This is a genomic window from Pantoea sp. (assembly GCF_028283705.1).
Lineage (GTDB): Bacteria > Pseudomonadota > Gammaproteobacteria > Enterobacterales > Enterobacteriaceae > Pantoea.
The window spans coordinates 457,290-514,633 of the sequence record NZ_JAPWKD010000032.1 but is presented as its reverse complement, the minus strand read 5'-3'; the positions used below and the strand labels follow the sequence as shown (position 1 = coordinate 514,633).

53 protein-coding genes and 1 tRNA gene (2 of these 54 cut by a window edge) are annotated in these 57,344 nt (G+C 53.6%); 26 read left to right on the top strand and 28 right to left on the bottom strand.

The features are described 5' to 3' along the window. Together rraB and PW844_RS25355 are read left to right on the top strand one after the other, a co-directional pair. Positions 1-261 carry the 3' portion of a ribonuclease E inhibitor RraB gene (rraB, locus tag PW844_RS25360; RefSeq protein WP_084872321.1) on the top strand. It extends 162 nt beyond the left edge of the window, so the window shows 261 of its 423 coding nt (coding positions 163-423); its start codon lies beyond the left edge, outside the window; it ends in the stop codon at positions 259-261. Positions 262-319: 58 nt separating this feature from the next. After that, positions 320-1,081, top strand: a complete 762-nt coding sequence (locus PW844_RS25355; RefSeq protein WP_299457713.1) for a tRNA isopentenyl-2-thiomethyl-A-37 hydroxylase MiaE — start codon at positions 320-322, stop codon at positions 1,079-1,081. Positions 1,082-1,111: 30 nt separating this feature from the next. Here the strand turns inward: PW844_RS25355 and PW844_RS25350 are convergent, their stop codons facing one another. From PW844_RS25350 to pepA, 4 genes are all read right to left on the bottom strand, one after another. Continuing rightward, positions 1,112-1,615, bottom strand: a complete 504-nt coding sequence (locus PW844_RS25350; RefSeq protein ID WP_299457711.1) for a GNAT family N-acetyltransferase — start codon at positions 1,613-1,615, stop codon at positions 1,112-1,114. 68 nt (positions 1,616-1,683) lie between these two features. Further along, on the bottom strand, positions 1,684-4,539 hold the full coding sequence (locus PW844_RS25345) for a valine--tRNA ligase (protein ID WP_299457709.1): 2,856 nt from the start codon (positions 4,537-4,539) through the stop codon (positions 1,684-1,686). Between the two features lie 5 nt (positions 4,540-4,544). After that, the gene (locus tag PW844_RS25340; RefSeq protein WP_084872332.1) at positions 4,545-5,003 is read right to left on the bottom strand and encodes a DNA polymerase III subunit chi; all 459 of its coding nucleotides are present in this window, start codon (positions 5,001-5,003) and stop codon (positions 4,545-4,547) included. A 68-nt stretch (positions 5,004-5,071) separates the two neighbouring features. Beyond that, positions 5,072-6,583 carry a leucyl aminopeptidase gene (gene pepA, locus PW844_RS25335; RefSeq protein ID WP_084872334.1) on the bottom strand — a complete coding sequence of 504 codons (1,512 nt, stop codon included), beginning with the start codon at positions 6,581-6,583 and terminating at the stop codon, positions 5,072-5,074. Positions 6,584-6,852: 269 nt separating this feature from the next. Here pepA and lptF point away from each other — a divergent pair, with 269 nt between their 5' ends. After that, a complete protein-coding gene (gene lptF, locus PW844_RS25330) occupies positions 6,853-7,953 on the top strand; it encodes an LPS export ABC transporter permease LptF (RefSeq protein WP_299457704.1) in 1,101 nt (366 codons plus the stop codon). Continuing rightward, the gene (gene lptG / locus PW844_RS25325; RefSeq protein WP_084872337.1) at positions 7,953-9,029 is read left to right on the top strand and encodes an LPS export ABC transporter permease LptG; all 1,077 of its coding nucleotides are present in this window, start codon (positions 7,953-7,955) and stop codon (positions 9,027-9,029) included. Before lptF ends, lptG begins: the two co-directional genes overlap by 1 nt. Before the next feature lie 38 nt (positions 9,030-9,067). On the opposite strand, the gene PW844_RS25320 is transcribed toward lptG, so the two are convergent. The 3 genes from PW844_RS25320 to PW844_RS25310 form a co-directional block, all read right to left on the bottom strand. After that, entirely contained in the window at positions 9,068-10,354 is a 1,287-nt protein-coding gene (locus PW844_RS25320) for a DUF445 domain-containing protein (protein ID WP_299457702.1), read from the bottom strand. A gap of 10 nt (positions 10,355-10,364) precedes the next feature. Then, on the bottom strand, positions 10,365-11,867 hold the full coding sequence (locus PW844_RS25315) for a helicase HerA-like C-terminal domain-containing protein (RefSeq protein WP_299457700.1): 1,503 nt from the start codon (positions 11,865-11,867) through the stop codon (positions 10,365-10,367). Positions 11,868-11,938: 71 nt separating this feature from the next. Then, positions 11,939-13,510 carry an ABC transporter substrate-binding protein gene (locus PW844_RS25310; protein ID WP_299457698.1) on the bottom strand — a complete coding sequence of 524 codons (1,572 nt, stop codon included), beginning with the start codon at positions 13,508-13,510 and terminating at the stop codon, positions 11,939-11,941. A 532-nt stretch (positions 13,511-14,042) separates the two neighbouring features. Here PW844_RS25310 and PW844_RS25305 point away from each other — a divergent pair. From PW844_RS25305 to PW844_RS25295, 3 genes are read left to right on the top strand one after another with little or no spacing between them, the layout of a single operon-like run. Then, complete coding sequence (locus PW844_RS25305; protein WP_084872347.1) at positions 14,043-14,774, top strand: gluconate 2-dehydrogenase subunit 3 family protein; 732 nt, start codon at positions 14,043-14,045, stop codon at positions 14,772-14,774. A gap of 36 nt (positions 14,775-14,810) precedes the next feature. Further along, complete coding sequence (locus PW844_RS25300) at positions 14,811-16,580, top strand: GMC family oxidoreductase (RefSeq protein ID WP_299457694.1); 1,770 nt, start codon at positions 14,811-14,813, stop codon at positions 16,578-16,580. 4 nt (positions 16,581-16,584) lie between these two features. Continuing rightward, positions 16,585-17,841 (top strand): cytochrome c, encoded by a 1,257-nt coding sequence (locus PW844_RS25295; protein WP_299457691.1) that lies wholly within the window; start codon positions 16,585-16,587, stop codon positions 17,839-17,841. A 68-nt stretch (positions 17,842-17,909) separates the two neighbouring features. On the opposite strand, the gene PW844_RS25290 is transcribed toward PW844_RS25295, so the two are convergent. From PW844_RS25290 to PW844_RS25280, 3 genes are all read right to left on the bottom strand, one after another. Next, entirely contained in the window at positions 17,910-18,587 is a 678-nt protein-coding gene (locus tag PW844_RS25290) for a MarC family NAAT transporter (protein ID WP_299457689.1), read from the bottom strand. A gap of 92 nt (positions 18,588-18,679) precedes the next feature. Then, the gene (locus tag PW844_RS25285) at positions 18,680-19,315 is read right to left on the bottom strand and encodes a hypothetical protein (RefSeq protein WP_299457687.1); all 636 of its coding nucleotides are present in this window, start codon (positions 19,313-19,315) and stop codon (positions 18,680-18,682) included. Between the two features lie 184 nt (positions 19,316-19,499). Continuing rightward, a complete protein-coding gene (locus PW844_RS25280; protein WP_299457685.1) occupies positions 19,500-20,015 on the bottom strand; it encodes a DUF2501 domain-containing protein in 516 nt (171 codons plus the stop codon). A 242-nt stretch (positions 20,016-20,257) separates the two neighbouring features. Between PW844_RS25280 and PW844_RS25275 the strand changes: the two genes are divergently transcribed. Together PW844_RS25275 and PW844_RS25270 are read left to right on the top strand one after the other, a co-directional pair. Continuing rightward, a tRNA-Leu gene (locus PW844_RS25275) sits at positions 20,258-20,342 on the top strand. 163 nt (positions 20,343-20,505) lie between these two features. Beyond that, the gene (locus tag PW844_RS25270) at positions 20,506-21,765 is read left to right on the top strand and encodes an integrase arm-type DNA-binding domain-containing protein (protein WP_299457683.1); all 1,260 of its coding nucleotides are present in this window, start codon (positions 20,506-20,508) and stop codon (positions 21,763-21,765) included. A 173-nt stretch (positions 21,766-21,938) separates the two neighbouring features. Here the strand turns inward: PW844_RS25270 and PW844_RS25265 are convergent, their stop codons facing one another. Genes PW844_RS25265 through PW844_RS25240 form a run of 6 tightly spaced genes read right to left on the bottom strand, consistent with a single transcriptional unit; the run spans position 21,939 to position 25,903 of the window. Next, positions 21,939-24,254: a primase-helicase zinc-binding domain-containing protein gene (locus tag PW844_RS25265; protein WP_299457681.1), complete on the bottom strand. Its 2,316-nt coding sequence runs from the start codon at positions 24,252-24,254 to the stop codon at positions 21,939-21,941. A 14-nt stretch (positions 24,255-24,268) separates the two neighbouring features. Further along, complete coding sequence (locus PW844_RS25260) at positions 24,269-24,610, bottom strand: DUF5375 family protein (RefSeq protein ID WP_167141083.1); 342 nt, start codon at positions 24,608-24,610, stop codon at positions 24,269-24,271. Beyond that, positions 24,597-24,863, bottom strand: a complete 267-nt coding sequence (locus PW844_RS25255; protein WP_299457676.1) for a hypothetical protein — start codon at positions 24,861-24,863, stop codon at positions 24,597-24,599. The genes PW844_RS25260 and PW844_RS25255 overlap by 14 nt, the downstream gene beginning before the upstream one ends. Beyond that, on the bottom strand, positions 24,860-25,387 hold the full coding sequence (locus PW844_RS25250) for a host cell division inhibitor Icd-like protein (protein ID WP_299457675.1): 528 nt from the start codon (positions 25,385-25,387) through the stop codon (positions 24,860-24,862). Before PW844_RS25250 ends, PW844_RS25255 begins: the two co-directional genes overlap by 4 nt. Before the next feature lie 13 nt (positions 25,388-25,400). Beyond that, entirely contained in the window at positions 25,401-25,649 is a 249-nt protein-coding gene (locus PW844_RS25245; protein WP_299457673.1) for a hypothetical protein, read from the bottom strand. After that, complete coding sequence (locus PW844_RS25240; RefSeq protein WP_085286551.1) at positions 25,646-25,903, bottom strand: AlpA family transcriptional regulator; 258 nt, start codon at positions 25,901-25,903, stop codon at positions 25,646-25,648. The genes PW844_RS25245 and PW844_RS25240 overlap by 4 nt, the downstream gene beginning before the upstream one ends. Positions 25,904-26,424: 521 nt before the next feature. Between PW844_RS25240 and PW844_RS25235 the strand changes: the two genes are divergently transcribed. Both PW844_RS25235 and PW844_RS25230 read left to right on the top strand, forming a co-directional pair. After that, positions 26,425-27,141 carry a hypothetical protein gene (locus PW844_RS25235; protein ID WP_299457664.1) on the top strand — a complete coding sequence of 239 codons (717 nt, stop codon included), beginning with the start codon at positions 26,425-26,427 and terminating at the stop codon, positions 27,139-27,141. Further along, positions 27,138-27,389: an ogr/Delta-like zinc finger family protein gene (locus PW844_RS25230; RefSeq protein ID WP_299457661.1), complete on the top strand. Its 252-nt coding sequence runs from the start codon at positions 27,138-27,140 to the stop codon at positions 27,387-27,389. The genes PW844_RS25235 and PW844_RS25230 overlap by 4 nt, the downstream gene beginning before the upstream one ends. 276 nt (positions 27,390-27,665) lie before the next feature. Here the strand turns inward: PW844_RS25230 and qatC are convergent, their stop codons facing one another. The 3 genes from qatC to PW844_RS25215 are packed head-to-tail and all read right to left on the bottom strand — an operon-like array spanning position 27,666 to position 31,668. Next, positions 27,666-28,949, bottom strand: a complete 1,284-nt coding sequence (gene qatC, locus PW844_RS25225; RefSeq protein ID WP_299457659.1) for a Qat anti-phage system QueC-like protein QatC — start codon at positions 28,947-28,949, stop codon at positions 27,666-27,668. Then, complete coding sequence (gene qatB, locus PW844_RS25220; RefSeq protein ID WP_299457657.1) at positions 28,946-29,806, bottom strand: Qat anti-phage system associated protein QatB; 861 nt, start codon at positions 29,804-29,806, stop codon at positions 28,946-28,948. Before qatB ends, qatC begins: the two co-directional genes overlap by 4 nt. Before the next feature lie 2 nt (positions 29,807-29,808). Then, positions 29,809-31,668: a P-loop NTPase fold protein gene (locus tag PW844_RS25215; protein WP_299457655.1), complete on the bottom strand. Its 1,860-nt coding sequence runs from the start codon at positions 31,666-31,668 to the stop codon at positions 29,809-29,811. Positions 31,669-32,219: 551 nt separating this feature from the next. On the opposite strand from PW844_RS25215, the gene PW844_RS25210 reads away from it, so the two are divergent. From PW844_RS25210 to PW844_RS25190, 5 genes are all read left to right on the top strand, one after another. Then, entirely contained in the window at positions 32,220-32,687 is a 468-nt protein-coding gene (locus tag PW844_RS25210; protein WP_299457653.1) for a hypothetical protein, read from the top strand. A gap of 173 nt (positions 32,688-32,860) precedes the next feature. Beyond that, positions 32,861-33,784: a nickel/cobalt transporter gene (locus tag PW844_RS25205; protein ID WP_299458324.1), complete on the top strand. Its 924-nt coding sequence runs from the start codon at positions 32,861-32,863 to the stop codon at positions 33,782-33,784. Positions 33,785-33,866: 82 nt separating this feature from the next. Continuing rightward, positions 33,867-34,736, top strand: coding sequence for a GyrI-like domain-containing protein (locus PW844_RS25200; protein WP_299457651.1), 870 nt, complete (start codon positions 33,867-33,869; stop codon positions 34,734-34,736). Between the two features lie 107 nt (positions 34,737-34,843). Next, complete coding sequence (locus PW844_RS25195; protein ID WP_299457649.1) at positions 34,844-35,173, top strand: DUF1493 family protein; 330 nt, start codon at positions 34,844-34,846, stop codon at positions 35,171-35,173. A gap of 97 nt (positions 35,174-35,270) precedes the next feature. Then, positions 35,271-36,320: a DUF1176 domain-containing protein gene (locus PW844_RS25190; RefSeq protein WP_299457647.1), complete on the top strand. Its 1,050-nt coding sequence runs from the start codon at positions 35,271-35,273 to the stop codon at positions 36,318-36,320. Positions 36,321-36,413: 93 nt separating this feature from the next. Here PW844_RS25190 and PW844_RS25185 read toward each other — a convergent pair whose 3' ends face one another. After that, the gene (locus tag PW844_RS25185; RefSeq protein ID WP_299457645.1) at positions 36,414-37,088 is read right to left on the bottom strand and encodes a YecA family protein; all 675 of its coding nucleotides are present in this window, start codon (positions 37,086-37,088) and stop codon (positions 36,414-36,416) included. Between the two features lie 233 nt (positions 37,089-37,321). Here PW844_RS25185 and PW844_RS25180 point away from each other — a divergent pair, with 233 nt between their 5' ends. The 4 genes from PW844_RS25180 to PW844_RS25165 all read left to right on the top strand — a co-directional run bounded on the left by PW844_RS25180 (position 37,322) and on the right by PW844_RS25165 (position 41,082). Next, the gene (locus PW844_RS25180; protein WP_299457644.1) at positions 37,322-38,341 is read left to right on the top strand and encodes an isopenicillin N synthase family oxygenase; all 1,020 of its coding nucleotides are present in this window, start codon (positions 37,322-37,324) and stop codon (positions 38,339-38,341) included. 16 nt (positions 38,342-38,357) lie between these two features. Further along, entirely contained in the window at positions 38,358-39,143 is a 786-nt protein-coding gene (locus PW844_RS25175; RefSeq protein ID WP_299457642.1) for a MetQ/NlpA family ABC transporter substrate-binding protein, read from the top strand. A gap of 137 nt (positions 39,144-39,280) precedes the next feature. After that, complete coding sequence (locus tag PW844_RS25170) at positions 39,281-40,447, top strand: serine hydrolase (RefSeq protein ID WP_299458322.1); 1,167 nt, start codon at positions 39,281-39,283, stop codon at positions 40,445-40,447. 173 nt (positions 40,448-40,620) lie between these two features. Beyond that, the gene (locus PW844_RS25165; RefSeq protein ID WP_299457640.1) at positions 40,621-41,082 is read left to right on the top strand and encodes an RcnB family protein; all 462 of its coding nucleotides are present in this window, start codon (positions 40,621-40,623) and stop codon (positions 41,080-41,082) included. Here the strand turns inward: PW844_RS25165 and PW844_RS25160 are convergent. Next, the gene (locus PW844_RS25160) at positions 41,072-42,520 is read right to left on the bottom strand and encodes a PLP-dependent aminotransferase family protein (protein WP_299457638.1); all 1,449 of its coding nucleotides are present in this window, start codon (positions 42,518-42,520) and stop codon (positions 41,072-41,074) included. The two genes, PW844_RS25165 and PW844_RS25160, sit on opposite strands and share 11 nt — an antisense overlap. A gap of 107 nt (positions 42,521-42,627) precedes the next feature. Here PW844_RS25160 and PW844_RS25155 point away from each other — a divergent pair, with 107 nt between their 5' ends. Continuing rightward, complete coding sequence (locus PW844_RS25155; protein ID WP_299457635.1) at positions 42,628-43,341, top strand: GNAT family protein; 714 nt, start codon at positions 42,628-42,630, stop codon at positions 43,339-43,341. Here the strand turns inward: PW844_RS25155 and PW844_RS25150 are convergent. The 4 genes from PW844_RS25150 to PW844_RS25135 form a co-directional block, all read right to left on the bottom strand. Beyond that, the gene (locus tag PW844_RS25150) at positions 43,334-43,846 is read right to left on the bottom strand and encodes a hypothetical protein (RefSeq protein WP_299457632.1); all 513 of its coding nucleotides are present in this window, start codon (positions 43,844-43,846) and stop codon (positions 43,334-43,336) included. The two genes, PW844_RS25155 and PW844_RS25150, sit on opposite strands and share 8 nt — an antisense overlap. A gap of 171 nt (positions 43,847-44,017) precedes the next feature. Then, positions 44,018-45,619: an APC family permease gene (locus PW844_RS25145; protein WP_299457629.1), complete on the bottom strand. Its 1,602-nt coding sequence runs from the start codon at positions 45,617-45,619 to the stop codon at positions 44,018-44,020. A gap of 319 nt (positions 45,620-45,938) precedes the next feature. Beyond that, positions 45,939-48,236 carry a phosphatidylglycerol--membrane-oligosaccharide glycerophosphotransferase gene (opgB, locus tag PW844_RS25140; protein WP_299457627.1) on the bottom strand — a complete coding sequence of 766 codons (2,298 nt, stop codon included), beginning with the start codon at positions 48,234-48,236 and terminating at the stop codon, positions 45,939-45,941. Between the two features lie 212 nt (positions 48,237-48,448). Further along, the gene (locus PW844_RS25135) at positions 48,449-48,838 is read right to left on the bottom strand and encodes a tautomerase family protein (RefSeq protein ID WP_299457624.1); all 390 of its coding nucleotides are present in this window, start codon (positions 48,836-48,838) and stop codon (positions 48,449-48,451) included. A gap of 120 nt (positions 48,839-48,958) precedes the next feature. Between PW844_RS25135 and PW844_RS25130 the strand changes: the two genes are divergently transcribed. Then, complete coding sequence (locus PW844_RS25130; protein ID WP_299458319.1) at positions 48,959-49,882, top strand: LysR family transcriptional regulator; 924 nt, start codon at positions 48,959-48,961, stop codon at positions 49,880-49,882. Here PW844_RS25130 and PW844_RS25125 read toward each other — a convergent pair. Together PW844_RS25125 and PW844_RS25120 are read right to left on the bottom strand one after the other, a co-directional pair. Further along, a complete protein-coding gene (locus tag PW844_RS25125; protein ID WP_299457621.1) occupies positions 49,856-50,875 on the bottom strand; it encodes a capsular polysaccharide synthesis protein in 1,020 nt (339 codons plus the stop codon). The two genes, PW844_RS25130 and PW844_RS25125, sit on opposite strands and share 27 nt — an antisense overlap. Positions 50,876-51,221: 346 nt before the next feature. Beyond that, a complete protein-coding gene (locus tag PW844_RS25120; protein WP_299457619.1) occupies positions 51,222-51,776 on the bottom strand; it encodes a histidine phosphatase family protein in 555 nt (184 codons plus the stop codon). A 583-nt stretch (positions 51,777-52,359) separates the two neighbouring features. Here PW844_RS25120 and PW844_RS25115 point away from each other — a divergent pair. From PW844_RS25115 to PW844_RS25100, 4 genes are all read left to right on the top strand, one after another. Beyond that, complete coding sequence (locus tag PW844_RS25115) at positions 52,360-53,751, top strand: MFS transporter (protein WP_299457618.1); 1,392 nt, start codon at positions 52,360-52,362, stop codon at positions 53,749-53,751. Between the two features lie 46 nt (positions 53,752-53,797). Continuing rightward, positions 53,798-54,820, top strand: coding sequence for a LacI family DNA-binding transcriptional regulator (locus PW844_RS25110; RefSeq protein WP_299457616.1), 1,023 nt, complete (start codon positions 53,798-53,800; stop codon positions 54,818-54,820). Positions 54,821-54,828: 8 nt separating this feature from the next. Then, a complete protein-coding gene (locus PW844_RS25105) occupies positions 54,829-55,809 on the top strand; it encodes a nucleoside hydrolase (protein ID WP_299457614.1) in 981 nt (326 codons plus the stop codon). Positions 55,810-56,021: 212 nt separating this feature from the next. Continuing rightward, positions 56,022-57,242 carry an MFS transporter gene (locus PW844_RS25100; RefSeq protein ID WP_084872442.1) on the top strand — a complete coding sequence of 407 codons (1,221 nt, stop codon included), beginning with the start codon at positions 56,022-56,024 and terminating at the stop codon, positions 57,240-57,242. Here the strand turns inward: PW844_RS25100 and PW844_RS25095 are convergent. Then, positions 57,239-57,344: the end of a YbaK/EbsC family protein gene (locus PW844_RS25095; RefSeq protein WP_084872445.1), read on the bottom strand. It continues 359 nt past the right edge of the window; 106 of the gene's 465 nt are visible here — the last part of the coding sequence; its start codon lies beyond the right edge, outside the window; its stop codon occupies positions 57,239-57,241. The two genes, PW844_RS25100 and PW844_RS25095, sit on opposite strands and share 4 nt — an antisense overlap.

The window sequence follows — 57,344 nt, the reverse complement described above, 5'->3', positions numbered from 1 at the left end:
AAGCTGGGCTACGAAGTCACCGAGCCGGAGGAGCTGGAGCTGGAAGATGGCAGCACGGTGATGTGTGTCGATATTCTGAGCGAAGCGGCTCTGAAACCCGAACTGATCGATGCGCAGGTTGAGCAACTGGTGAACCTGGCGGGTAAATACAACGTCGATTACGACGGCTGGGGCACCTACTTCGAAGACCCGGATGCGGAAGACGAAGATGATGACGGCGACTTTATCGACGATGAAGACGACAATGGTGTGCGTCACTAAGGATTAACGGGCGGCCCAGGCCGCCCGAACCCGATTCCCCGTAAGACAAAGATAACCGATGAATTACGCCCCGCTGTTAGAACCTATCCATCAGTTTCTGCATTGCCGCACGCCGCAGGCGTGGATTGATGAAGCGTGCAAACCAGAAAATCTGACGTTGCTGCTGACCGATCATATGGTGTGTGAGTTAAAAGCGGCACAGACCGCCGTCTGGCTGATTCGCAAATATGTCGCGGATAAGCCCAGTGGTGACGCCATTCTGGCGTGGCTACAGCCTTATGAAGATTTCATCTTTGGTGAAAATCACGACAGCAACTTTATCAATGCCCATAAGAATCTGACCAAAAGCATCATCGTGCGCAATGAACTGCCGTGGGCGGATGATCTGGTGGAAAAGATGGTATTGCTGATCAAAGAAGAGCTGCATCATTTTTATCAGGTATGGGAAATCATGCAGGCGCGCGATCTGCCGTATCGCAAAATCACCGCCAGCCGCTACGCGAAGGGATTGCTGCGCGAAGTCACCACGCATGAACCGGATACGCTGGTGGATAAGCTGATTTGTGGTGCTTACATCGAAGCGCGTTCCTGCGAACGTTTTGCCAGCCTGGCGCCGTATCTGGATGAGCAACTGGAGAAATTCTACATTTCACTGCTGCGTTCAGAAGCGCGTCATTACCAGGATTATCTGGCGCTGGCGGCGCAGATCTCCCCGAAGGATATTGCACCACGCGTGCGCGCCATTGGTGAGGCAGAAGGGCGGCTAATCAGCGCACCGGATACGGAGCTGCGTTTTCATAGCGGTGTACCGGCATTTTGATCTGTAGGGTCGCCATTGATGGCGACCCGGTTACAACGTCCGTAGCATCCGTACTTCGCAATCCACATGCCCGGTACAGCCCAGCGCTTCTTCAATCAGCGTAAAACCGAGCGATTCATATAACTTAATGGCACGCGTCAGGCTGCCGGTGGTTTCCAGATAACAGCGGCGAAACCCCTGCTGGCGTGCGTAATCCATCGCGCGCAGTGCCAAATCCCGCGCCAGGCCGAAGCCGCGCACTTCCGGCATAAAGTACATTTTCTGCAATTCACAAATATCCGGCGCACTGCATGCCAGTGGTGCCACGCCGCCCCCGCCCAGCACCTTGCCCTGATGCTCAACAATCCAGTAGGCGCTGTTCGCCTCGCTATACAATTCAAACAGACGATCCAGGTTGGGATCGGACACGGTATAGCCTTTGTCCGCGGTCAGACCGAACTCGGCAGACACCGCGCGAATTACCTGCGCAATCAGCGGATTATCGGCAGCAGTAATCGGGCGCACCTGAAGATCCAGTGGGGTGACGGTGGTCATTATCATCTCATCCGATATAAAAAAGCCGGGCAGTGCCCGGCTTCGGTTAAGCAGTTGGCCTGAAACACTTACAATGCCGCAATCACGCCTTGCTGTTCAATCAGTTTTGCTTTCGATTGTTCCAGTTCCGCTGCACGCTCGCGCTCTTTCGCCACCACCGCTTCTGGTGCACGGGCGACAAAGCCTTCGTTCGCCAGCTTGGTCTGGATCTTCTCGATCTCAACATCAAGCTTGGTCAGCTCTTTCGCCAGACGATCCAGCTCCGCGTCTTTGTTGACCAGATCCGCCATCGGGATCAGCAGCTCCGCGCCTTCAACGATCTTGGTCACCGATACCGGGCCTTTCTCGCCCGCAGGCAGAATGGTCAGGCTTTCCAGGCGCGCCAGACGCGACAGGAAGTTGCGGTTCTCCTCCACGCGACGCAGCGCCGCAGGGGAGCAATCACGCAGCAGCACATCCAGCGGCTTGCTCAGTGCGATGTTCATTTCCGCACGGATATTACGTACCGCAACAATCGCCTGCTTCATCCACTCGATATCCGCTTTGGCTACGACATCTTCTTTCGCCGCATCGTACTGCGGGAACGGTTGCAGCATGATGGTATCGTCGCTGATATTTTTCAGGCCTTTAACACGCTGCCAGATGGTTTCGGTGATAAACGGAATAATCGGGTGCGCCAGGCGCAGCAACGCTTCCAGCACGGTGACCAGCGTGTTACGCGTACCGCGCAGTTCCGCTTCGCTGCCGCTGTTCATCACTGGCTTGGTCAGCTCCAGATACCAGTCACAGAACTGGTTCCAGGTGAAGTCGTACAGCAGGTTCGCCGCGATATCGAAACGATAGCTGTCCAGCGCTTCACGATAGGCTTTCACCGTGCTGTTGAACTCGGTCAGGATCCAGCGATCCGCCAGCGACAGCTTCATTTCGCCGCCGTTCTGACCACAATCCTGCTCTTCGGTGTTCATCAGCACAAAGCGGCTGGCGTTCCACAGCTTGTTACAGAAGTTGCGGTAGCCTTCCAGGCGCTTCATATCCCAGTTGATGTCACGGCCGGTTGAAGCCAGTGCCGCCAGGGTAAAGCGCAGGGCGTCGGTGCCTGATGGCACGATCCCGTCCGGGAACTGTTTCTCGGTGCGTTTACGGATTTTATCCGCCAGCTGCGGCTGCATCATGTTACCGGTGCGTTTATCCAGCAGATCTGCCAGCGAAATGCCGTCAACCATATCCAGTGGATCGATGACGTTACCTTTCGACTTGGACATCTTCTGTCCCTCTTCGTCGCGGATCAGGCCGGTGATATACACGGTCTTGAACGGCACCTGCGGCTTGCCGTCTTCATCTTTCATGAAGTGCATGGTCAACATGATCATGCGGGCAATCCAGAAGAAGATGATGTCGAAACCACTCACCAGCACGCTGGTCGGGTGGAAGGTACGCAGCGCCTCGGTGTTCTCCGGCCAGCCAAGGGTGGAGAATGTCCACAGGCCAGAAGAAAACCAGGTATCCAGCACGTCTTCGTCCTGGCGCAGTGCCACATTGGCGGCCAGATTGTTCTCGCTACGCACTTCTTCTTCAGTACGGCCAACATAGACGTTGCCATCATTGTCGTACCATGCCGGGATGCGGTGACCCCACCACAGCTGACGGGAAATACACCAGTCCTGGATGTCACGCATCCAGGAGAAATACATGTTTTCGTACTGCTTCGGCACAAACTGAATGTCGCCGTTTTCCACCGCTTCCACCGCGACTTTCGCCAGCGGGGCAGTGCGCACGTACCACTGATCGGTCAGCATCGGCTCAATCACCACGCCACCACGGTCACCGTAAGGCACAGTCAGATCGTGCGGTTTGATCTCATCCAGCAGACCGAGTTCGTCAACCGCGGCGACAATCGCTTTACGCGCCGCAAAGCGTTCCATGTTCTGGAACTGCATTGGGATATCATCACTGTAAACATCGGTTTCTTCACCGTTGGTATCCAGCACTTCGGCAAAAGTACGGATATTGCCGTCGAAAGTCAGGATATTGATCATCGGTAGCGCGTGACGACGACCCACTTCGTAGTCGTTAAAGTCGTGCGCCGGGGTGATCTTCACGCAACCGGTGCCTTTTTCCATATCGGCATGATCATCACCGACGATCGGAATGCGACGGTTGACCAGCGGCAGGATCAGTTCTTTGCCAATCAGATCTTTGTAGCGTGGATCTTCCGGGTTCACCGCGACACCGGTGTCTCCCAGCAAGGTTTCCGGGCGGGTGGTGGCGACCACCAGATAATCTTTACCTTCCGCCGTTTTGGCACCATCGGCCAGCGGATAGCGGATATGCCACATGGAACCTTTGGTTTCACGGTTCTCCACTTCAAGGTCAGAAATGGCGGTACGCAGTTTCGGATCCCAGTTTACCAGGCGCTTGCCACGGTAAATCAGGTTCTCTTTGTACAGACGTACAAACACTTCTTTCACGGCATTGGAAAGCCCTTCATCCATGGTGAAGCGCTCGCGCTCCCAGTCAACTGAGTTGCCGAGGCGACGCATCTGACGGGAGATATTGCCGCCAGATTCCGCTTTCCACTGCCAGATTTTGTCGATAAAGGCTTCGCGTCCGTAATCCTGACGTGTTTTGCCCTCTTCAGCTGCGATTTTGCGCTCAACCACCATCTGGGTAGCGATACCCGCGTGGTCAGTACCGGCCTGCCACAGGGTGTTTTTACCCTGCATACGCTGGTAGCGAATCATGGTGTCCATGATGGTCTGCTGGAAGGCGTGACCCATATGCAAGCTGCCGGTGACGTTCGGCGGCGGGATCATGATGCAAAAGCTTTCCTGGCTGGTATCGCCATTGGGTTTAAAGTAGCCCTGCTGTTCCCAGTGCTCGTAGAGCGGCTGCTCGATATCTTGCGGGTTATATGTCTTTTCCATTTCTGCTATGTCGTTTGCGGCTGTGGTGGCGTCGCCGTATTCAATTGGAAACCAACGCTGCGATACGCTTTGTAGCGGTCACGCGCCAGTTGTTTCTGGGATTCTTCGTAAGGTACGAAGTCTATCACTTCATGGAAAGCAGTAGCAAAATCTGCAAACTGCGGCAGCAGGCTGATCAGCAAATCGCGTGGCGAGCTGCCACGACGTTGCGGCCACGCCAGTTCAACCGGTGCGCCATAACGCGGCCCTTCACCGGCCAGGTTATGCGGCACAAAGGCGTTGGCCGGGCGCTGCCATAATGCTTCATCCAGACGATTCGCCTGTTGTTCATCATTGCAGGCAATCAGGATGCGTTTGCCGTCACGCCAGCGTGCTTCAGCCAGATCGCACACCAGCGCTTCGATGGCGCTCAGGCCGTCGCTGGCAGTATCGGACTCCATCACATAAAAGGTGGCGTTTTTCATGGCGGGCTACATTCCATTAATGACATTGGGGCGCATTATGCGCCCCACAAGTAAGGTCAATCCAGCAATCAATCGTCGCCGTTCAGACCTGCACGATTCAGCAGGAACTGCGACAGCAGCGGCACCGGACGACCGGTGGCACCTTTGGCTTTACCGGAACGCCAGGCGGTACCGGCGATATCCAGGTGCGCCCAGTTAAATTTGCGGGCAAAGCGTGCGAGGAAGCAGGCGGCAGTGATGGCACCACCGGGACGGCCACCAATGTTTGCCATATCGGCAAAATTAGATTCCAGCTGTTCCTGGTACTCATCCGCCATCGGTAAACGCCAGGCGCGGTCGCCGGACTGTTCTGAAGCCCCGATCAGTTCGTGCGCCAGCGGATTATGGTTCGACATCAAACCACTGACATGATGACCCAGCGCAATCACGCAGGCACCGGTCAGGGTAGCGACGTCAATCACCACTTCCGGCTCGAAGCGTTCAACGTAAGTCAGGGCATCACACAACACCAGACGACCTTCGGCATCGGTGTTGAGCACTTCTACTGTCTGGCCTGACATCGTGGTCAGTACATCACCCGGACGCATGGAACGGCCATCCGGCATGTTTTCACAGCCCGCCAGCACGCCCACCACGTTCAGCGGCAGATTCAGTTCCGCCACCATGCGCATCACGCCATAAACCGAGGCAGCGCCGCACATGTCGTACTTCATTTCGTCCATGGCTTCGGCGGGTTTGATCGAGATACCGCCGGAATCGAAGGTCAGACCTTTACCGACCAGCACAATCGGACGTTCGTCCGGATCGCTGCTGCCTTTGTATTCAATCACTGACATCAGCGATTCATTCTGCGAACCGGCACCGACGGCGAGATAGGCATTCATACCCAGCTCTTTCATCTGCTGTTCGCCAATCACCCGGGTGGTGACATTTTTGCTGAAGGCATCCGCCAGCTGGCGCGCCTGCGACGCCAGATAAGCGGCGTTACAAATATTTGGCGGCATATTGCTGAGGTCTTTTGCGGCTTTCACGCCAGAGGCGACAGCCAGACCATGCTGAATGGCGCGTTCGCCACTGGTCAACTCACGACGCGTCGGCACGTTAAACACCAGCTTACGCAGCGGGCGACGAGGTTCGACTTTGTTGCTTTTCAGCTGATCGAAGTTGTACAGCGCCTCTTTGGAGGTTTCGACTGCCTGACGCACTTTCCAGTAGGTATTGCGGCCTTTGACGTGCAGTTCGGTCAGAAAGCATACTGCTTCCATCGAGCCGGTATCGTTCAGCGTGTTAATCGTTTTCTGAATAACCTGCTTATACTGACGCTCGTCCAGCTCGCGTTCTTTGCCGCAGCCGATCAGCAGGATGCGCTCGGAAAGAATATTTGGCACATGGTGCAGCAGCAGTGTCTGGCCCACTTTACCCTCAAGCTCACCGCGGCGCAGCAGGGCGCTGATGTAGCCGTCGCTGATCTTATCGAGCTGTTCGGCAATCGGTGACAGACGGCGCGGTTCGAAAACACCAACTACAATACAGGCGCTACGCTGTTTTTCCGGGCTACCGCTTTTTACACTGAACTCCATGCACTCTCCTGAATCTTAAAGACAACGGCCGAAGCTGTCGTTAGAATGTAGCGCGCTCGTAACGCATTAAATTTGTTGCGACGCCATGACATTTAAACGCCGGCGGTCATAATGAGTTAGGGTGGCAATGTGTTGTTTTTTCACCACCCGGACGCGTTTGTCATACTATTTTAGCTGCGATGACGGCCATTGATGAAGAAAAATGGCTGATAAGCGTTGAAACTAGCGATTTTCCTGCAAAAAGACAAGTTATCACAGGCGTACTAAGCGTGATCATCATTAGATATCTGGTTCGGGAAACGCTCAAAAGCCAGCTGGCTATCCTGTTCATCCTGCTACTGATCTTCTTTTGTCAGAAGTTAGTGAGGATCCTGGGTGCCGCGGTGGATGGCGAAATCCCGACAAACCTGGTTCTGACATTGTTAGGACTTGGCGTGCCTGAAATGGCACAACTAATCCTGCCCCTAAGCCTGTTTCTGGCGATTTTAATGACCCTTGGGCGGCTGTACACCGAAAGTGAAATCACGGTGATGCATGCCTGCGGCCTGGGTAAAAGCGTGCTGGTGAAAGCAGCCATGATCCTGATGCTGCTCACTTCCATCGTGGCAACCATCAACGTGGTGTGGCTGGGTCCCTGGTCCTCGCGTTATCAGGATGAGGTGACGCAGAACGCGAAAGCCAACCCTGGTGCGGCGGCGCTGGCGGCAGGTCAATTCCAGACCTCCAGCGACGGCAATGCGGTGTTGTTTGTTGAAGACGTGAAGGGCAATCAGTTCGGTAACGTCTTCCTCGCGCAGCTGCGTCCGAAGGGCAATGCGCGTCCTTCCGTGGTGCTGGCCGACAGCGGCCATATGCAGCAACGTCCGGATGGCTCGCAGGTGGTGACGCTGGATAAAGGCACCCGCTTTGAAGGCACGGCGATGCTGCGGGATTTCCGCATTACCGACTTCGTCAATTATCAGGCGGTAGTGGGTTACAAAGAAGCGGTGCTCGATCCTAACGATTCCAGCCAGGCCGATATGCTCACGCTGTGGCAAAGCAAAGATCCGTCGTTTAATGCAGAGTTAAACTGGCGTCTGACACTGGTGTTTGCGGTGCTGGTGATGGCGTTGATGGTGGTGCCGCTTAGCGTGGTGAACCCGCGCCAGGGCCGTGTGCTGTCGATGCTGCCTGCCATGCTGCTGTATCTGATCTTCTTCCTGTTGCAAAGCTCGCTGCGGTCGAATGCGGCAAAAGGCAAGTTCGATCCGGCGATTTGGATGTGGGTGGTTAACTTCGCGTATCTGGCGCTGGCGATCGGCCTGAACCTGTGGGATACGGTGCCGATGCGCCGCATCCGCGCCCGTTTTAGCCGTGGAGGGTCAGTGTGATGTTTAAGGTACTTGACCGCTATATCGGCAAAACCATCTTTAACACCATCATGATGACGCTGTTCATGCTGGTGTCACTGTCGGGCATCATCAAGTTTGTTGATCAGCTGCGTAAAACCGGGCAGGGCGTGTACACCGCGCTGGATGCGGGTTACTACACCCTGCTCAGCGTGCCGAAAGATATCGAGATTTTCTTCCCGATGGCGGCACTGCTCGGCGCGTTGCTGGGTCTGGGAACGCTGGCGCAGCGTAGTGAACTGGTGGTGATGCAGGCATCGGGTTTTACCCGCATGCAGGTGGCACTGGCGGTGATGAAAACGGCGATTCCGCTGGTATTGCTGACCATGGCGATTGGTGAGTTTGTTGCGCCGCAGGGCGAACAGATGGCGCGTAACTACCGGGCGCAGCAGCTGTATGGCGGGGCGCTGGTCTCGACGCAAAATGGTCTGTGGGCGAAAGATGGTCGCAGCTTCATCTATATCGAACGCATCAAAGGCGATAACCAGATTGATGGTGTCAGCATCTACAACTTCAACGATCAACGTCGTCTGCTGAGCGTGCGCTATGCGGCGACCGCCACCTGGGATAACGCGAAGAAGCTCTGGGTGTTGTCGCAGGTCGATGAGTCCGACCTGACAGATCCGAAGCAAATTACCGGTTCGCAGAGCCTGAGCGGTGAATGGAAAACCAACCTGACGCCAGATAAGCTGGGTGTGGTAGCGCTGGACCCGGATGCGCTGTCGATTCGCGGTCTCTACAACTACAGCAAATACCTCAAGCAAAGCGGGCAGGAAGCCGGTCGTTATCAGCTGAATATGTGGAGTAAAATCTTCCAGCCACTTTCCGTGGCGGTGATGATGCTGATGGCGCTGTCGTTTATCTTCGGCCCGTTACGTAGTGTGTCGATGGGGGTGCGTGTGGTAACGGGTATCAGCTTCGGCTTCCTGTTCTACGTGCTGGACCAGATTTTTGGCCCATTAAGCCTGGTGTATGGCATCCCGCCGATTCTCGGCGCGATTCTGCCGAGCGGTGCGTTCCTGCTGATTAGCCTGTTCCTGCTGTTTAAACGGCGCTGATAGCTGCACCATCCGTAACGGCGCGATAAATCGTGCCGTTACGGGGAATGGCTTAAATGCTCAATCAACATTGGTAGCTGCGACAGCAGATACAAGCCCAGCCCAATCGAACCGCCCACCAGCGTGCCGTTGATGCGGATAAACTGCAAATCACGGCCAATATTCAACTCAATCTGCTGCGACATCTCCCGGGCATCCCAGCTTTTTACCGTATCGCTGATATGGCGCGTCAGAAACTGTGCAAACTCGGGTGCAACGCTGCGCGCGGCATCTTCCAGATGCTGATTCATTGAGGTACGCAGCGCCTGATCGGCCGCCAGCGTTTCCCCCAGCCACAACGCCGCCAGCCGGACCCGTTCCTGCACGCGCGAGTTATCGCTACTCAGATCTTCCTTCAGCCAGCCGCGCAGATCCTGCCACAATTCTCCGATATAACGGTTCAGCGACTCATCTTCCTTTAACCAGCTTTTGATGACGTCGGCACGCTCCACCATGTCCGGATCGTTTTTCAGCTTTGCAATCAATCGTTCCACTGCGCGGTTAAAACCAAGGCGAAATTCGTGTCCCTGATCGAGTGCCACTTCGTCCAGAATCGAATCCACCGCGTTGGCCACCAAATCGGCGCTGTGCTCACCGAGCCACTCAGTCGGCAGCATTTTGGCTTTAATCGGATGCTCACGTTTCAGCCAGCGAACAATTTGCGTGGCGATAAATTCCCGCGTGCCCGGTTTATGCAGCAGGCGCAGCAGTTGTTGTACTGCGGCATCCAGCAGTTCCTGATGACGATTGTTTTTGGTCAGGCTCTCCAGCAGCAGCGCGCCGGATTGCGTGAGATCCACTTTGTCGAGAGCGCGATGCACCGCCCGACGCAGAAACTGCTGAATTCGTGCATCGTCAGTAAGATCGAGAAAGCCGCGCATCACCTGCAACAGATGGCGGCCAATGCGATCGGCGTTACCCGGCGCATTCAGCCACTGCGCCAGCATTTGGGACGGATCATGACGCCGAATCAGCGCCAGCAGAGAATCGGTATCGAGGAATTTTTCCTGCACAAAGCGCCCAAGGTTTTCGCCGATGCGGTCCTTATTGCGGGGGATGATCGCGGTGTGGCGCGAAATAAACGGCACCGGTACGCGGCGGAATAGCGCGACCACGGCAAACCAGTCAGCCAGTGCGCCCACCATCGCCGCTTCCGCAATCGCCTTCACGCCGCTCACCCAGAAGTTGGGCGGCAGAAACAAGGTGATGACAAAAATCGCTGCGGCAATCAGCAGCAACGACAATGCCAGACGCTTGCTCCGTTTGAGCTGTTGATGTTTATCCATATACCGCTCCCTAACGACGACGACCTCCCATCAGGCTGCCAAGCACGCCGCGAATAATTTGATTGGTAATTTGCCGTGTGGCGCTCTTCGCCATGGTTTGTACCACGCCATCACGTTTGCCGCCCCGAGGGCCGGTGCTGCCGAACAGGATATCTTTCAGACCACCGAGGATGCCATCATCGACCGATACGCTATTTCCTTTGGCTTCCGGCGCACTGGCCTGCTCAGTGGCAACCTGAAATCCTTGTTGCAGCATTTCAAAGGCAGATTCGCGATCAACTTCAGTATCGTATTTGCCATATAGCGGCGAATGGTTGATCAGCCCATTACGTTCATCGCTGCTAACAGGACCCATCCGCGAACCCGGTGCAATCACCATCGCACGTTCGACTATCGACGGGCTGCCTTTTTCATCCAGGAAGGAAATCAGTGCTTCGCCGGTACCGAGCGCCTGAATGGCTTCGACGGTATTAAATGCCGGATTGGCGCGCATGGTTTCGGCAGCGGTTTTCACCGCTTTCTGATCTTTAGGGGTGAACGCGCGTAGCGCATGCTGTACCCGGTTCCCCAGCTGGCCCAGCACGCTGTCAGGAATATCGCCAGGATTCTGCGTGACAAAATAGACGCCGACGCCTTTGGAACGGATCAGGCGAATCACCTGTTCCACTTTTTCCAGCAGCACCGCAGGGGCGTCATTAAACAGCAGATGGGCTTCATCGAAGAAGAACACCATTTTCGGTTTATCGAGATCGCCCGCCTCCGGCAATTGTTCATACAACTCCGCCAGCAGCCACAGCAGGCTGGTCGCGTAGAGTTTGGGCATCTGATAGAGCTTTTCAGCGGAGAGGATGTTGATAAAGCCGTTGCCCTGGTCGTCGCAGCGCATCCAGTCGCGGATATCCAGCATCGGTTCGCCAAAGAAATGTTCCGCACCTTGCTGTTCCAGCGCCAGCAGACCGCGCTGGATAGCACCGACCGAGGCACTGTTGATGTTGCCGTATTGCGTCTGGAAGGATTTGGCGTTGTCACCGATATATTGCGTCATGGCGCGCAGGTCTTTGAAATCCAGTAGCAACAAGCCCTGATCGTCGGCGATGCGGAAGATGATTTGCAGCACGCCACTCTGCACCTCATTAAGGTTAAGCAAACGCGCCAGCAGCAGCGGGCCGAGATCGGACACCGTCGCGCGTACCGGATGGCCTTTCTCGCCAAAGATATCCCACAGCATCACCGGATTACGCTGTGCCTGCCAGTCGGTGACCCCGATCTTCGCGAGGCGCGCCAGCAGCTTCTCCGAGCCTTCGCCTTCTGCGGCCACGCCGGTCAGATCGCCTTTCACATCGGCCATAAAGACCGGCACGCCAATCGAGGAGAACGACTCCGCCAGCTTTTGCAGCGTGACCGTTTTACCGGTACCGGTTGCACCGGTAATCAGGCCATGGCGGTTGGCCATCTGCGGTAACAGATGGAGTTTCACTTCCGGGGTTTGTGCAATCAGCAGCGGGCTGGTCATGATTTTTCTCTTTCAGGCAAATGGTTATGCCTGAAAGAATAGCAAAGGTGCGCCAGCCGCTACGTAACAGATTAGTGTTTTTCTACCGTATCGAAATACAGCAGGCTGACGCCGATCCCCTGTTGCACATGGTCGATATTGTTGCGCACCGCCACCTGCTGTGCCCCTTGCAAGGTGATGACAAACGGTGAGTTTTGCTGCAATGACTGCTGCAACTCGGTGTAAAGCTGACGGCGTTTGGCGGCATCGCTTTCTCCGGCTGCGGCACGGGTTTTGGCGCTTAAGTCCGGGATTTCCCAGCCAACGCGCCAGGCCAGGGTTTTGGAACCGCCAGGAACGTTATAAGCAAAGGCGCTTGCGTTGGTATTAGGATCGACATAGTCAGCGCCCCAGTAAATAAAAATCGACTGGAAATCACGCCCACGCATTTTGCTCCACAGCTCCGATTCCGCCACCGGTTGTAGCTCAATCTGAATATCCGCTTTGGCAAAACTGGCCTGTAGCGCCTGGGCTACATCGATATACGGTGGCTGATTGATCACCGTCAGTGAGAATCGGGTGCCGGGCTGGATACCGCCCTGGCGCAGAATCTGTTTGGCTTTCGCCACATCGTAGTGGAACGGCTGGTTCTCCAGCGCGCCGTCAAAGCCCTGCGGCAGAAAGCTTTGATGAATTGCGTATTGGCCTTTTAACAATTGATCGGTGATGGCGTGATAATCCACCAGCCAGCGAGCGGCCTGCCACAGGGCCGGGTTGCCGAGCGCCGGTTGTACTTTATTCTGCGTATTGAAGCCGAGGTAATACACCAGGCTGGAGGGGAAGGCATCGATACGCAGATTCTTATCACTTTTCAGGGCGGCGATCTGATCGGGGCCGAGCTGGTAGGCGACATCGACATCCCCCTGCTGAATCAGCAGACGACGCGCACCGGCATCAGCCACGCCTTTCAGCAGGATACGGTGCAGATGCGGCTGGGGTTGTGCCTGGGGGTTAGCGGTCAACACTAATGCCTGCTGCGGGACATATTGTTGAATCACAAAAGCCGCGCTGCCGGCGGAATGGGTATGCAGCCAGCCGTTGCCCAGATCCTGATTGCTGGCGTGCTGCTGCACCGTTTTGCTGTCGACAATGGAAGCCACTGGCGCGGTCAGCAGGCGCAGCGCCAGGTCCTGACCAATCGCCGCTGGCCACTGAATTTCCAGCTGGTGGTCGTTCAGCACCTTAAACTGTCCGGCGATATTGTCCGGCGTCCAGCCAAACTCCGCGAGAATAAACGATGGCGCTTTGTTGAGTTGCACAGCCCGGGTGAGTGAGAACACCACATCCTGGGCGGTCACTGGATTGCCGCTGGAGAAATGCGCTCCCTGTTTCAGGCTGAATACCAGGCTGTGCGCATTGCTGCCCGGTTGCCAGGAGGTGGCCAGCAGTGGCGCGAGTTTCTGTGGTGTATCACGGTCCGCCTCTACCAGCGTCTGATACAGATTACGCTGGACGCTGTTGCTGATGGTTTCAAAGCTTTCGGCGGGGTCGAAGCTGATAATGCCGTCGAGCGGTACCGCCACAACCAGCGTGTCTTTCGGCGTTGCCGCCTGTAAGGCAAAGGCGCTACCCATTAACGCCAGTAACAAAACGAATGATCGCATTATGGTTATCCTGAGTGATTGATTAACAGACTCTATCGCTGAGGTTGCCAGGGCAAAATGCCGGTTTGTTCTGAGCTGTGCCAGAAATTAACAATTCGTTTCGGTGTTCAATTATTTCGCTTATTTTGTGCGCTGCCTGTCATTTTTCAGAAATAGATATGGAGGTGGTGTTTCTATTAAGTAAATAGAATGTTATTAATGAGAATAATTCTCTTGTATGGAAGTGTGATTTCTTTTTATCGATTAATTCACGGTATTATTGCGATACGTAAATTGTTTTGGTCATTTGCACAGTCGATTCGTACAAAAACCTGACGTTTGTACGGATAAAACGGAAATTCTCGCCTCGAAAGCGCTTTACCAGCCCGTAACCAAAATTCAACATCATGATGGTTTCTCATCAAAACACATTTTTAATTTAACTCTTACACTTTGAAATATCTGTATGCCTAAGATTGCCAGGTTGTTTACCGATTAATTAAGCCATTAACAAAAATAATTATCTTTCTTAGCAAGTGAGAGTCGTCAGGCCATGCTTCTACAAAAACCGACCACCAGACGTAAATTTCTGCTTGGGTCGCTTTTGGCTTTGCCATTAAGTGACCTGGTATTTAAGGGATTAACTGCGGCCCAGGCTGCGGAAATGGCAGCACCGGAACTTGCCGACTATAAACCGATCTTTTTCAGCGCTGATGAGTGGCAATTTATCCTTGCCGCCACCGATCGCCTGATCCCCGCCGGGGGAAATGGCAAAGCACCCGGAGCACTGGAAACGAACGTACCGATCTTTATCGACCAGCAGCTGCACAGCCCGGAGTTTGGCGATGAAATCTACATGCAGGGTCCGTTTGACGTGCATGCGCCAGCCACCATGGGTTACCAGATCCCGTTCACACCGCAGCAGATGTACCACACCGGTATCAAGCTGGTGAATCAGTGGACGCAGAGCAGCTACCAGAAAGCGTTTCATGAGCTGACTCTGGAAGAGAAAGACGCGGTTCTCACCAAAGTTAACAAGAATGATGGTATCGACTTCGCTGCATTGGGCGAGCCGAACCTGAAAGCCTCCCAGTTCTTTAGCCAACTGCTTGCAGATACCAAACATGGCTACCTCGCTGATCCGATGTACGGCGGCAACAAGGGCATGAAAGCCTGGATTGCCATCGGCTTCCCTGGCGCACGCGCCAGCTTCACCGAGTGGGTTAAACAGCACAACGTACCGTACCCGCTTGGCCCGGTCAGCATTATGGGTGAGCGCGCGTAATTGCGTTTCGCATCAGGTATTTGAGACAGGAATAACATGGCACAGATTACTAAAAAAGAAGTCGACGTCGTTGTCTGCGGCCTCGGCTGGGCAGGCTCGTTAATGAGCATTGAACTGGCGCTGGCCGGTCTGGAAGTTCGCGCGCTGGAGCGCGGCGGTGAGCGCGATTATCCCGAATTCGCCTACCCGAAACCGGCCGATGAATACGCCTATAACGTACGTAACAAGGTATTTGCCACGCCAAAAGAAGTGGCGGTCACCGTGCGTTACAACATGGACCAAACGGCGCTACCGACCCGTAAATGGGGCGCGTTTGCACCGGGTACCGGGGTAGGTGGTGCGGGTATGCACTGGACGGCGGTATTGATTCGTCCGACCCCAACCGATATCAAACTGAAGACCTACGCCGATCAGGCTTATAAGCCGGGTGTTCTGCAGGAAGATATGCGCGTGATGGACTTCCCGTTCACCTGGGACGAGATCGAGCCGTATTACACCAAATTTGAGAAGATCTGCGGTCAGTCCGGCAACACCGGTAACCTGCGCGGTCAGATCCTCGAAGGCGGTGACCCGTTTGAAGGTCCTCGCTCTGAGCCTTATCCGCTGCCAGCGCTGGAAGATACGCTGAACAACGTGATGTTCAAGGAAGCAGCCACCAAACTGGGTTACCATCCGTTCCCGAACCCGTCCGCTTGCGTGTCACGCGCGTGGAAAAACCCGTATGGCAATACCATCGCGCCTTGTAACTACTGCGGTTACTGCTCGAAATATCCGTGCCTGAACTACTCCAAAGCCTCACCGCAAACCGCCGTGATGGACGCACTGAAGCGTATGCCGAACTTCTCTTACGAAGTGCACGCCGAAGTGGTGAAGGTGGTGTTGCATGATGATAAGAAAACCGCGAAAGGCGTGATTTACTACGATGTCGATGGCAACGAAGTATTCCAGCCAGCGAAGATCGTGGTGCTCTCCAGCTTCCAGCTCTACAACGTACGTCTGATGTTGCTGTCCGGTATCGGTAAACCGTACAACCCGATCACCGAGGAAGGCGTGGTAGGACGTAACTATGCGTTCCTGTCCAACGGCGGCGCGACCCTGTTCTTCAAAGACAAAAACTTCAACTCATTCGCGACCGCAGGCGCGACTGGCCAGATGTTTAACGACATCTCCCCGGGTAACTTCGATGGCCCTGGCCTCGGCTTCCTCGGTGGTGCCAAGATCCACAGTTCGCAGGCGACCGGTACGCCAATCGCCACCTCGCTGCCGAAAGGTACGCCGAGCTGGGGTATGGGCTACAAGGAAGGTCTGGAGCAGTGGTACAACCATTCGATGAAGATCAGTATCACCACGACCTGCCAGTCGTACCGTGATATCTACCTCGATCTGGATCCGCATTACACCGACCACCGTGGCAATCCGCTGCTGCGTATGACCTTCAACTGGAAAGAGAACGAGTTGAAGCTTCAGCAGCATCTGAAAGGCATCGTGGGCAACATCGCCAAAGAACTGAATCCGGATAGCATGAGCATGAGCTTCCTGCCAATGGGCGCTGACTTTGACCTGACCAAATACGTTTCCACCCACAACGTGGGCGGTGCGGTGATGGGCGACAACCCAAGAACCTCCGCGCTGAACAAGTACCTGCAAAGCTGGGACGTGCATAACGTGTTTGTACCGGGCGGAAACGCCTTCCCGCAGAACTTCCAGGCGAACCCGACCGATACCATCGGTGCGATCACCCTGATGGCGGCACAGGCAATCAAAGAACAGTATCTGAAAAACCCCGGTCCACTGGTACAGGCATAAGCGCATGAAATTAAAATCATTGTTAATTGCTAATGCCGTACTGCTGGGAAGTCTTGCAGTACAGGCGCACGCGGCAGATGATGCTCAACTGATCAAAAAGGGTGAATACCTGTCGCGCCTCGGCGACTGTATGGCCTGCCACTCGGTTGCGGGTAAGCCGGACTATGCCGGTGGCCTGGCGATTGAGTCGAATCTTGGCACCATCTACTCCACCAATATCACACCGGATAAAGAGCACGGTATCGGTAACTATACCGAGCAGCAGTTCTCCGACGCGGTACGTAAAGGCGTGCTGCCGGATGGCTCGCGTCTCTACCCGGCGATGCCGTACCCGGATTACGCCAAAATCAGCGATGAAGATATGCACGCGTTGTATGTCTACTTTATGCAGGGCGTGAAACCGAGTGCAGAGCAACCGCCGGAAACCAAACTGAGCTTCCCGTTCAGCCAGCGCTGGGGCATGCGTTTCTGGAACTGGGCGTTCACTTCTGATAAGCCGTTCCAGCCGATTGGTGGCGCTTCGGAAGAGGTGAACCGTGGTGCGTACATCGTTGAGAGCCTCGGCCACTGCGGCAGCTGCCATACGCCGCGCGGCTTCGGTATGAACGAGAAAGCACTCGACAGCAGCGATGCGCAGTTCCTGGCGGGCGGTAGCCTGAACAACTGGGATGTGCCGTCCCTGCGTGGTCTGCCGCGCTGGAGTGAGCAGGAGATCGTTGATTACCTGCAAACTGGCCGTAACGATAAAGCGGCAGTGGGCGGTGAGATGAAGTCGGTGATTGAGCACAGCAGCTCGCACATGACCGATGCTGACCTGAAAGCCATCGCGGCCTACCTGAAGTTCCTGGGGGGTAACCCACCGTTGCAGGCGTATAACGTGCAGGCTCAGCAGGCGACGGAAGCGAAGCTGACCGCAGGGAAAAACCTGTCAGAAGGTGAGCGTCTGTATCTCGACAACTGTGGTGCGTGCCATTTTGTCACCGGTAAAGGTGCACCGGGTGTGTTCCCGGAACTGGATCAGGCCACTATCGTGAATGCCAAAGATCCAACCGGGCTGATCCATACCATTCTGGCCGGTGCGCAGCAGCCATCGACAGAGAAGACGGCGTCAACTTTGTTGATGCCTGGCTTCGCTAATCGTCTGAGTGATGAGGAAGTGGCGCAGCTGGCAACCTTTATCCGTCAGGGCTGGAGCAACAACGCACCGGCAGTCACCAAAGATCAGGTGACTGAAGTGCGTAAGACGCTGAAGCACGAATAACCGTGTTCTAAACCGCACCTCATCGTAGCGGCGCGAATTATCGCGCAATTACGGTGTGGTGCGGAAATTCACTGATAGGTATGTATCACTTCCAGCACGCCGTTGATAATAAACTGCACGCCCATACACACCAGCAGGAAGCCCATCAGGCGTGAAATCGCCTCAATACCGCCTTTCCCCACCAGCTTCATAATCGCGCCAGAACTGCGCAGCGATATCCACAAAATCACCGAAACTAAAAAGAAGATCATCACCGGTGCCACGGCCACTACCCAGCCAGGGAAATCAACGCCGCTGCGTATCGTTGATGCCGAGCTGATGATCATCGCAATGGTTCCCGGACCGGCGGTGCTGGGCATCGCCAGCGGCACAAAGGCGATATTCACGCTTTCGCTATGGCTGTCGCTGGAGTCCATTTCATCCTGTTTATGTTTGGCCTCCACCGAATGGCCAACGGGTTTGGCGGGAAACAGCATACGAAAGCCAATAAAGGCGACAATCAATCCACCTGCCATGCGCAGGCCAGGGATGGAGATGCCAAAGGTATGAAGTACCGCGGTACCGGCATACCAGGCCACCATCATAATCAGGAAAACATAGATGGAGGCCTGCATGGCCTGGCGGTTGCGTTCCTGAAAATTCATATCGCCAGCGAGGCCAAGAAACAGCGCCACGGTGGTGAGTGGGTTAGCGAGGGGCAGAATGACCACCAGCCCAAGGCCAATGGCTTTGAAAAGTTCCAGCATGTCGATTCCTTCTGATGTAGACGCGCCGATGACATATCAGCGCGTGGCACAGTTTACGGAGACAACGTGGCAAATCTTGTGCGGGCGTGTGTTTAGTGTTTCGGACGATCCAGCGCTTCAATCAGCTCCGGGAAAAAGTCTTCCAGCAGCTCGGGCGTCATCAGGTCCGGATATTGGATCAGATGCTCGCGAATACGCTCGTTCACATCCGGTATCAGCCGCTGCGCCGCATCGTTGGCGCTGATTTTTTTCTGCTTCATCAGGCGCAGAACATCATCCGGCAGGCTGTCCTCATCTTCGGCTTCTTCCACCGCTTCAAGTTCGTCCAGCTCATCCAGCATATCCATCAGCGCTTCAATCTGCGGCGTACGTGACTGGTATTCCTCTGGCTTTTCCTCCTCCAGATAACGCAGCAGAGCGCGTACCGGCGATCCATCTGGCGTGGAGGGTGGCTCGCTGGCAAACCAGTCCAGTAAATCATGCTGGCTCACCTGATGGACGTGATAACCGTTATCCACCAGCTCATCCGCAAGGATATCGGCGGTGTCATGCTCAATCAGGCAAATATGGGTGCGATTGGGGGTGAACTGCTCCAGCCACTGGTAAATCTCTTCAATTACGCTGTCTTCGTAATTGAAGTTGTGGCTCAGGTAGCTGCCGTCCTGCTGATGTACGCAAATGCGAATCAGGTCGGGATCGAAGTAAATCGCAATGTTGATGCCTTTCATGCGCGCTGTCCTATGTGATCCAAAACGCCACTATAACGTTAATGGTGTTGCGGGGAAATCACAGTGCGAGGGAAGGACGTGACAGGCAGCACGGACGTGCGATTTTGCCGGGGAAGGGGAGAGCGCGATAAACGCACAGGCAAGGGACAGCTTGCCTGTGCGCCTCGCGCTGCCCCGGAATCGATTACACCCCGATATATTTTTTACCCTGCTTCAACACCACGTCACAGGCTTTGGTTTTCAGCTTCTCGCCCATGGCGGAATTGCTCAGGGTTTCGAGGTTGAGCTGCTGACCGTTGCCGGCGTTCAGTAAGCCCTGCACGCCCTGCTGATAATCCGTGGTCTGTGCCTGCGCGGTGGTGCTGTTCAGACCGAGCTTGCTCATTACCTGGTCTTTCACCGACTGCACATTGTTCTTCACTACGTTGTGCTCAACACAATACTGCATCACACCGGCGGCATTGGTCATGCTGTTGGCGCTCACCGCTTTATCACCGCCGTTCAGCAGCCCGGTGATGGAAGAGAGCGACATCCCGCCGGTCTGCGTTCCGCTGGTTGCAGTGGTGGTGCTATTTTGCTGGCTCAGCTGTGATGCCGCGCTGCTCAGTTGATCCTGCCAGCTCGCCGCCGATGCGCTACCCGCCACCAGCGCCGCCGCCATACCCAATCCCCAAATCACACGTTGTGTTGTTGTATTCATCTCAACCTCATTTTTTCTTTAATGGCTGACTGATGTCAGTTTTGCTTAAGAAAGGGGAGAGCTAAGAAAGTTCCAGGATGCAGGGGAGATTGAGATTGTTCTGGCTTTTAAGCCGGGTGTGCGGGGGGAGGAAGAAGGGAAACGCTGCTTTTTTCAACGCTTGGCGCACACTCCCATTGATTCCGGTTGCGTGCCTTGTCTGTAACGGTATAATCCCCAACGTTTTCCGCATCCTCTTCAGTGCCGAAGTGGCGAAATCGGTAGACGCAGTTGATTCAAAATCAACCGTAGAAATACGTGCCGGTTCGAGTCCGGCCTTCGGCACCAAGTCATCATCCTAGTTCGTCCGTAACCATCCGAAAATCATTTAAAATCAATATCTATACTTATATTACCGTCCTCACCCGTCCGGGGGCATCCGTTGACATCCAGCATTTTTGGGGGTCAGAATGAGGGTCAATTCGCTTCGATAAACTATTGACCCCCAATTATGCCTTTAACAGACGTCGCGGCCCGTACCGCAAAGCCTCGCGAAAAAGAGTACAAGTTGACTGATGGTCATGGAATGTATCTTCTTATCAAACCAACCGGCTCAAAGCGCTGGTATATCAAGTATCGTTTTGAAGGCAAAGAGAGCAGGTTAGCGTTAGGCGCATATCCTCTGGTTTCCCTTGCTAAAGCCCGTGAGAAGCGTGATGAAATCCGCCTTTTGTTGGCCGAGGGCATCAGCCCAAACGCCAGAAAAGAAGAGGTTAAAGAGCAAGAAATAGCGGCTCTTAATACTTTTGAAAAGGTGGCGAGAGATTGGCATCAAAGCAATAAGCGATGGTCAGCCGGGCATTCGGAAAGGGTATGGCGAGATCTGGAACGCGGTATTTTGCCTGCAATCGGGAAAAGGAATATTGCGGAATTAACAACGCGTGATCTTTTAGTTCCTTTACGTGAGGTTGAGCAAAGTGGGCGTTTGGATGTCGCGTCTCGTTTACAGCAGCGCGTCACGGCTATCATGCGTTTTGCTGTCCAAAGCGCTCTCATTGATAGAAATCCGGCTCAAGACCTTGCTGGTGCCATTGCGACGAGAAAAGCGACGCACAGACCAGCTTTACCCCTTGAGTATCTGCCCAATTTTTTCCAGCGTATTGAAAATCATAAAGGTCGTCTTCTTACTCGTTTGGCTCTTCATCTCAGTTTGTATGTATTTATTCGCTCCAGTGAGCTGAGGTTTGCCCGGTGGAGTGAAATTGATTTCAAAAAAGCACTTTGGACTATCCCTGCTGAGCGCGTAGCAATTGAAGGTGTCAAACACTCTCATCGTGGCTCAAAAATGCGAACTATTCATTTAGTACCATTATCAAACCAGGCTTTGTCTTTGCTGGAAGAGATAAAACTATTAAGTGGTGGCAATGATCTGGTTTTCCCCGGCGACCATCGTTCTACAAAACCCATGAGTGAAAACACAATCAACAGCGCATTGCGTGGAATGGGATATGACACGAAAACCGAAGTGTGTGGACATGGTTTCCGGGCGATGGCATGTAGCGCCCTAGTTGAGTCCGGTCTGTGGTCACGTGATGCAGTAGAAAGACAGATGAGTCACCAGGAAAGGAATGGAGTAAGGGCTGCTTACATCCATAAAGCAGAACATTTAGAAGAAAGGCGACTTATGGTGCAATGGTGGGCTGATTATTTAGACAGTAATAGTGGGTCTTATGTATCCCCCTATGAGTTTGCTAAGCGCTTTGCTAAATAAAAAGATTTTAGGAAAAAGTGTTCACACTGTTCACTTTTGATTTTAATCATTTTAAATCAGTAAGTTATTCGGTGAAGGGCGAAGGGCTGTGTGTACACTTGTGTTCATATGGAGTGATCACTCCGGGGTGAGATGTAAAAAACCGGCCTGAGCCGGTTCGTTTGCTGCGGGGTTTACTGGCTACATGCTGGCAGCCAGTCGGCCTCGCTGTCCTCATGTAACGTGAGATTGGTCTGGACGCCGTTATTCGTCCGGCGCTTCAGCAGTATCCGCTCATATTCCTTCAGCGTCTGCGGCACCGCCTGGCCGAATGCGGTCAGGCTCAGCGGGTGCTGATGGCCGCGCGATTCCATAAACGACAGATAGGCATGATAGAGGTAGCGCTTCGGATTCAGCGGGCGGATATTGGCGTTCCCCATAAACAGACCGGTCGCGGTGCTTATCGGCATCAGGTAGGCGCAGAAATCGACCAGCGGGTCAGCCTGGCGTTTAATCTCCAGCGCCTCGCCGGACGTCTGCTGCGCCTGTAACAGCGCGCGGGCCTCCTCCGGCTGACTGAAACGTTGCATCAGGTGGCGCACGATAACGGCCAGCTCGGTGCTGATTTTGTCCAGTAACTGCGGGTCACGCTCCTTTGCCGGTATCACCTCCGGGAAGGTCAGGATCACCCGGCGACGCGACACGCCGCCGCTGCGGTCGCTGAAGCGCATCGGGTTGTTGTTCACCGCCAGAATCACCGCCGGGATGTGTGCCGAATAGGCGTCACGGTATTTCGGGTCGATTGCCACCGCGTCGCCGCCGGTAATCGCCTTGATGCCCGCGCCGTCGCCGCTCCATTTCTCCTGGTCAGGCAGGATAATCAGCGAGAAGCCCACCACGCTGGCGCGCTCGCGTGAGGATTCCAGCGTGTCGATGGTGGCGGACGTGGTGTTGTCTTTTCCGGCCAGCATAGTTGCAATGGAGGCCATCACGCTCTTGCCGCTGCCGCCGGGGCCGGTCACCTCAAGAAACATCTGCCAGTCATAGCGGTTTGCCAGCACCATAAATAACGCCGCGAGGATGCGCTCCTGCTTGTCGTGACTGTGTCCGGCGGCCCGCGTTAACCAGCGCCAGAATGCCGGAGCGTGGTCTGCGAGGTTTTCACCCGCACGCGGCGCGGTGTAGTCCACGCTGTTCACCGTGCGCAGCCAGTGCTCGCGGCGGTGCGGGCTGAACATGCCGGTGGCGGTATCAAACACGCCGTTACGGAAGCCAATCAGGCGGCGGGATGGTTCCCCCATCTGCGGCACCATCAGCTTGAGCGTGTCGAGCACGCTGCCGATACCGGCGGCCGAGAACGGCGCGCGCACCTTCTGAAACAGCGCGGCAATTTCCCGGCGCAGCGTCTTCGCCTCCATCACCTGCCATGCGCCGTTTTCATAGCGGCAGATTTCCTCCCCGACCGGCGGCACGGCCAGCGCCTGCCCGTAGTGGGCGACCAGCAGCTCCGCCTTCTGGCTGGCGCTCATGGCCTTCAGGTCGGCCTCGCTGACGGATTCAAACGGGCTGAGCGGCTGTGGCTGCGTGAAGGCGGTAAGCTGCGCCTGCGTGGCGATATCGCCCTGCACCTGCCACACATCATTCCAGTCACCTGTAACCGGCGGCAGGGCGGCTTTCCCGCCACAGGCTTTCGCCGCTTCCTCTGCCTTTAGCTGGCCGGTGCCGTTGTCGTCACGGTCGGCGGCAATCAGCATCAGCGCATCAGGATGTGAATCACGCAGCCGCTTTGCCAGCGCGGGCAGGTTGTTGGCGCTCAGCGCCACGTAAACCGCCTGCCCGGTCAGCCGGTGTACGGTCAGGCCGGTGGCGTACCCTTCTGTGAGCCACAGCGTTTTGCCGTCCGGCTCGCCTGCCAGCCAGTACGTGCCTTTCACCTGCCCGCCGGGCAGGGTGCGCTTGTCGCCTGCGGCGCTGATGAGCTGCACGTTAACGGGCGTGCCGTCTTCGCCGGTCAGCGGGATGAGCACATCCCCGGCGGCAAAGCTGATGCCACCACAGCGCAGCGCATCAGAAAGCGTCAGCGCCAGCGTGCCGTGCAGCCCTTTCGATGATAGGTAGGCGTTGTCCGTGTGGCTGACGGCGGCAGCGATAAGCGCCTGCGCCCGTATGGCGGCGTCTGCCTGCGCGCGGGTTCGGTCGGCGGCGTCATCCGTCACAGCCGGGGCGGACTCCGGCAGCGTGCCGAGCATCCCGGCCACCTTCATGGCGGCCTCTTTAGCACAGACGTCAAGCGCCTTTTCCACCAGGTTAAGGCCGTCACCGGCCCCGCACTGGTTACACAGCCATGTTCCGCGCCCGTCCTGATTATCAAAGCGGAAGCGGTCTTTGCCGCCACACACCGGGCAGGCACCGTGCCGCCCCCCGGCGTGCACGCTGATGCCGAGGGCGGGCAGGAGCTGCGGCCAGAGTCCGGTAGCCGCCTTTACGGTGTCAGAGACGATATGTTTCATGTGCGCCTCCTTCCTCAGTGCAGCGTGGTGCGGCTGGCGGCCGCAAGCTGGCTGCGGAACAGCTCATCCATCATGGTGACGCCGAGCTGCGTCAGGCGCGGCGGCGCGGTCAGCAGGTCGGGCTCGACCATATCGCCCAGCATGGTGCAGGCCATCTCCATGCCCGCATCGGGGCCGTGACGGCGCACATAGAAGCCCTCCAACTCAAGGGCGATGGTCATCTGCAACTCATCGAGCGTGGCGGATACGGTGATGCCGAGGCTTTTACAGGCATTCAGATAGCCCTGCGCCAGCGCGCGGCGGTAAACGGCGGTGCGTACCTCAACGGGCAGGCAGGAGTGATTAACGGTCATCATGGCGGGCCTCCGTGGCTAACATGCGGGATTCACAGGTTTCAACGACTTTACCGAGCTGGTCGGTGAGCAGGGCGACGACCGAGGCCAGCGCCGCGCCGTCCGGTACGCAACCGCGCGCACTCAGGCAGTTCACCGAGTCGAACATATCGAGCACGGTCACGCCGACCGTGTGCGCGTGCAGCAGGCGCAGATAGTCAGCGTGGGGAATGGGGTAGGTGTCATGGTTATTCAGGTGCCGGGAAAGGGTATTCATGCCGCCACCGCCCTGACCGGCAGGCGACCGGCAAAGGACAGGACGTAATCACGGGCGAGGCTGGCGCGGGCGCTGCGCTCATCGCCTGCCACGGTGCGCAGCATACAGGGACGTGCGGCGGCATCGGTGCGGCGCACGGCGGCAAAAATAAAGGTGAATTCGGGGTGAGCGGCAGTAAGGGCCGTTGTCATGAGGACAATCTCCAATAAGTAGCGGTTACTGCTACCACCGGAGTTCCTACGCTCATGGGTGGTAGCCCAGACGGGGGTAGGAATACCGGCCTTATTGGAAACCGGCCAGCCCGAAGGCTGCCCCGCCTGAGCCACCATTATTTTGACTACGCAGCGGAATAAGAACCGCTGCGCTGAAAAATGGCGCACTGAGGCAACGACGTAAAAAAACACGCATGGCGCGTGTTGTGTCGCCAATAAGTAACACGGGTTCCTACGCCCGGCTGCCGATTTTGCGGCAGCGCGAAAACTGTATAACGGCCGCTCGCCAGAGAAAAGCCTTTTTTCATACATCGGGGCGTTTTCCTCAGCAATCGGTCAGGACGTGATCGGATTGCGGCGGATTTGATCGGAATTCACCGTTCTCTTTCTTTGCGCTTCGCTTTGCGGGTTTCGCTTTCTGACTCAGCACGGAAATATGGCCGTGCATCCCACCGGTAAAGGCTGGTGCGGTGGCAGATTTGCCGCTGACCGCTGCCGTCAGGCTTTCCGCGACAAAGGCGGCCTCCTCACGGGTCAGGGGAAAGGTTTTCGTGCCGAAATTCAGCGTAATCATGCTGCACCTCCGGCGCGCTGGGCGATGCGGGCCTGCATCCAGCCGTCAATCTCTGACGCCAGCCAGGCGACGTTTTTACCGCCGAGGGAAATCTGCGACGGAAACTGCTCCCGGCTGATTAAATCGTAAATGGTTGAGCGTGAGAGGCCGCAGGTGCTGATGACTTCCGGCAGACGCATGAAGCGGTCGCGCGGGAAAACAGCGTCGCGGGTTACGGGGATGGCGGGGGCCGGTACGGATGAAACTGCGTGCATGGTGTTACCTCATTATGAGTCCGGCCGGTGCTGTCCGGTTACGGTGGTGTCTTCAGGTAACCCCCTATTCTGGTTATATTTTCGGTGAAGTAAACAACCCCCTGTTTGCTGAAAAATGAGCAAAAAGCACTTCTCTTACCTCCTGTTTGCCTCTGTTTGCCAGTAACTGCCAGTGATTGCCTTTTAAGAGCTTTCAGCAATTAAAACGCCTTTATTAATAGAATTAAAATCTGAAAGGGGCTCGCCAGAAAAAAGCTGATGTCGGAGAAGGCATGAACACTGGTGAATACTCAGTGAAGACTTTCAATCAAAGTGTTCACTGCTTAACTTGCTGTATTTATTATCTTTTTTATCTCAGTGAATACCAGTGAACAGTTATATAAGAAATATAATCTGTTAAGGGAGAGCCCCGCACCGGTTCTGCCTTTGTCTGCTCATCGACAGGCGGGAAGCAATGAAATGCGCTGTCCTGTGGTACACGACAGAATGGCCTCATCCTTTACAGACGATGAGAGACCACCATGACCACCCCGGAACAGAAACCTGCCTCACTGGTGCGCTTCGAGAAAGCCCGAGCTGAACATACAGAAAGAATGAAGCGGTATAACGGCATCTGCGCGGATATCGCCCGCTGTGAGAAAGAGCAGCAGGCGGCCATTGAGGCCGGGAAAGAGGCCGAGAGCAACTGGCGCACGCGCTTCCGTAACCTGCGTGGGAACCTTACTGACGAGCTGCGCACCGAGCATTCACAGCGTATCGCCAGCCGGGAACTGGCCGATGAGTTTGGCGGGCTGCTGAAAGAGCTGGCGCTGGATAAGCAGGAGGCGATGCTGAAATGCTGCGGCAGTGGCAAAGAGTATGTGGAATCACACCGCGAGGCGTTTACCGGGTTTGCGGATGTGCACTGGCAGTCAGCCCTGCGTAACGTGAGTCCGTCGCTGCTGTGGGCCATTAAGCTGCGTATCCGGCGTGAAGAACTGTCCCCGACGTTTGCCGGTGACGACCGGGACCGGATTAAGGATGTGGCCGGGCTGGTTGGCGAAGCACTGACGCGGGCAGCAATGGCACTGCCGGAGAGCGTGCTGAAAGAGGCACCGCTGCTGGAGAATATCGGCCTGCATCGTCCTGCGCTGACGGGGGTTGATATGGAACTTTATACGCGTCCCCTGCGCCGCCAGAAGCTGGGGGAATCAATCCGGGCACAGCGTGTAAAACTTCAGGAGGGTAGCCAGAAATGATGCACTGTCCCTACTGCAAAAGCGCGGCACACACCAAATCGAGCCGCTATATGTCCGAACAGGTGAAAGAGCGCTATCACCAGTGCACTAACCTGGACTGCTCCTGCACCTTCAAGACGAATGAGAGCATCACGAAGGTTATCACCGCACCGCCACAGCCGGAAAACGTACCGGAAGCACCGCCGGAGCCGGTAAAGGAACGCCAGACGCTGGGTCGTTACGGTTCTGCATTCCGTCAGATTCATTAATCCCCGCACAGCCGCTGCCCGACCAGCGGCTTTTTTGTGCCTGTCCTTTGACTTTCTGAAGCCCTTTTTCTGGCCAGCCACTTTGTAAAGAGTGATGCATGCATAGCGTGCATGGATCTGCATGCAAAATCATGCACCGCTTTTCCCCGTTCAGGCCATACCGGGCGCGGCCCGGCCCGCATCATGCACCTGCATGAAAAGCGATGCATAAAGCGGGCAGGCGTGGCGGGGATAGCATTGCGCGCTTGCTTTGGTGGAATATGTTTAAGTAAGACTTTATAGGACACCATGTTTTGTCAGAAGCGCATCAAGTTCTTTTAGTCCATTTTCAACAACATCAGCATAAAATTTCCTTCCTTCAATCGATTTACTTGCAAACGAAAGTGAACCGCCTATTACATCATCAATTCCCCTCTCTCTGAAAAGTAAGCAGGCACGAGCAACAGCACCGATATCATTTGCTCCTTTTTCTCTCTCTGAATCAGGATTTCCTAAATCGTCAAAGTAATATTTATTTGTGGTTGTATCTGGTATCCCTGCGCTCAAAAATGCAGCCCTGCGAACTAAACAAGGGACGCATCGACCACAGTGTTGATAATTGTAATAACCAAAGCGACCACAACTTGTAGTGTTACCGATATGCTTAAATAAAGTGGATTGGTTTGTGCAGTTCTTTATCATCTCTCCTTTTGTGTAGCCTTGATATGGTCGTTTAATTGAGATGTTCATTTTTGCAGAGTTAAAAATTTCTTGAATGATGCCTAAAAAAACAGGATGAGTGGTTTTTGTACTAAGGCTTCCGAATCTGCCTTCGTTTAGTGGGATATTCAAGCTAATGAATCCATTTTCAGGGATGTATAATTCAACTGGATCTTTAGTTTTTAAAATTGTTGCTGCGAGAACACCGTAAGATATAAATATTAATGAGCGACCGCGTGTTGAACGTTCAGTTACGTGGGGGACTTTTATTCTGTGATTCCATTGGTAGTGGCGTACCTTTCCATTTAAGGTTTGTGAGAATTCTGTTTGTTTCTTTGAGTCGCCTTTTGCCATTTGAGATACAAAGCATGGCGATCGACCCTTTTCAGTTAGATCAATTGCACCAATTAAACTATCCATGCCACCGGACAGTAATGAGATACAGTCCGCAGAGGATGTTGTCTTTTGTAAAGGTTCTAAGGGAAAGTCGCCACCATCATTTAATTTTATCTCCCAGAAGTCTCCCGTTAGAAAACGAAATGCATCTTGAAGTTTATCAATGTGTGGAATCCAGTTCTTTTTGTTACACAGCGTTATTGATAACTCAATTTCTCTAGTCCATCCATCGGCGGTTTTTTTTCTTAAGCATGCTAAATCCGCAGCGCAAACTGACATTGCTATAGTTACAAAATCCCAAGTCACAACGTCCGGATAAAAACCCATTTTCTTTAGCCTCAACCTCCAGTCTTGAGCGATATGACCAATTTTTTTATTAGAAGGTATGGTGTAAAGAGAGAAATATTCAGTTTCTTCATCTAAGTGTTCAGGTAACATTCTTTCAGGTGCACATACTACTTTCATTGTAATGCTCCTTCATAAACAATAAATGTGTTTTCGAGTGCTTTATCCATAATGTTTTGAAATTGCCTAATGCTTGGATTGGGAATGCTTTTTCTCAATTCTGATAATTGTGATGAAATTTCGGATTGAAGATATTTTCTCATCATATTTATATTTTTCATTGAGCTGGATGGTATGTTCTTTGAACCTTCGAATAACTGTCCAATTTCATGTATTAATTTGTTTTTAACTTCATTGGAGAGATATAGTTCTATCAAATTCCAAATATTATTGTCACTCATTTTGAAAAGGTCTATGTTCTCATCTTTTTTTATAAGCTCAGAGAGTGCAAATGACATGGAGTTTTTAATTGATTCCTCATCAATGGTTCCTCCTGATGTTGTGGTTTCTGAAATTATTGCATCAATAATTTCAGATGCTGATGGGTTGTTTTTTAATAACTTTTGTGCCCAGTTGTTTGCTGAGATGTTATTTCCATCTCTAAGTGAAGTTAATAATGATAATAAGTTGGTGGCTGCGCGTGTTGAAGTTTTCATTTTGCGTGAGGCTTGTTTTGCTCCACCACTACCTACTTTCGAAAAGTTTCCTACTGCTTTTCTAAAGTGGGATTTATCCGAACTCTCAGCATAGTTTCGAAGTTCTCTTCGTGCACTGGCATATCTCCTCGGTGGTGCTATACCACCAATACTTTCATTATCTTCGGCGGGGGCATCATCCTTTTCACTCTCCTCATCGTTATCTGGAATAGGGTAGCTTACATCACCTGACCCTATTGGAAGATTTTGAAGCTTATCTTCCCAGGGAGGAATAAATGGAACATTAGCTCCAGAACCTGAACTGGAAGTTGAAGTACCCATGTTTATCTCCTTGCTTTCAGTTTGATTGCGTTTAATGTCGGTTTGTTTGTGTTCGGGTCCTTTTCCCATGACTCTAATATTTCTGTCGCCCATGGGTACTTTGCTATTAAAGGAATGAAAGGTGCTGGCCGCATATTTGCTGGTATCTCTCTAAGTAGAGATAATAACTCATTGCTTAAGGCGCTATATTCAGACACTACAAATAAACATTTTTTTAAATATTCAAAGCTCCATTGTTCTAAACGACATTTCACTTTGAGTTTTATTAGGATTTTTTCTGCTTCAGTCTCGCCTATTTCTAAAAGCTGTGGCGAAAGAATATCGAATGTATCATCAGAGATTAATATTGATTCAAGCAATATCCTTGCGTCATCAGTGATTTCATCAATACTTGAAACGGAAATGAACTTTTCTCTGCTAAGATATAATAATGGTCTTAGGTCAATGGATGAGAGACTTGGCTTAATGCCTAACCATGATTCAATAAAGGGATTGCTCCAGCTTACATCTGGCGCGATATAAGGATTTCCTTTTTGTAACTCTCTCTCTAATTTTTCGATAAAATCCGGCCTGCCGTCCTCGCTTTCAGTAACTCTCCTCGCGAGGTACTCGAAAGCTGTTGTAGTAGCACATCGTTCGAATAACTGCATTTTTACAAGAGCTTCGAATGAGATTGCTAACTCTTGCTCCTCTGCGATTTGTTGTCGTATGATTAAGTTATTCAGAAATCTTTTAATTAATCTCGGGTTTCCTGCAATTTCTTTAGTGCTTGATAATATTTCGGAAATCTCAAGAGCTATAGTTATTTCTTTTTCAAGGGCTGATGAATGCTTGCCATAAGCTTCATTTAATTCTTTCTTGGTTAATGACCCTTGCCAAGACTTTTTTGCTTTATCCAGAATTATTTTTTTTGCTAAATCTGAATCTGCTTTGGGAATTGTCTTTCGTCGAACAGCAAGTTCTGATAGCAAAATAACCACGTAGGCTTTAACATCGTTAGTGCTAAGTCTCGGAACTCTTAATGGAACTTGTATTAACTTATCAAAGTAATTAGTTACAAGATCACTATCAAGATCTGTCTGGGAAAAATGGGAGCGTACAGCGCTACGGATCATTCCTTCATCAGCAGCAATTATAAAGGCCGTTTGTGGTACAAATAGAAGTAATCTCATTGCTTCTAATGTTGATATTGCAGTGTCAGGCATACATCTATCTAAGTCATCCACTAACACGACAAGAGTTATGTTTAATTCCTTTAATAAACTTGTCAGACTATGTCTTAGCTCTTCAATTTGTCGTGGTAAAGAAGATGATTGTTCTGGGGTTAACAATCCATTGAATTCAGGGGAAAGTTTTGAATAATCATCCCTGAGTTTATCAACATCATCCTCGGTGATTTTTCCAGTTGTAGCAATGCCGCTCACAACGCCTAGGATTCCGCCAATTGGGCCTCCGATCATGCCCCCAAAAATCGCTCCGGAGATTGCTGGTGTGGCAATCTTCAATACCCTAAAGTAATTTATCCTTTTAGCAAGGGAGATTGCTTTTTCAACAAAACTTTTTCTTTCTTTAGCTATTGATAATATTTTGTCTGATACGGATTGTAATAGTGCTAACTTAGCATCATCATAGCCTTGATATAACCATGCATTGAACTCCAAGAAAACATATTCATCTTTAGAGCTATCGTTTTGAAGTTTTTCCCCAATCATTTTGACAAGGGATGATTTCCCTGTCCCCCATTTACCAGAGATCCCAATGGATACAGGTTCTCCAGCAGACTCGAAGACAAGACGTGTCGCAATTCCTGCTATCTGTTTGAAATTTAATAAATCATCAGCAGTTTCAACATCATTCCACATGCGTCCATACCATAAGTAAAAAGTGACTTCTTCACCTTATCCAACGAATTTTAGTGTTGGCAACCTTTTTTAAGATTTAGATGATTGTTTTATGATGCAATCACAGGAATTCATTCATTTACTATCGGCAGTCTCTTTTTGTGGGGTCATTTTGGTGGTCTATGTTTTTTGTTTTAATGTTAATTAATAATATTTTTAATTAGTTAAATGTTTTTTTCGAGTCCGGCCTTCGCACCATACGATGCAATCAAGTCGCTCACGAGCGGCTTTTTTTGTGTCTGGAATTCAGCCTTTGCCCCGCTTTTTCACTCAATCAGAGTCAACCCATATTACGTCGCTTGTGAGTATAGAACCGAGTACATGTGCGGGTTCGATAATGGTTTTATACGCACAGCGAGACATGGAAGGAGAACTATCGTTATCACCGAAGCAACAGGCGGTATGATGGCTGGTCTGGTCTGTGGCCCAGGAGCACCAGTTTGTGTTCTGATTGGCGGATTCATTGGTGGTGCGCTTGCAGCATGGGAAATGGGATATTTTTGGAGAGAATCATGCAACAGGTTAACGCATTATCATTAGTTGAAAATGTCAGGCAAACAGAGTTTTCTCAGGCGAGTTCTGAAGTCTATTTTGAAAATAAATCAACAGGGATACTTGTCCCTGGAAAGATATTAGAAACAGCTTTTCATATTGATAATGACAGATATCTTATCTTTACCACTGATGATGTTTTGTTTGAGGAATCCCTGACTATTACCCTGGTAAGCCTTAATAAGGGCATTATTGAAGTTGTCCATCTTGGAGGAGAATACACTTCAGGCACTTTTGAAAATGCGAAGGCAGATGAAGACAGCGTTCATTTTCAGTTCATTGATGATGTTAGATGGACGATCAAAATTTCGGAATCGGCTCGTTTTCGCATCCCCTTTCTGGCTGATCCTACAGGCGTAAAACGTTCTTCTGGATTAAAAACACATATGACTTTTTTGACTACCCCCGTGCCGGAAAAAGTGAAATAAACATCGAGATATCAGGACATGGCTTGCCTCCAGCCTGCTATCCCCATCCCCCACAAAAACCCCATAGCAATCCCCGGCAACTGGTGGCACGATTCTCCCCATCTGCTCCGGCCATCTACCCAGGCAAAACAGGCAAAACCGTGACAACGCGTTCTTTCACTCTCGACTGGCGGATACCCGTCGCAGGATTATTAATCCTGACGTTACTGGTTATCGGCACCACGATGTACGCCCATTGGGGTGCATTTCTCCAGTGGAGCCTTGCCACGCAAATCTCCCTGCACCGCAGGCTGGTAACGTATCTGCTGCAACTCAACGGCCACGATTACAATGGCGGAGTCTGGCTGCTGGGTGGGGCGTTTATTTACGGCGTGCTGCATGCCGTGGGGCCAGGGCACGGAAAATTTATTATCACCACTTACCTCAGCACCAATAAAGAAAGCCTGCTTGCGGCGCGCGTGGTGCCGTTTCTCGGCAGCCTGATGCAGGGTGTCAGTGCCATCCTGTTTGTTTATATTCTGGCAGTGGGTTTTAACCTCGCAGCAGGAGATCTCAGCACCAGCCGCTGGTATGTGGAAAAAGTCAGTGCACTGTTGATTGGTGTTTTCGGCCTGTTTGTAATTTATCAGACGCTTAAGGCGCTACGGCCACAGAAAATCGTCATTAATACGCTGAGGCCGCTGCATCAGCACACTGATCACTGTGGCTGTGGGCAGCATGGGGTAGGAAAAGATCTGAGCCACGCTGACTGGAAAACCCGGTTGGGGGTAGTGCTGACGATTGGTGCCAGGCCATGCAGCGGCGCGATTATGATTTTGCTGTTTGCCAATACGTTGGGGATAGTCAGCTGGGGCATTGCGGCGGTGATGACCATGTCATTGGGCACCGCGTTATCCATTTTGTCATTGTCGCTGGCGGTACGTTACGCGCGTAACCGCACCGTCACGTTCTTCAGTCGGGACAATGAAAATCTCAGCTGGATGGTCCCGGCGGCCAAAATCGTGGGAGGCCTGATTATCATCCTCTTTGCCACGGTTTTATTTCTAACTGTGGTTCCGAACAGTCCAAACGGAGATTACATCGCCGCCGGGTGCTGACCAATACATCCCCCCAACTCCGCAAGATCCGTCAGGCCAGGCGCTTCCCCGTTCAGGCATAGTCACCGGCAAGGAGAATGCCATGTCAGCCAATAAACCGGATGCTTACCGCCAGCGCTTCAATAAGGTGTTCGATTATATCGATCAACACCTGGATGATGCGCTGTTGCTGGAACAACTGAGCGAAGTTGCCCATTTTTCGCCGTACCATTTTCACCGCCAGTTTACTGGCTACTGTGGTATGACACCGGGGCGCTATATCCAGTTGATGCGTCTGAAACGCGCGTCGTATCGGCTGGCATTTAATTCTGCCGAGAAAATTATCGACATTGCACTGGATGCGGGATTTCAGCACGCCGAGTCGTTCAGCCGGGCTTTCAAACAAGTGTTTGCCATGACGCCGAGCGAATTCCGTCAGCATCCCGCCTGGGTGAGATGGCATCAGTGCATGCCGCCGCTACAGCCAAAACGGAGAGAGAGTATGCCCGTCACAATCATAGATTTTCCCGCCACCCCGGTGGCGATGTTGTCGCATTTCGGTCAGCCAGAGCGAATTATGGAGACCGCTGCGCGTTTTATCGCATGGCGTAAAACCACGGGGTTATCCCCTATTATCAGCAGCCAGACTTTTGGTATCGCGCCCCATGATCCCGCCACCACACCGCCGGAAACCTTCCGCTTTGATATCTGTGGATCGGTAAACTCACCGATTCCGGAAGACAATTCCTTCGGTGTGGTGAATGGGGTGATTCCCGCCGGGCGCTGTGCGCAGTTGCGTCATCTGGGTTCACACGATGCATTAGCAGAAAGTGCATGGACGCTCTATCGGGACTGGTTACCCGCCAGTGGCGAAGAGTTGCGTGATTTCCCGCTGTTCTTCCACTACCAGAATTTTATCCATGACGTCCCTGAGCACCAGCTCATCACTGACATCTATCTGCCATTGAAATGATCGACACTCCCGGCGGCGTGTGCTGTCGGGAGTTTATCGACACGTCCCGCCCATATCGTGGCAGAATAGCCGCCCGACTCATCGGAATTCGTAAGGGGAAAGACGCTATGTCAGATGACATCGAACAGCGCATCTATGAGCTTGTCCGCCGCTACGATGGCGTATATTTGTTTAAGCAAAGAACGCTGACACCGCAGATTGATATTGATAGCGATCTTAACTTTGAGGACGACGAAGCCGCCGCTTTGATGGAGGAGTTTTTTGCCGAATTCAATGTGGCACGCGGTACCTTTGCCATAGAAACCTATTACCCTCCTGAGTTATCCCTGAGCGAAATCCTCAATCCTTTTAATAAGCGTGCCGTGCCGGTGGTACCGGATTTCACGCTGGGTATGTTGATTGAATCGGCAAAGGCAGGACGCTGGTTATATGAATAGCGTTTCGATGATTTAGTCACATGTTCGCCAAAAATTCACTTCTCCCCGTCCAAAAAACTGCGCACACTAGCCACCTTTACCATTATGGAGAGATGGCATGACTTCCCGATACCTGCTGGCGCTCGCGCTGTTCGCCAGCATGGCTACGCCGCTGTGGGCAGACGACAGCGGCGTTTCTTACAGTCATAAAGACTGGGAGCTGGCGTGCGACAACACGCTGACCTGCCGCGCGGCTGGCTACAGCACCGAGGAAGGTGCGGGTGGATCGGTATTGCTGACGCGTCAGGCGGGCCCGGGCACTTTGGTGAGCGGGGAAGTGGTGCTGGCCGATACCATGGATGAGGAGCCGAAGCCGGTGGCAGCGCTGTCGCTGTGGATCGACAACACTGCTCTCGGTGAGCTGCAAAAGACCGATAATGACGAATGGCGCTTAACCGAAGCACAGACGCAGGCCGTGATCACCGCCGTCAAAGGCAGTGGCACCGTCGAGTTTCGCGGCGGCGTTGAACCATTTGAGCTGTCTGGCAATGGCGCTTTTGCCACCCTGCTGAAAATGGATGATGCGCAGGGACGTATTGGTACGCCCGGTGCGATGATCAGAAAAGGCGATAAGCCAGAGAGCAGCACGCTGGTGGCGGTGGCGGCGCCGGTGATTCAGCAGGTGAAAGTCATCAAAGCCCAGCCGCGCCCGTTAAGCGCACAGGAGCTGTCATCGGTGAAGCCGCAGCTCATCGCTTCGCTTACTGATGATGACAGCTGCGATAATCTTGAACCGTCTGACGATCAGCCAGAAGCTGGTGCTGAGCCCATCACGCTGACGCCGGTCGATGGCTCACATGTCCTGATTTCCGCCCTGTGCTGGCGCGGTGCCTATAACGAAGGTTATGGCTACTGGCTGATGGATAAACGCCTGCAACAGAAACCCGAACTCATCACCGATTCCGCTTCAGACTACAGCGATGGGGTGATTTCGCTGGCACAAAAAGGGCGAGGGATCGGCGATTGCTGGAGTACGGCTGCCTGGGTGTGGGACGGTAAAGATTTCCAGCAAAGCAGTGAAGCCACCACGGGCATGTGTCGCGCTATTCGTGCGGGCGGCCCGTGGCAACTGCCGACGCTGGTGACCAACGTCAAACCTGCGCGATAAATCGCGCCGCTACACGATGTGTGATGATTAACGCCGTAATCCAATATCGCAATGGGCCGTAGCGGCGCAATTTATTGCGCACCTTAATAGTTGTTACTTCATGCAGCACTGCTTGTATTTTTTGCCGCTGCCGCACGGGCAGGGATCGTTACGGCCCACTTTCTCCCCGGCAAAATACGGCACCTGCGGCGCTGGCTCGGGTTGTGCAAGACGCTGCTCCTGCCAGTAATCATGCAGTTGCAACGCTGCCGGGAGAATCGCCTCGATGCTGGCCTCAAACTGTTCCGGTGAGAAGCCATCGAGTTTGGCGAAATTCTCTTCGCTGCCATGCAAAGCGATGGCATCCAGCGCGGGCTGCTGCGCTTGCGGCAGGGCAGACCAGTCATCCAGCGCGACGCCGCGCATATAACCAAAGCACCACTCTTCCACCACGGTGAATTCCTGGCCTTCCATCTCCCGCGTGCCGAACAACGGATCGAACTGGTCCGGGAATTCGCTTAAACGCTCGGCGATATCATTCATATGCTGGAACGTCAGGGTCATAAAGCGATCCATTTCGCGCTCGCTGGACCACTTCGGAATGTGTTTCTGACCACCCCACATCGCCACCAGCCATTCGCTCGGCTCGATGTCGTTCGGGCCAGAAAGCAGCGCTGTCAGCATGCCATCGAGTTCGGCGACATCCACCACGGAATGTTCATTGCCGTATTTCTCCAGCATCTCCTCCAGCCAGTTCAGTTCTTTCTCGGTTAACGGGCCCTGGTTCATACGGCATCTCCTGCGTCTGTGCTTATTGGCGGGCGCATTGCCCAACGTCGATAACGCGCGATTATAGCGGCAAGCATAGTGATTCAGCCATCGATTGCCACTTTATGACTATCCATTGCTGAACCTCTCCTAAAAATCATTTCCCATAACATATTGCTCAACATTATTGGCCCTGATTCGCGACCAATGTCAGCGTAACTACCGACACTTGCTGCACAAAGGACGCAACTATCATGGGCATAAGCACCTTGCCAGTACTGGATTTGGCTCTGCTCGAATTCCCCACCGCTGAACAGGCAGAACATCTTACCGGATTACGGGAAACCGCGCGTGATATCGGTTTTTTCTACCTTGTTAATCACGGCATTAATCCACAGCTGCTGCAAAATGTGCAGAGTCTCACCCGCGCCTTTTTCGCCTTAGCGGAGACGGAAAAACAGCGGGTGTCGATGATCCATTCGCCACATTTTCGCGGCTACAACCGGGCGGGCGTGGAATATACCCGCGATCAACGTGACCAGCGTGAGCAGTTTGATATTGGCGCTGAACGGGCTGCACTCACGCTGCTGCCGGGGGATCCCGCATGGAAGCGCCTGCAGGGGCCGAATCTGTGGCCGGAGGCACTGCCGCAGCTGCGTCCGGTAATTTATGCCTGGCAGCAGGCGATGACCGATGTGGCTCTGCGTTTGCTGCGTGCCTTCGCCAAATCGCTATCTCTGCCTGCCAATGCTTTTGATGCGCTGTACGGCACCCATCCCAATGAACACGTCAAACTGATCCGCTACCCCGGCCAGGAGGCGGAGGCGAGCCAGCAGGGAGTGGGGGCGCATAAAGACTCCGGCTTTCTCACCTTTTTGTTACAGGACGAACAGCCGGGGTTGCAGGTGGAAGTCATGCCCGGCAACTGGGTGGATGCGTTGCCGAAACCCGGTGCCTTTGTGGTGAACATTGGCGAATTGCTGGAACTGGCGACCAATGGCTATTTGCGCGCCACGGTACATCGTGTGGTGTCACCACCGCTGCGCAAGGAGCGTATCTCCGTGGCCTTTTTCCTCGGCGCACAGCTGGATGCCCAGGTGCCACTTTATCAATTGCCTGCCTCACTGGCGGCGGAGGCGCAGGGGCCGACCAGCGATCCTGCTAACCCGCTGATTCGCGATGTAGGCTGGAATTACCTGAAAGGGCGTTTGCGATCGCATCGCGATGTCGCGCAGCGTTACTACGCCGACACTCTCAATACCGTTAAATCATAAGAACTAAGGAAAACATATGCATAAAAAGGTGATAGCTGGACTGGCGTTATTTTCGCTGATGACCACATGGGCCTCGGCTGCCGCATTACGCGTGGCAGCCGATCCGGTGCCACACAGCGAAATCCTTAACCAGATCAAACAGACGGATAAGCATCTCGATCTGAAGGTGATTGAACTGAACGGCAACCTCAATGCCAACGAGCTGCTGGCGCGTGGCGATGTTGATGCCAACTACTTCCAGCACGTGCCTTACTTGCGCGATCAGGAAAAAGCGCTGGGCGAGAAGTTTGTGGTGGTTGCGACGGTACATATTGAGCCGCTGGGGATTTATTCGCACAAAATCAAATCGTTGAAGGATATCCCTGATGGTGCACAGGTTGCGGTGCCAAATAATGTCACCAATCTGAGCCGCGCGCTGTACCTGTTGCAGGCGAATGGGGTGATTAAACTGAAGGGAAGTGGTGATGCCAGTACGCTGGTGACGACTGCCGACATCAGCGACAATCCGCATCATCTGAAGATTATTGAGATTGAAGCGCCACAGCTGCCGCGTGCGCTGGATGATGCCACGCTTGCGATCATCAACGGTAACTATGCTTTGCAGGCGGGTCTGGTGCCGTCGAAGGACGCGCTGGCGCTGGAACAGGCGAAGGGCAATCCCTATGCGAACGTATTGGTGACGACACCAAAACTGGCGCATGACCCGCGTATTCTGGAGCTGGCGAAAGATCTTGAGTCAAAACAAACGGCTGAATTTATCAACCAGCAGTACAAAGGGTCGGTGATTCCGGTACATCTTTAATTCCTGTCACCACCCGTATTCTGCGGGTGGTTCTGTGTTATATTTCGCCAGATACATCAGCGATGATTTCCCCCAACCTGTTAATTTGACTTAAAAATACCTGTGATCTTCCCTTTTATCTCTGAGATGGCTTTGTGATGAGGCTGTTCACGCTACTGGTGATGGCGGTGTTGCTCAGTGCCTGTGGCACTCTGTCGCAAACGTCTGCCCCGGTGAGTGACGACGTTTATCTTTCGCACGCCACCTTCCATGAAAATGTCGATGATATGGTGCGGCATTACATGCAGCAGAAGCAGGTTTCCGGCATCAGCATTGCCATTATCCATCAACGAGGTGCGCCGCAGTTTTACAGCTTTGGCATCACTGATGCGGTGCATCGCTATCCGATCACCCCGGATACCTTGTTTGCGCTTGGATCGCTGAGTAAGGGGATGACGGCCGAAGTGATCATCGAGCTGGTCAATCGTGGCGAACTGCACTGGAATGATACGCTGGCGACTTTGCTACCTGCCTCGGTATCGCTCAGCGCCGATGCCAGACGCATTACGTTGCTTCAGCTGGTGACGCATACATCCGGTCTGCCGCGTCAGAATATGGATTTGCCGATGTTGATCAAATTCATGCGTTATCTTGCCAGCGGTGAAAATTTCTATGGCAACCTCGACAGCGATGCGGTGCTGGAGTATCTGGCCGATTTTCGCGCCCCCAGCCACCCGGCGGCACAATATTCCAATCTCGGCTACGCGTTGCTTGGCTACATTCTGCAACATCGTTTCCATCAGAACATTGAAAGCCTCGCGCAACGCAATCTGTTTATCCCGCTGGGGATGACCAGCAGCAGTTTCGAAGCAGCAACGCTGCGTAATTTCCCCTGGCGAGCGTTGGGTCACGCGGGTGACCAGCCGAAGTTGATTGCCCGTGGACAGCTGGCACCGGACTGGCAATTTAACAACAACATGATGGCGGCAGCCAGTTTGTACAGTAACGCGCGTGATCTGATCCGTTATCTCGACGCGCATCTTAGCGCGACACCCGATCAGGCGATTAACCAGGCTTTCACGCAGGTCGGGCAGGATTACCAGCAGCATGGCAACCAGTCGCAGAATATTGCCTGGGTTACCGATCATTATGGTGAGCAGAAAATCACTTATCAGGTCGGTTATATCGGTGGGTATTCCAGCTTTATCGGGTTTGATCAGCACAACGGCAACGCGATTGTGGTGCTGCAAAATGCGTTTAACTGGAGCAACTACCTTGGCATTGCCTTGCTCAGGGATTTGGCGCACAAGGATCGCCAGCCCTGATGTAACATGGTTGCTTGCAATTTTGCTTAGCGGAAAAGCGCATTGGCTGTTGTATGCTGTCGGGCGAAATTTGACGCGCAGGTTGCGGGGTGCAAAACGCACCGGGGAACCTTCCGCGTTCTGCACTTGTCAGTACATTGAACCGGTAATAATCAACCAGAGTGGAAATCACCATGCGCAGGACTCACGCTGTACTTCTTTCTGCAGGACTTTTTCTGGGCTCGTTAACCCTGACGCCCGCCGCGCTGGCCGAAGGCGAGCAAACTGATAACGTACCCACGCCACCGCAGGTGGAACAAACCGCACCGGACGCGCAGGTCCAGACTCCGGTTACCGACGCTCCGGCGGCCGCCGCCCCAGCACAGCCGCAGGACAATGCGGCACAACCCGCAGCACCGAATAATTACGATCTGACCACCATCGTCATCGACTATAAAGAATACAAAGTCGGCGATGTGGTGCCGGATCAGTATCGTGGTAAATCCTACATTATTGCTGAATGGCAGCCGCGTCATCTGCCGGCTCCGCAGGAAAATACCCATTGGGCGTATATCAACGCCAACTACATCCTGATTACCGACGATACCGGTAAAATCGTGATGGCAAAATCAGGTGATATCTTCTTCAAAGGCTAAGTAAGCGCGCTAACTGCGCCACTGCATTGCCAATCTGACTGGTGCTGGTGTTGCCATATCCCAGCACCAGTCCCTGCTGTTTCTCCTCCCCCAGATAAAACCCCGATAACGCACCCGGTGCATAACCCGTTTTTATCAGTTGATCGACCAGCGTGATATCCGCGAGGGATGCTGGTAGCTGCATCACCAGATGCATCCCACATTCTCCGCCGAGTAACGGCACCTTCGCGCCGAATTGTTGCATCAAGGCTGCACGAAGGGTGGCCTGGCGTTGGCGATACAGACGGCGCATTTTGCTCAGGTGACGGCTGAAATCGCCACTGCGCAGGAAGTGCGCCAGCGCCTGCTGCTCCGGACGGTTGCCGCCACGCAGCAGTTCATGCAGCGCCGGGCGTAAATGGGGGACCAGCTGTGCGGGCAGCACCATAAAACCCAGACGCAGGGCAGGAAACAGGGTTTTACTGAACGATCCTACGTAGATGACCGGTGTCTGCGAAGCCATACCTTGCATCGCTGCAATCGGTTCGCCGCTGTAACGAAAATCGCTGTCGTAGTCGTCCTCAATGATCCACGCCTGATGCTTTGTAGCGGCAGCCAGTAGCGTCAGACGGCGTGAGGCACTCATTACCACGCCGGTGGGATACTGGTGGGTCGGTGTGGTGTAGATCAGACGTGGCGGGCGCTGCTGCCAGTCCTCGGGTTGTGGTGCCAGCCCCTGGGCATCAACGGCGACCGGTTCGATACGCATATCACCCGCGCGCATGGCGGCTTTGGCCCCACGATAGCCCGGTTCTTCTACCCAGCCAGTCTCACCCGGATTACTCAGCAACAGTACGCACAATGACAGGGCCTGTTGTGCCCCTTCAGTGATAACAATTTGCTCGGGCGTGCAGCGTACACCTCGCGCCAGAGCGAGATGCTGTGCCAGCGCCTCACGCAATGTTCGCTCGCCGAGAGGATCACCGTAGCCCATCAGGGCCTGCGGTTGATGCAGCATCACGCGATTGAAAGCTCGCCGCCACTGGGCCAGAGGGAAGTGTGATAACGCGGGGATACCGGGTCGCAGTGCCATCTCCTGGTTCAGGGTACGGTGAGAGGAACGCAACTGTGTCACGCGTGAGGCCACCCTTATTTCTGCGGCGTTTGCCGGGTCAGGGGAGGGCTGCGGTAACTGTGCGATGGGACTGACACGGCTGCCCTGGCGATCGCTGGTGAGAAAACCTTCTGCCTGTAGCTGCGCCCAGACGGCAATGACCGTGTTACGCGAAACCTGTAGTTCCGCCGCCAGCTGACGCGTGGCGGGCAGGCGTGTCCCTGCCGGCAGCTTACCGGCCAGAATCGCCTGGCGGATGCGCTGAAAAAGCTGTTGTTGCAGGGTTAAGGCATCATCGCAACGCAATGGGGCCAGCAGCAGGGTGCTGAGATCAAAGGTGTTCATGCTGCGCTCGCGTGGATCTATCAATAAGTCTGATTATGGTGCTTTTTAACGAGCCAGCAAAGTGGCAATCTGCTGTTCACACCTCATCCAGCGACAAGGAAAATATCATGTCTCAAAACACCAATGCTTACGGACAACCGGTGGGTTTTGCGTTGCCAGACTGGCAGCCGCGCCCGTGGCCGGAATTTACGACTTTTACCGGTGACTATTGCCGTATCGAACCGCTCAATGCGGAACGGCATGGCCAGGAGTTATATGCCGCCTATGCGCAAACCGGGGATGGCCGGGACTGGACTTATATGTTTGCAGAACCTTTTGCCACTGAAGAGGCTTATCTGTCTTATGCGCGTCAGATCGAGAATGGACGCGATCCGATGCATTTTGCGGTGATTGACCGGCAAACCAACCGGGCTGTGGGTACGCTGGCGCTGATGCGTATCGAACCCAATCATGGTGTGCTTGAAATCGGGCATGTGGCGTTTTCCCCCTTGCTGAAGCAAACACGTATGGCGACCGAAGCGCATTTTTTACTGATGCGTTATGCGTTTGAGCAACTGGGTTACCGCCGTTATGAGTGGAAATGTGATAGCTGTAATCAACCCTCACGCAAGGCGGCACTGCGGCTGGGCTTCCAGTCTGAAGGGATTTTCCGTCAGGCCATCGTCTACAAAGGCCGCAGCCGGGATACCTGCTGGTTTTCCATTATTGATAGTGAGTGGCCGCAGGTGAAACAGGGATTTGTACGCTGGCTGGCGGCGGATAACTTTACCCCTGAAGGTACGCAGCGCAACCGGCTGGAAGCGCTGCGTCAGGCTAGCTGATAAAGATATATTTGCTGGCGGCAAGCACCACGGCACAGGTGGCCGCCATCATCACCCGCTTCAGCCATTGCAGTTCTTTCTTCATACCGATGATGTCCAGATGTAGGGTATGAATCTGGCCATCCGTTTTTTCAAACCGTGCGTCAATTTTATCGAAGCGTTTATCGACCTGGTCGAAACGTTTGTCCACCTGCTCAAAACGTTTATCAACCTGTTCGAAACGTTTATCAATCTGTATGAAACGTTTATCGACCTGATCGAAGCGTTCATTGACGTTTTTTTCAAACAGGTCAACGCGCTCTTCTAATCGGTCAACGCGTTGATTGAGGGCCTGCTGCCCCTGCACCACGCCCTCCATTGCCTGGGCGAGGTCGGCCTTCGTCAGTGAATGTTCCTGCTGCATTTCGGCAAAGATCTCGACCAGCACTTCTGCCTGCCGTTCTTCCACGCCTGCCTGCTGCAGAGATTTGTATGCTTTATGGGTGTTCATCATCGCCAGTGTCATCCATGTTCTCCCTGATCCGTTTCCTTGTGCGGAGGAAACTAACCAGGTTGTGATAATTACGCTATGCAACGATGTTTATTTTGCGCGTCGTCTCGAAAAAAATCAATTAGTACAACGAGTAACGCGATGTGAGGCAGGGTTGGCCTGCACCGAAGTGCAGGCGGGAAAGGATTAATTGTGTGCGTATTTGCCGCTGACGCTATTGCCGGATGACGGCGTTTCATCCTCTTCATCGGTGATGGCGGGAACTGACAGGCTGGCTTTCACTCCCCAGAAATAGCAAACCAGTGAGGCGACAATCACCAGGACCATATCCAGTGGCGCGCTAATCACCCCACTGCCACCGTAAGTACCCAGCAGGGAAATCACCATCACCGCAATGTAATAGGCCAGCAGCCACCAGGCGCATTGTAAATCACGGCTGAACTGGCTGTTTTTCTTGCCAAAAATGGCGTAACCAATCCAGGCAATAATCAGTATCGGGATGAGGATTTCATTCACCGACCAGCCACTCCAGTAAATCAGCAGGGTACTGGCAACAAACGCCAGCGGGCTGAGAATGGCGGCGACCGGCAAGCGGAATGGGCGCTGCATATCTGGCAGATGATTACGGAAGGCGCCCAGCGTTACCGGACCGGGCATATAGGTGAACACGGTCGCCGAGGTCACTGCGCCAATCAGACCACCCCACACCTGGAACTCTGATGGCAGCGTCCAGACGATAGCCAGCAGCAGCGATAACCACAACGCGCCACGCGGTACGCCGGATTTCGCATCCACTTCGCCAAACACCTTGAACAGATGGCCATTGCGCGCCCAGGCAAACAGCACGCGTGCGGCACCGGCCAGGTAGATGTTGCCGGTCCCGGCTGGTGAGATCACCGCATCAATCAGGATCAGGTTAATCAGCCAGGTCAGGCCAAGGCTGCGCGCCAGGTCAGCATAAGGAGACTGGAACACCTGCTTCAGGCCAGCCCAGCCATGTTGCGACAGTAAATCTGTGGGCACCGCACCCATAAAGGCGTATTGCAGTGCCAGATAAATCACGAAACTGACGGCAATCGCGATACCAATAGCCAGCGGTACGTTGCGCTGCGGGTTTTTGGCTTCACTGGCGAAATCCACCGCCTGACGAAAACCGAGGTAGGCAAACACGATACCTGCGCCGGTCAGCGAGCTGAACACGCCATGCGCGCCGCCTGGGGGAGCCGGTGGAACATCGAGGTTGGGTGCATGGAAATAAAGCAGCAGCGTGCCGATGGTCAGCAGCGGCACGATGAATTTGAAAGTGGTCACAATGGTATTTACACGACCAAAGAAGCTGACGCTCCAGTAGTTAAGCAGGAAAAATGCCACCAGCAGGCCAATCTGTACGGCAAAACCGAGTCCGGTTGGGCTGCCGTCAGCATGGCCGAGCGCGGGCCACCAGTAGATGGCGTATTGCCGAACCGCTTCCACTTCAACCCCGGCAGTACTGGTGTAGGCCAGCAGTGAGCTGACGCCAATAACAAAGCCGACGATGTTGCCATGGGAATAGTTGGGATAGCGTACAAAGCCACCCGCCCGTGGCAGAGCCGATGATAGCTCGGCGTAGACCAGGCCGATCATCAGCACAATGACCGCCCCTAACACCCATGCCCAACCGGTGTTACTGCCTGCATAACCGGAACTGTTTAGCGCCGCATACAGCCAGCCGGATCCGATCATCGATCCAATGCCAAGTAACGACAGATCGACCAGCCCCAATTTCTGTTTCAGTCCACTTGACGCCATATAATGCCCCTGTGATGTGTTTATCTGAATGGATTTCAGTTTTGCTTATTAAATGTTGTGGCAGGGAGATAAAGCATATCGCGTGCCAAAATTATTTTATTAGCGTGATTGTTTTTTTATGAAAAAAACGCGGGTGGCGAATGGCTGAATAATTGGTTTTTGGCTTGATGAATGATGCTAAATAAACTTTCTGACGCAGGATGATTTACCTGAAATAGCGGAAGTACGGTGCAGGGCGCACCGTGATGATCCGAAATATATATTATGATTGTAGTTGAAACATTATGTCATCCCTGGTTGAGAAATGACATAATTCAATTTAACTCTGTGGCTGAGGAATGATTTTAATATCCACCATGCCGATGCCTAATTTACGTGGGTCCTGGCCGATGATATTCCCCACATTGGACAGCTGCGGTTCCGGCGGTGAGATAATTAAATTATGGCTGCCACCGGGATTGGTGAAATGCAGGGTCGTAGTCGATACATCGTCCCCCAGGGTGATGTCCTGCTGTTGATCACCGACCCGCACCGGGATCGGCCGATGGGCATTCGGGCCAAAGGCGCGCGCGGTGATCACCACATCAAAACGGCCAGGTAACGGGTCAACATATTCAATGTTGACCTCAGGGGCCAGATTGGCGTTGGACCAGCGTCCCCACAGTTCCGGGCGCGAAATACCGGTAAAACTTTTTACGCTTAGCGGTGCTCCGGGCACGTTGAGCATAAAGCTGTCGGCGCTGTAGCGGATAGCGTTGTCTTCGATACGAATTTGCTGCTCGTTTTGCTGATACTGCGCGTCGCTCAGCGAGGTTTGCGGGAAGGTGGCTTTGCCTTTCCACACCGGCTTATCGATACGGGTCACGCTCGGCTGGCCCCCCATTTGCCCCATCGCGACACAAAGATCGCCGGACAGCGCCAACTGCGGCTGCCACAGACGCGCCATCTTAAAGCAGCGGTCAACCCAGACAAACTTATCGGCAGCGGCAAAGTCCGCCAGTTGATAGCGCAGCGGGGCGGAATATTCGCCTTCTGGCAGTGGCTCTACGCGTTTATCACTGACACGGAAGAGAATGGGCAGCCTGAAGGTGGTTCCGGAGAAACTAAAGGTCCCTTTCTGCTGATCGATGGTGAAAGCATCAAGCTTGCTGGGGAAATTCCACAGCTGAATGATATCCGGTTTCCACGCCAGCACCTTCTGCGCCATGTTATCAAACTGGGCAGACAATGAAGGGCTGCTGAGGCCACTACGACCCAGGCCAATGGCCTTATCGCCGCCGAGAATATCCAGCACGGTGGCACCGTTATCCAGCGTACTCCGTTTACCGTCGATCACTTTGGCCTCAGGTTGATCGCCACGAATCACCATAAACAGGTCATGACGAGGTTGCTTGATCAGATATTGATGGGCGGTATTGTTCATAGCCAGGTGATCAGACGTCACCACAATGATGGTGTTCTTAAACCAGGGTGAGGCTTTGATGCGTGCAATCAGGCGTGCCACATGTTCCTGCGAACAGGCAACGGCGCTGAAAGACTGGTTAGGTTTACCGTCATAGCTATAGCTTTTATGTTCACAGGTGCGGGAAATAAAGCCATCCGGGTGGTGTGTATCAACCGTCAGGGTAAAAAGTGCGAAGCGTTTTTGCTGGCTTGACAACTCCTCAAACTTTTTAAATACCTCATCCATCACGGTGTCATCGTAATAACCCCAGTTATTACGATAGTTGGGATCGGTCACACGGTCTTTCAGTTCCTGCGCACCGTACATATGGGCCGGGTCAAAACCATGTGATTTCAGGAAGGTGTCTTTACCGGCGAAGCGTAAATCCGCCCCCTGAATAAACCAGTTCTCATAGCCTGAATTTTTCAGGATATCGCCGAGGCAAACATTCTGCGGGAAGAAACTGGAGAGCGCTGCGGAAGCGTTATCCTGGAATGGCGCAAACAGCGGGATACCACACTGTGAGCCGACCATCCCGGCAATGGTGTAATCAGTGCCTGGCAGTTGCTCGGTGTTGCTGAAATCCAGGCTTTGATCTTTTTCCCGGCTTAGTTCGGGAGCAAGACCTGGAAAAGTTTGTTCATTAAAGTAAGTCCGTTCCAGACTTTCGCCATAGATGTAGACCAGGTTGAGCTTTGGCTCGGCAATGACCGACTTGGGTGTTTTGTAATAGGTCTCGAAGTCAGAATCCGCCTGGCGGTTATGGGAGACGATCAAATCTTTGACCTGACGAAATGCCGGGGTGGTTTGTACCGAACCCGCAGCGCAGGCGATAGCCAGCAGACTCCAGCCAAGATGATGCTGCTGTTTACGGCGGCGCAATAGCCAGGAGAGCAGGCAGAACAGCAAAAACAGCGCAATGATAAGCCCGATGGCAGGCACCACGTATTTGCTGATACCCGCACCAGTCAGGCTGTTGGTCAGGGTATAGAGTACCGCGTCATTGATGCCGTCACCGGTAAAATAGTTGCTGGCATACAGCGTGGTATTCAGCACGATAAACAGGGTAAGCAAAACCAAAATCAATACAAACCAGAACTTATTTCGCCCGGCTTTGTAGGAATAGACTGCGATTGCAGCCAAAAAAAGTACAACCGATATGAGTTCGGACAAGATTCAGATCCTCAGGCTAATTGAATACGCATTCCGTGCGTAACGACCCTCTGCGGGGGTTTTCGCGTCAATCTATATTGGCTGTCACATGGCTGCAACATGACCAGTCAGATTTGTGCGGCTGATTTGAATTTGTTTAAAGCGGGTTTAGGCGGGCTATGGTTTGGGCTGGCAGCATAGGGTTGCTGCCAGCAGGGGAGCGGGGATGAGGATCAGAGTTTGCCAGTCAGATACTGTGCTTCGCCATCGGCAAAACTCCAGTCACCTTTGTTATTCGTAATAAAGCTGATCATCAGGTCGTTACCCTGCACGCCACAGTTTTCCTGCAACTCGCGTGCTAACTCTGCCATGAACAGCGTTTTCTGTTCTTCACTTCTTGGGCTGGTGTACACCCGCACCATCACCAGGTTGTCACTGCGTTCAAAGCCGAGGCCAGTGTCCTGGAAAATCATTTGGTATCTTTTATTTTCGTGAACAATCTGATAACGATCGCGTGCCGGGACGTTAAACGCGGTTAAGACGGCGCGGTGAGCGGCATCCAGCAGTGTACGTAATTCTGATTCAGAACGGCCCTGAATAACATCAAACTGGAGTAGCGGCATGATTAAACCCTCGTTTTTGCTCACATGAAAAGAGTAGGATGTGGGGCTATGCTGCCGCGTGCCGCGGCAAAGAAAAAGCGCGCTGCCTGAAATGATTATTTATTATTTTGAACAATAATGATGAAAGAGATAAAAACCGACGCACTTTGGGTGCATCTGCACTGGCTCACGGTGCTGGCCGAACTGGGGAGTTTTACCCGTGCGGCCGAACGCCTCGACGTTAGCAAGGCGGCGATGAGCCAAAAGATTAAAGAACTGGAAGAGATGGCGGGAGTAGCGCTGGTGCTGCGCACTACACGCAGCGTGCGCCTCACTTCTGCCGGGGAAAAGCTGGTGGAGGAGTTACGCGATCCCTTTGCGCGTATTGAGCAAAGTTTTTTCAGCGTGCGTGATGAAGCCGGTCCGGTGCGCGGGCTGGTGCGCGTTAGCGCCCCTGTGGCCTTTGCCCGCCAGCAGCTGGTGCCGATTATCGGCGATTTTTTGCGGGAATACCCGCAGGTGCGTTTACAGCTGGATGTGACTGATCGGCTGGTATCGCTCGGTAGTGAGGGGTTCGATCTGGCGATTCGCCATAGCCAGCAATTGCCGGAAACCCATGTCGCGCTGCCGCTGTGTGAAACCCATACCTTGCTGGTGGCATCGCCCGCTTATCTGGCGGAGTACGGTATGCCAGCAGCCCCACAGGCATTGCAGCAACATAACTGCCTGTATTACCCGCGCGGGCTTGAGTCGCCTCAGTGGCGATTTCGCCAGCGCAGCGATGCCAGTGAAACCGTACAGGTCAGAATTCAGGGGAATTTTGCCACCAACAACAGCGAATCGATCCGTGATGCTGCGTTGCAGGGCTTAGGGATTGCTATGTTACCGGATTTTAGCGCCAGCGCGGCGCTGGCCGCCGGTACATTGCAGCAGGTGCTGCCGCAGTGGCAGTCGGTGGATGCGTTTGCCGATCGTTTGTGGGTGGTGCGCCCTTATGCGGCTCAGGTACCACGGGCGGTCACCACCTTTATTCACTGGCTACGCGCGCACTTTGTTGATGGCTGAAGGGGGCGTCAGCGTGACTGGCGCATGCGGTTGCATCAGCTCGCCCAACAGGCTGGTACGATTGTAGTTACCCAGACGCAGATTAAAGTCGAGGTGCAGGCGCTCAAGACCGCTCAGTTTGATCACCGGCGGCGGGTTGTGTGGACGCTGCTGAAAGAGTACCGACCGGGCAAAGGCGGCGCTATTCCACCCGCTCAGGCGCTGATAGAAGTACGCATTGGCCTGGCCTTTGCGCAAATAGACATTTGCCCGGCGGTATTCACGCATCGCGGCCTGCTGGGCCAGGGAACATAATTGCTGCTCCGGCTCGGCAATTTTTTGTGTCAGCAGATAATAGTCATCACGTTTATTCAGCTCAGCGAAGAAACGTGGCCCGCCGAGATGTTTAATCGGTGCATACTGCTTTTGCCACTCACGGATATAGGGATTATTGGCGGCGGCGGCAATAAACCAGTTTTCCATTACCGGTGAAAGATAATTCATGGTTGAGACTTCACAATAGAAGCCAATCACATCCATGCGCTGCTCCTGATGCACACGATGTACCCAGCTGAGATCTTCAAACAGCAAGGTGCTGCAATCAATGCTGATACCGCCGTAGCGCAACAATAATTCCAGCCGAATCGCTTCACTCTTTTGTTGCAGGGATAATTCAGAGGAAGTAAAGACAAAATCCGGCAGCACTTCATCAACGTTTTGACGATGTAACAGGTGCACCTGGTGATCAGGATTATCCTTACGGATTTTTTGAATATTTAACATCATCGATGCTGGCAAATATTCATCTTCCCAATACATCCAGACTATTTTTGGTATTTCCGGCAGATCTTTCTTACCGGAAATTAACACCACATTATCCTCTTCGCTCGGATCGTATTCCGGTGCGGGTACGGTATTAAGCTGCTTTTTTTGCAGTAACATCTGGCTGGTAAAGGCAATTTTTTGCCAGTTTTGCCACAGCATACGGGCAGGTTGTAGGCGTTTAGTTGTCATGGTGCACCTGATTATTGTGATTATAGTGGTTGGGGTTTCCCTGATGCTGGCGCCTGGAGCGCTCTGGTTTCCTCACGGCTGTGTATAAAATACTACACTTGCTTAATAAAACATTCAGGCGTGTGAGGCTATCGTTTTTTTCCTTTTTCAGATAAACCGGAAAATGAATGAACCGCTGCTGAAAAAATGAGTGTGAAATAGATCAATTAATGCAGGTTGATTTAATTAAAATTGGATTAAGATTGTTCCTAATAAAATAGATTTCCCACCTGACAGAATGCGAGGAAATTAAAAATCCCGTGTCAGGTGAGGTATCAACCCTGTGGTTTTTGTAACGGCCCTGGCCTTAAATAAACGGTCGGTGATAAATGGCACTGCTCCAGTGACGGCTGCTGGCATGTTTTTCGGCCTGCCAGCCGCGCTTACGCAGTTCGCGGGCAATCAACTTATTCATAATGCCGTGGCCAACCAGCAACACGGTGCCGCTATCCGCCAGGGCGATCAGCTTGTCCGCCGCCTGGCAGGCGCGCAGACGGGCACGTTGCACCGATTCCACATGTCCGGCGTAGCCACACAACCACAGCAGGCGTAGCAGCGCCAGCCAGACGTTAAGCGGCAGATGTAATCGCTCGAACGGCAGCAGGGGGATGGCGACCTCGCTAAATACTGCATCTACCGCATGGGGCTGTAATCCCAGCCGCGCCAGCGACGAGCGTGCACGCGGCAGCGGGCTGGAAGCGATCACGTTGGCGAGGCTGGCAATCGCCTGGCTGCGCGGTGGCGGTGAATCGCAGATATCAGCCTGATCATAACCTTCGCACCAGTCGGCCAGCGCGCGCGCCGTAAAGCGCCCGCTCACCGGATGGTCGGGTTTACCGTGTCGCATAAGGATGATGGTCATAACGCTCCTGAATGATTTTCTCCAGTGTAATGCAGATTCCGCAGGACCTGTCAGGTCGGCAGGATTTAAGACAAATTCGCATTTGTCATTAAACCTTAACTGAAATATGCGACAAGAAGCGCGATGCAGGTTCAGTCGCCACTTTGCTAATGATAAGTAAAAATCGTCAATTAAGTGCATTTTTGACGTTTTTTTGCTCTCGCGCATTGAATGTAATGTCATGAATTGACGCCATTTTTATCCTTAATCCCTGAGAAATAGTAAAGATAAATTAATTATTTTTGCTAAGATCACTTGATTTATCTACGCGCGTAGATAGACTAATTACACAGTGATAGCTCACGGTGCCACGGAAAAAGTTGGCCTTGAGATGACGCAGTTACATTTGCCTTATTAATGCGATCGGTGAAAAAAACATCGGCAAAGCCTGGCGAATAAGAGAATTCCAACACCAGGGAATCCTTTACTGACCTTTCATCCAGGTTTGCCCACCAAACGTCGCCACCGGGGCGTTCCGCTTGTTGCAAGGGAACCTACCCAGGGAAGGGCGTTTGATTGATCTTCATCTATCAGGGAAATGGTTATGACGGTACATCACTCCGTTTCGCAACAACGCGCACTGTCTTCTTCTTCGGCTGCTGATGAGCGGCTGGCAACCTCTGCTGGCCGCAAAGATTTCTGGCGTGCCACCTTATCCTGCTGGCTGGGTACAGCGATGGAGTATGCGGATTTCGCACTCTATGGCCTTGCCGCCGGTATCATTTTTGGCGATGTGTTCTTCCCCGAAGCCAGTCCGACGATGGCGCTGCTCTCCAGTTTTGCCACCTGGTCGGTGGGTTTTATTGCCCGTCCGATTGGTGCCTTGCTGTTTGGCTGGATAGGCGATCGCAAAGGACGCAAAGTGGTTATGATCACCACCATCATTCTGATGGGAGCCTCTACCACGCTGATCGGTTTTATCCCTTCTTACGCCAGTATTGGCCTGTGGGCACCCGCCTGCCTGGTGCTGCTGCGCTTTACCCAAGGGCTGGGAGCCGGGGCTGAACTCTCTGGTGGCACGGTGATGCTGGGCGAATATGCGCCGGTTGAACGCCGTGGATTGGTGTCATCGGTGATTGCGCTCGGTTCTAACAGCGGTACGCTGATCGCTTCGCTGGTATGGCTGGCGGTGGTGCAGATGGACCAGCAAAGCCTGCTCGCCTGGGGCTGGCGTATTCCTTTCCTCAGCAGCGTACTGATTGCGTTGGTGGCACTGTGGCTGCGTCGCCATCTGCGTGAAACCCCGGTATTTGAACGCCAGCAAGCTGAGCTGAATGCGCAGCGTCATGCCCAGCTGGCAAGTCCGCTACCGGCAGACACGCGGAGTTTCTGGCAGCGCAGCCGTGCCTTCTGGACCATGGTCGGCCTGCGTATCGGCGAAAACGGTCCTTCCTATCTGGCGCAGGGCTTTATCGTTGGCTATGTGGCGAAAGTGCTGATGGTCGACAAATCGGTGCCCACCACGGCGGTATTTATCGCATCCATTCTTGGCTTCCTGATCATTCCTTTTGCTGGCTGGCTCTCCGACCGCTTTGGTCGCCGCATCACCTATCGCGGTTTCTGTCTGCTGCTGATGTTTTACGCCTGGCCTGCTTTCCATCTGCTCGACAGCCGTGAACCGGCAGTAGTGATTCCGGTGATGGTGGTCGGTATGGCACTGGCATCACTCGGCATCTTTGGCGTACAGGCGGCCTGGGGGGTCGAGATGTTTGGCGTTAAACATCGTTACACCAAGATGGCGGTGGCGAAGGAGCTGGGGTCTATCCTTTCAGGAGGCACTGCACCGCTGGTTGCGGCTGCGCTGCTGTCGTTTACCGGACACTGGTGGGCCATTGCCGTCTACTTCACGGCAATGGCGACCATCGGTTTTCTCACCACCTTTGTGGCACCGGAAACCCGCGGGCGTGACCTGAACCTGCCGGATGATGCGATCTGACAGCAGGTTAACGCATTGATGTATCGGCATAAAATGAGGCAGGCTATTGGCTAAATCGTCATCCGGAAATATTACACGCAGCGATGTCGCTAAAGCCGCAGGCACGTCGGTCGCGGTGGTGAGTTATGTCATCAACAATGGGCCGCGACCGGTGGCGGAGGCGACCCGTCAGCGGGTGCTGGAGGCGATTAAGCAAACCGGCTACCGGCCGAATGCCGTCGCGCGTGCGCTGGCATCGGGCAGCACCAAAACCTTCGGTTTAGTGGTGCCGAATATCGCCAACCCGTTTGTCGCTTCGATGGCCCACGTGTTGTTGCAGGAGTCGCTGAATCACGGTCATGTGATGCTGCTGGGTGATGCCGGTGATGATCGTCAGCGCGAGCTGGAGCTGATTCAGGGGCTGCTGAATCGTCAGGTTGATGGCCTGTTTTACAACAGCGTCGATCGCCATCCCTATATCGATTTAATCAAGGCCAGCGGTACACCGCTGGTCATGCTCGATCGTGTGGAACCGCAACCGGGCGTCAGCATGCTGCGGGTGAACGAACGCGAAGCGGCACGTCAGGTGACGGCGCACCTGCTCAGCCACGGCTATCAGCAGGTGGGGATGATCAGTGGTCCGCTGGAGATGCTGAATACCCAGGATCGTATTCAGGGCTGGCGCGATGCGCTGACGGAGTACGGGGTACAGGCTGATGATAGTTTGATTTTCCCCGCCGGTTATTCGCGGCAGGGCGGTTACGAGGCCGCGCAGCAGATGCTGAACAGTGGTCGCGTTCCGCGCGCCCTGTTTGCCAGCAACGAAGGGCAGGCGATTGGTTGCATTCGTGCTTTTTCTGAACATGGCCTGCGTGTGCCGCACGATGTCGCGCTGGTGTGTTTTAACGGTACCGAGCAGTCGGCATTTCATGTGCCGTCACTGACGACGGTACGCCAGCCGTTGCGCGAAATGGCGCAGCGTGCAATTGCCATGCTGAAAAACGGAGATGGTGAGGCGGAGCTGGCGGAGTTTCCTCATCATCTGGAGATCGGTGAGTCCTGTGGTTGCCAACTTAGCAGAAAAAAATAAATAACATCATGAAAAGACTGATTATTGATTGTGATCCGGGGAATGGTATTGCCGGTGCAAACACCGATGACGGCCTGGCGCTGGCCTTAGCACTTGCATCGCCTGCGGTATCGCTGGAGTTAATTACCACCGTCAGCGGCAATACGCCCTGTGCAGTGGGCGCGCAGGTGGCGAAGGACCTGCTGCAACGGCTGGGCGTCAATATCCCGGTGGTGCAGGGGGCAAAGCAGGCGCTGCGTGAAGACCCGACTCCGTGGCGCGCCCGTCTTGACGGTGTCGAAGATAAGGCGCTGGCCGATCTGTGGCGTGGGGTGCGCCAGCCACAGCTGCTTCCGGCAGATGGCAATGATGCTGCGGGAGTGATGGGGCAGCTGATTTGTGATAACCCCGGAGAGTTTACGCTGGTGGCTATCGGCCCGCTCACTAACGTGGCGCAGGCGCTGCAACGCTATCCACAGATGGCGGAAGCGGTGGCGGAGATTGTGATCATGGGTGGCGTGTTCGCGCTGGATGACTACATCAAAGACACCAACTTTGGTCTCGATCCGGAAGCCGCGCATCAGGTACTGCACAGCGGGGCGACGGTGACGCTGGTGCCGATGGATGTCACCACGCAGACGTTGATGACCCATCAGGATCTCAACCGGCTGACGCTTAACGATCACCCGCTTACCCAGTTTGTGCGCGAAACCCTGCGACCCTGGATTGATTACTCGATTCGCACGCGCCATTTGCCCGGATGCTGGATCCATGATGCGCTGGTGGTGGCCTGGCTGTTGAATCAGCGTGTTGCCGACGGCATGGATTATCATGTTGATGTGGAGCTACGCCCAGGGGCGACACGCGGCAAAAGCTGGCGTTATCGCACGCCGCTGCGTCTGGATGTGGGGATCCCGCAAAATGCCGGTGCGCTAGTGCATGTCTTGCACAGCGTGGATAACCCGCTGCTGCTGGATATCCTCGAACAGGCATTCAATGGTCTGAAATAATCAACAACACACGGTCATCCTGTGGCAATGACCGTGTGACACGCTTGCTTACAGCCCGAAGCACTCGCTGACAATTCCCCGCCACAGCCCACCTTTCTGACATGCTATATACAAATAGTTAACATAATAATAACCGATGCAATCATTCGCACGGTAACGTTCACAAGAATGTCCGGCCAACGATCCGGACGCTGTCAGACAGGATACCCCCTATGTTTAACTGGACTGCAACGCAGCGAAATGTGGCTTTTGCCAGCTTCGCCAGCTGGACGCTGGACGCGTTCGACTTTTTTATCCTGGTGTTTGTACTCAGCGATCTGGCTCAGTATTTCCACACCAGCGTTTCAGATGTCTCTATCGCGATTATGCTCACCCTGGCGGTGCGACCGATTGGGGCGCTGGTGTTTGGGCGTCTCGCGGAAAAATATGGCCGTCGGCCTATTCTGATGCTCAACATCGTGCTGTTTTCACTGTTTGAGTTGCTGTCGGCCTGGTCACCCAACTTCGCGGCCTTCCTGACGTTCCGCGTGATTTACGGCGTGGCGATGGGGGGGATCTGGGGAGTAGCCTCGTCGCTGGCGATGGAAACCATCCCGGACCGTTCGCGCGGTTTGATGTCCGGTATCTTCCAGGCCGGTTATCCGTGCGGTTATCTGCTGGCGTCGATTATCTTTGGTCTGTTCTTCGAGAGCGTGGGCTGGCGCGGGATGTTTATGATTGGCGCACTGCCGATCCTGCTGCTGCCGTTTATCTATTTTAAAGTGCCGGAATCACCGGTCTGGCTGGCGGCGCGTCAGCGCAAAGAGAGCACGGCATTGCTGCCGATTATTCGCCAGCACTGGAAAATCTGTATCTACATGGTGTTGCTGATGGCCTGCTTTAACTTCTTCAGCCATGGTACCCAGGATCTCTATCCCACCTTCCTGAAAGTGCAGCATCAGTTTGACCCGCATACCGTGAGTATTATCGCCATCAGTTACAACATCGCTGCGATGCTGGGCGGTATCTTCTTTGGATCGCTGTCGGAACGAATTGGACGCAAAAAAGCCATTATGCTGGCGTCATTTCTGGCATTGCCGGTGCTGCCGCTGTGGGCCTTTTCCAGTGGTACGTGGATGATTGGGATTGGCGCGTTTCTGATGCAGTTTATGGTGCAGGGCGCGTGGGGTGTGGTTCCGACCTACCTGACCGAGCTGGTGCCCGCCAACGCCCGTGCCGTGTTGCCAGGGTTTGTTTATCAGCTGGGTAACCTGATTGCCTCGGTCAACGCGACGTTGCAGTCACGGATTGCCGAGGCCCATGGCGGCAACTATGGCTTAGGGATGGCAATTGTTGCCGGGACGGTGGCGGTGCTGATCTGCGTGTTTGTCGCCTTTGGGCGTGAAACGCGCGGCATTCAAATCTCCGGTGCCGTGGCGCGCGAATCGCGTTAGCGCGACTCGCACACATCAATCCATTTTGCCGCAGTGAGATCGGCCATACGCTGCGGTGAAATGCGCACTGCACTATGAATCGATCCTGCTGCGGGCAACACT

What these genes read in the sequence shown, in the direction of transcription:
- PW844_RS25355 (WP_299457713.1), top strand. Translation starts at nt 320, where the DNA reads ATGAATTACGCCCCGCTGTTAGAACCTATCCATCAGTTTCTGCATTGC.
- PW844_RS25350 (WP_299457711.1), bottom strand. Translation starts at nt 1,615, where the DNA reads ATGACCACCGTCACCCCACTGGATCTTCAGGTGCGCCCGATTACTGCT.
- PW844_RS25345 (WP_299457709.1), bottom strand. Translation starts at nt 4,539, where the DNA reads ATGGAAAAGACATATAACCCGCAAGATATCGAGCAGCCGCTCTACGAG.
- PW844_RS25340 (WP_084872332.1), bottom strand. Translation starts at nt 5,003, where the DNA reads ATGAAAAACGCCACCTTTTATGTGATGGAGTCCGATACTGCCAGCGAC.
- pepA (WP_084872334.1), bottom strand. Translation starts at nt 6,583, where the DNA reads ATGGAGTTCAGTGTAAAAAGCGGTAGCCCGGAAAAACAGCGTAGCGCC.
- lptG (WP_084872337.1), top strand. Translation starts at nt 7,953, where the DNA reads ATGTTTAAGGTACTTGACCGCTATATCGGCAAAACCATCTTTAACACC.
- PW844_RS25320 (WP_299457702.1), bottom strand. Translation starts at nt 10,354, where the DNA reads ATGGATAAACATCAACAGCTCAAACGGAGCAAGCGTCTGGCATTGTCG.
- PW844_RS25315 (WP_299457700.1), bottom strand. Translation starts at nt 11,867, where the DNA reads ATGACCAGCCCGCTGCTGATTGCACAAACCCCGGAAGTGAAACTCCAT.
- PW844_RS25310 (WP_299457698.1), bottom strand. Translation starts at nt 13,510, where the DNA reads ATGCGATCATTCGTTTTGTTACTGGCGTTAATGGGTAGCGCCTTTGCC.
- PW844_RS25305 (WP_084872347.1), top strand. Translation starts at nt 14,043, where the DNA reads ATGCTTCTACAAAAACCGACCACCAGACGTAAATTTCTGCTTGGGTCG.
- PW844_RS25300 (WP_299457694.1), top strand. Translation starts at nt 14,811, where the DNA reads ATGGCACAGATTACTAAAAAAGAAGTCGACGTCGTTGTCTGCGGCCTC.
- PW844_RS25295 (WP_299457691.1), top strand. Translation starts at nt 16,585, where the DNA reads ATGAAATTAAAATCATTGTTAATTGCTAATGCCGTACTGCTGGGAAGT.
- PW844_RS25290 (WP_299457689.1), bottom strand. Translation starts at nt 18,587, where the DNA reads ATGCTGGAACTTTTCAAAGCCATTGGCCTTGGGCTGGTGGTCATTCTG.
- PW844_RS25285 (WP_299457687.1), bottom strand. Translation starts at nt 19,315, where the DNA reads ATGAAAGGCATCAACATTGCGATTTACTTCGATCCCGACCTGATTCGC.
- PW844_RS25280 (WP_299457685.1), bottom strand. Translation starts at nt 20,015, where the DNA reads ATGAATACAACAACACAACGTGTGATTTGGGGATTGGGTATGGCGGCG.
- PW844_RS25270 (WP_299457683.1), top strand. Translation starts at nt 20,506, where the DNA reads ATGCCTTTAACAGACGTCGCGGCCCGTACCGCAAAGCCTCGCGAAAAA.
- PW844_RS25265 (WP_299457681.1), bottom strand. Translation starts at nt 24,254, where the DNA reads ATGAAACATATCGTCTCTGACACCGTAAAGGCGGCTACCGGACTCTGG.
- PW844_RS25260 (WP_167141083.1), bottom strand. Translation starts at nt 24,610, where the DNA reads ATGATGACCGTTAATCACTCCTGCCTGCCCGTTGAGGTACGCACCGCC.
- PW844_RS25255 (WP_299457676.1), bottom strand. Translation starts at nt 24,863, where the DNA reads ATGAATACCCTTTCCCGGCACCTGAATAACCATGACACCTACCCCATT.
- PW844_RS25250 (WP_299457675.1), bottom strand. Translation starts at nt 25,387, where the DNA reads ATGTATGAAAAAAGGCTTTTCTCTGGCGAGCGGCCGTTATACAGTTTT.
- PW844_RS25245 (WP_299457673.1), bottom strand. Translation starts at nt 25,649, where the DNA reads ATGATTACGCTGAATTTCGGCACGAAAACCTTTCCCCTGACCCGTGAG.
- PW844_RS25240 (WP_085286551.1), bottom strand. Translation starts at nt 25,903, where the DNA reads ATGCACGCAGTTTCATCCGTACCGGCCCCCGCCATCCCCGTAACCCGC.
- PW844_RS25235 (WP_299457664.1), top strand. Translation starts at nt 26,425, where the DNA reads ATGACCACCCCGGAACAGAAACCTGCCTCACTGGTGCGCTTCGAGAAA.
- PW844_RS25230 (WP_299457661.1), top strand. Translation starts at nt 27,138, where the DNA reads ATGATGCACTGTCCCTACTGCAAAAGCGCGGCACACACCAAATCGAGC.
- qatC (WP_299457659.1), bottom strand. Translation starts at nt 28,949, where the DNA reads ATGAAAGTAGTATGTGCACCTGAAAGAATGTTACCTGAACACTTAGAT.
- qatB (WP_299457657.1), bottom strand. Translation starts at nt 29,806, where the DNA reads ATGGGTACTTCAACTTCCAGTTCAGGTTCTGGAGCTAATGTTCCATTT.
- PW844_RS25215 (WP_299457655.1), bottom strand. Translation starts at nt 31,668, where the DNA reads ATGTGGAATGATGTTGAAACTGCTGATGATTTATTAAATTTCAAACAG.
- PW844_RS25210 (WP_299457653.1), top strand. Translation starts at nt 32,220, where the DNA reads ATGCAACAGGTTAACGCATTATCATTAGTTGAAAATGTCAGGCAAACA.
- PW844_RS25200 (WP_299457651.1), top strand. Translation starts at nt 33,867, where the DNA reads ATGTCAGCCAATAAACCGGATGCTTACCGCCAGCGCTTCAATAAGGTG.
- PW844_RS25195 (WP_299457649.1), top strand. Translation starts at nt 34,844, where the DNA reads ATGTCAGATGACATCGAACAGCGCATCTATGAGCTTGTCCGCCGCTAC.
- PW844_RS25190 (WP_299457647.1), top strand. Translation starts at nt 35,271, where the DNA reads ATGACTTCCCGATACCTGCTGGCGCTCGCGCTGTTCGCCAGCATGGCT.
- PW844_RS25185 (WP_299457645.1), bottom strand. Translation starts at nt 37,088, where the DNA reads ATGAACCAGGGCCCGTTAACCGAGAAAGAACTGAACTGGCTGGAGGAG.
- PW844_RS25180 (WP_299457644.1), top strand. Translation starts at nt 37,322, where the DNA reads ATGGGCATAAGCACCTTGCCAGTACTGGATTTGGCTCTGCTCGAATTC.
- PW844_RS25175 (WP_299457642.1), top strand. Translation starts at nt 38,358, where the DNA reads ATGCATAAAAAGGTGATAGCTGGACTGGCGTTATTTTCGCTGATGACC.
- PW844_RS25170 (WP_299458322.1), top strand. Translation starts at nt 39,281, where the DNA reads ATGAGGCTGTTCACGCTACTGGTGATGGCGGTGTTGCTCAGTGCCTGT.
- PW844_RS25165 (WP_299457640.1), top strand. Translation starts at nt 40,621, where the DNA reads ATGCGCAGGACTCACGCTGTACTTCTTTCTGCAGGACTTTTTCTGGGC.
- PW844_RS25160 (WP_299457638.1), bottom strand. Translation starts at nt 42,520, where the DNA reads ATGAACACCTTTGATCTCAGCACCCTGCTGCTGGCCCCATTGCGTTGC.
- PW844_RS25155 (WP_299457635.1), top strand. Translation starts at nt 42,628, where the DNA reads ATGTCTCAAAACACCAATGCTTACGGACAACCGGTGGGTTTTGCGTTG.
- PW844_RS25150 (WP_299457632.1), bottom strand. Translation starts at nt 43,846, where the DNA reads ATGACACTGGCGATGATGAACACCCATAAAGCATACAAATCTCTGCAG.
- PW844_RS25145 (WP_299457629.1), bottom strand. Translation starts at nt 45,619, where the DNA reads ATGGCGTCAAGTGGACTGAAACAGAAATTGGGGCTGGTCGATCTGTCG.
- PW844_RS25135 (WP_299457624.1), bottom strand. Translation starts at nt 48,838, where the DNA reads ATGCCGCTACTCCAGTTTGATGTTATTCAGGGCCGTTCTGAATCAGAA.
- PW844_RS25130 (WP_299458319.1), top strand. Translation starts at nt 48,959, where the DNA reads ATGAAAGAGATAAAAACCGACGCACTTTGGGTGCATCTGCACTGGCTC.
- PW844_RS25125 (WP_299457621.1), bottom strand. Translation starts at nt 50,875, where the DNA reads ATGACAACTAAACGCCTACAACCTGCCCGTATGCTGTGGCAAAACTGG.
- PW844_RS25120 (WP_299457619.1), bottom strand. Translation starts at nt 51,776, where the DNA reads ATGACCATCATCCTTATGCGACACGGTAAACCCGACCATCCGGTGAGC.
- PW844_RS25115 (WP_299457618.1), top strand. Translation starts at nt 52,360, where the DNA reads ATGACGGTACATCACTCCGTTTCGCAACAACGCGCACTGTCTTCTTCT.
- PW844_RS25105 (WP_299457614.1), top strand. Translation starts at nt 54,829, where the DNA reads ATGAAAAGACTGATTATTGATTGTGATCCGGGGAATGGTATTGCCGGT.
- PW844_RS25100 (WP_084872442.1), top strand. Translation starts at nt 56,022, where the DNA reads ATGTTTAACTGGACTGCAACGCAGCGAAATGTGGCTTTTGCCAGCTTC.